Source organism: Streptomyces sp. NPDC047917 (assembly GCF_043204345.1).
Classification (GTDB): domain Bacteria; phylum Actinomycetota; class Actinomycetes; order Streptomycetales; family Streptomycetaceae; genus Streptomyces; species Streptomyces sanglieri.
The window spans coordinates 1-55,778 of sequence record NZ_JBIDCA010000026.1; the positions used below are offsets into that span (position 1 = coordinate 1).

Genomic DNA, 55,778 nt, shown 5'->3' on the forward strand with positions numbered 1-55,778 from the left:
GCTGTGGAAGCGCACCCAGACATCCCGGTGCGGGTCGCGAAGCTTGTACCCAACCGGCGGGCAGTCGGGCCAACGCCGCTGCCACAGGTCCGTCAAGACCGTCCGTACGCCTCCAGACACCTGCCTCACTCGTCCTCTCGGGCATGAGCTCCTGTCGACGACCAGGATGCCCGGCACTCACCCACCAAGAGAAACGACTTCTTAGGCCGGCCTCCACTCGCCCGACTCGATGGTGGGGCGGAGAGGAGGCGCCGCGGGGGAAGAGGGCCGGGGAGGGATTCCTGCTTGTCCTCCCCCGCGGCAGGTCAGTCACGGACGGCGCGGCTGTCCCCTCCGGCGCTTCGGCAGCACCCACAGGGCCAAGTACCCGGTCGGTGCTGCCTGGCGGGGTCAGGTGGCGCAGGTGTCGAGCATCTCGGCCAGGACAGCAGCCTCGGCGGGGTTGGCGGTGAGGTGGTAGGTGGCCTTCACGCTGATCCAGGCGCGGCTGTAGGTGCAGTGGTACGACTGCAGCGGCGGCTTCCAGTTGCCAGGGCCCTTGTTGCCCTTGGTCTGGGAGTTGCTCGTGGTCGACGCGGTCGAGCACGAACGGGCCGAGGGCGGGCTTCACAGCACCGCCACTGCGGACTTCCCGGCACCTGGCCAGCTGGGGCGGAAAGCGGTGATCGCGGGATGGGGGCAGGGGAGACGGGTGTCAGTCCTTGAGCTTGTACTTGCAGGGCTCGGCGGACTTGCCGCCCTGGTTGTCAGCGACGCTCTTGCCGTCGACCTTGATCGTGCACGGGGCGGGCTTGAGCATCCCGTCCTTGCCCTTGACCGAGCCGGGCACCACCGAGACCGTGACGCCGACCTTCAGCTCGGCGTCCTCCAGCTGCACGGACTCCGTCTTCGTCCAGGGCAGCGTCACCTGCTCGAAGTGGTTGGTGCTCCCGATCCACATCACCTGCGACGCGCCCGTGCCGCCGACCTCGAAGACGACCTGATGCGGAACGCCCTTCTTCGGGGCCGCGCCCTTCGCACCGCCGCTCACCTGGGCGCTCGCCGCGGCGTCGCCCGCCTTGGCCGAGCCGGCGTCCTTCTTCTCGCTGCCGCACCCGGCAAGCAGCGCGGCCGCCGCGAGCAGGCTAATAGTGAGGGTGGCTGTCTTGCGCATGTGCGTACTTCCCCGTTGTTCAACTGATCGGTACTGGTTCAGTAGAAGACCGTAAATCATGGCACCGCCCGGAAGGACACCGCCCGACGGGCCCCGGTCAATCCCCGCACCGCAATGTTCCGGTCAGCGCCCGGACCTTCGCTCGAAAATCCGTCGGGCTTCCGTCACCCCTCTGGTCCGGCCCCGTCCGCCACTCCACAAGCGGGCCACGCTGCTCCCCGGGAGTCACGACCGGCCGCTACCCGAGCGGTAACACCGGCCGCGCCCGCGTCGGGCTGACCACCCCCATGCCGATCCCCGCCGACCTGGCGGCACAACTGCGGGCGGCCGGTATCGCCCTGGCACCATAGAGATCTTCAAAAGAACTGTCGTTTCCCGGGCACGCGGGCCCGTCCGCCCCAGTGCAGTGCGCCTGCCCTGCGCGGCCACACGGTGGACGTGACCGCGGGCGACATGGGGCAGGGCATGATGGGCGGCGGACCCGGCGGATACGGCATGCGCATGATGCGCCTGGCAGCCCACCCGGCCGTGGTCCCCAGCGGTGTGACCTCGCTACGAGTACTCAACACCGGTGCTCTGACGCACGAGGTGATTGTGCTGCCACTGCCGCCGGGCCAAGGCATTGGGGAGCGTCCCACCGGTCCGCACGGGAAGATCGACGAAGCGGGCAGCCTGGGCGAGGCGTCCCGCAGCTGCGGGGCGGGTACCGGCGACGGCATCGCACCCGGCGCGACGGCATGGACCACGCTGACCCTGCCTCCCGGCCGCTACGAGCTGGTGTGCAACCTCCCCGGCCACTACATGGCCGGGATGTACACCGAACTCGACGTCACCGGCAAGTAACAGGTTCCTGCTGCACGGCGCGCCGTTCTGTCAGGGCCAGGATTGTCCACCCTGTGGATCAGCTACCCAAAGGCGCGGCAGGCGGAGGAGGCCTACTGGCTGCGTGGGATCAAGGCGGCCGGGCGGTGGCTGGCCGCGGCCCGGGCGGAGGGTCGCCTGGACCGGGCGCCGGCCGGGCGGTTCACGGTGACGGCTGAGGTCCGGCAGCTGCTGGCCTTGTGGGGCGGAAACGCCTCCCGGGTTAATGCTGAACTCGTCGAACGTGCCCGCGAGGATCCTGGGCGGCCCAAAGTTCCCTCGCCGGCGACACTGCACCGGGCCATCCGCCGGGACCTGACCGCCGGCGAGCGGGCCGGGCTCCTGGCAGAATCGGTCCGGACCGGATATCGCAAGTCACCGGCAGCAGACCGAACTTGCGGGCCGGCAGCCGGCAGGATACGCCCGTCGAACCAGACGGCAGGACAGGTAGGAAGCCTCCATGGATCGAGTTCCCGCAGACCGAGTCAACTACGAAGACGACGGTCTCCACTACCTGGACGACGTGCCCTTCACCGGGGTCGCGTTCACGGAGAAGGATGGCGCCCTCAAGTCCGAGGTGACCTACCGGGAGGGCCTGCGGTGGGGGCCGACGAAGGAGTGGTATCCGTCGGGGCAGCCCATGGTGGACTCGGCGTTCGCGCGGGGGTCGCTGCACGGACAGGCCCGGGAGTGGCACAGGAACGGGCAGCTCGCGGAGGACGGCGAGTACGAGTACGGCATTGCGTTGTGGGCGAAGCAGTGGAATGACAACGGTGCCCTTGAGGACGACTACACACTTGCGGAATCCGACTCGGACCATCAGACGCTGCTGCACTTCCGGGCGCTCTACAACGAAGCGTCGTGACCGTGGCGGGGCTGCCCCCGATGCACAATGTTCATTCGAGGCCGGTGTGCGCCTCAATGGTGTCGTTGGTCTCGGGCCAGAGTTCGCGAGAGCGGTCATGACCCATATCGGGGATCAACAAGGGCTTCGCTCCGGTCACGAGATCGGCCGCACGTTCCCCGCCACTGGGACCGACCAGCGTGTCGTCCAGGCCATGGATCACCAGGGTCGGGAATCAAACCTCCCGGAGTGCGTGTGCGCGTGAACCACTGAGGATCAGCGCTCCGGGTTGACGTCCGACTCCGGCCGGGTAGTACGTCGCGGCCGTAACTGCCGGCAGCCAGCTCACGAAGGGCCGCGGGGGCGCCATAGCGCTTGGAGACCCCATGGCAGGGGTCTGTCGCTGGAACGGGCGGAGACGGCGATCAGGGCGCGCTGGGACAGGCCGTAGTCGAGCGCGGCCGCGGTGGCCTGGTCGGTGTCTCGCGTGCGAGACATCTCGGTGCCGGTGGTGACCGCTTCGTGGATCGCGGCCAGGGCGCGGGCGACGTCCAGGAGCCGGTACGTCTGCGCGCGGCTGATACCGAACTCCGCGCCGCAGTACAGCCGGCGACCGGCTCACAGCACGGGTGCCCGTGCCTGGCGCACCCCAGCCCCTGGAAGGCCCCCGCCGTCGTCCTCCCTCACCCCGCCCGCACCTGCATGGCCGGGCTCTCCCAGGCCGGGCCCACCGAAATCCCGCTGATCGCGGGCCCGCGAACCCGCGCTGACAAGGGGAAATACCGGGTGTGCGGCTGCCGGGCACGGAAGTGGCTTCGGCAGTGGGAACGCAAGCGCCGGCGGCAGGAGCTCACCGGGGCTTGCCCGCCACGGCGCGCGGTGGTCGGGCTGCACGAACTGGGCGGCGGTGTCGTGCTGGGTGGTGGTGTCGTGGCCTGCAGATCTCCATCGTGCTGAACGGGCGCGGCGGCGGGAAGGGGCGGCGTGGGTCGGTGCAGGTGTGGGCACGGGGTTCTCGTTCCTCCCGGCCGGGGCTCGGGACGGGGCGACTGTTCGCCCCGTCCCGCGCGCATCTGTCGTGTACGGGACGGGCCCCACCCTGCTCGATCACCCCTTGTCCGCAGTCTGTTGACCTTGGTCTGTGGTGTCCGTCTCGCCCCTTGACCACCCCTTGACCGCACAGCTCGTCCGTGGCCGATGCCACAACGCCCGCCAGGCGAAGCAAGGGCGAAGGTGCCGAGCAACACCTTCACAGGCACTCACTCGTCGGCGCCGCCACCGAGGCAGCTCTTGTTCCCCTTGTTCGAGCGGGCGTTCCATCCAGGGCGGCGGCCGCTCACAACCGTCCCGGAAGCGTTCTGCGGTCGGATGCCAGACAACGCGGTGTTCGCTCCGCCCGCATAAGCGCCCTGTTCCCTATACGGGCGGTGTGTCCTGCGCGGTATCTGGCGGCGGACTGGGCTGTGTGGCGTTCGGTGGGACGGGTACGCCGGTGGTCGTGGTCGCGTAGGCGTCCGCTGCATCCTTCGATGTACGGCAGGTTCCGCTTCGCTCATGACGATTCGGGTCGGCGCCGCCATGACGATTGATCCATGACACACACGGACACGACCGTCCCGCGGACACCCGAGCCGGAGTCACCGCCCGCAGGCCGGCGACTCCGCCTCCTCGACGTCCTGCGCGGGGTCGCCATCCTGGGCACGCTCATGACGAACGTATGGATCTTCACCGGTCCGGGCGCGGAGTGGGGAGCCCTTCGGTCGAGCTCCGGCGAGCTCTCGTTCGGGTCGCTCGCGGACGCCGTCGAGGGCACGTTCAACATCCTCGCGAACGGCAAGTTCCTGTCGCTGCTCACGATCCTGTTCGGAGTGGGTTTGGCCATCCAGTTCCGCTCGGCGGAGCGGCGCGGGCAGCCGTGGCCCGGGCGCTACCGGTGGCGGGCGCTGTTCCTGTTCGGCGAGGGCGCGGTGCACTTCGTGCTGGTCTTCGCTTGGGACGTACTCATGGGCTACGCCGTCACCGCGCTGCTCGTTGCCTGGCTGCTGACCCGCTCGCAACGGGCCCAGCGACGGGTGATGTGGTGGGCGCTCGGGACACATCTGACGCTGCTCGGCCTGCTGACGGCGGCCCTGCTGGCCTTGCCGGACACCGAGGACGGCGGCACCGTCTCCCGGGAGGTCGTCGACCTCTACGCGCACGGCGGCTACCTGGACCAGGTCGCCTTCCGCCTGGAGAACGCGGTCGCGCTGCGCATGGAGCCGGTACTGACCTTCTTCCTGCTGGTCTTCCTCTTCCTGCTGGGCGTACGGCTGCTGCGGGCCGGGGCGTTCGGCGCGGACGCGGCGGGACGCCGGCTGCGCGCCCGCCTGCTGGCCTGGGGGCTGGGCCTCGGACTGCCGCTCAACGTGGCGGCGGCACTGGGCGGCCCCGACCTGTTCGCACTGGACCGGTACGGGACCGCCCCGGTGCTCGCCCTCGGCTACATCGGCCTGATCGGCGCGCTGGTGGACCGGGTACGGCGCCCGGGTCCGCTGATGACCGGGCTCACCTCCGTCGGCCGGACCGCCCTGTCCGGCTACGTCCTGCAGAACGTGCTGTGCGTGCTCGTGTCGTACGGCATTGGACTAGGCCTCGCGGAACGGCTTGATGACACCGGCCCGTGGTGGGTCGTCGGGCTGTGGGCCGCGGTCTGCGCGGTGCTGATGGTGGGCTCGACGCTGTGGCTGCGGCGATTCTCGGCAGGGCCCCTGGAGACGGTCCAGAAATGGGCCCTGCGCCACTGATGTCCGTCGGGTGTCAGGCGTCAGGTGTCAGGCACAGATTTCCGGAGCGCGACCACGTGATCTGCACGTCGCTCATCGACCACTGGGACTGCACGTCACCCGACAGTCCGAAGCGTTCGACCATGAGGGCCTGCCGACTGCGGGCGCGTCGAACCGGCCAGGAAACACCACCAGCCCACTGACAACAATGATGAAAACCCACCGAAAAACGGCACCGATCACCACTACAAGCCTCCCCTCTTCCGCCAACTACGGTGCGGCCGGGCGGAATTCGGTACGGAGCATGGGGTGATTGCCTTCATCGTGGCTGGTCAGACGTGGCTGATACGGGGCCAACCAGCCACTGACACGAGGGCGGGACAGCTGCGGTTCAGCTCAGGCGGTAGGTGAGGAGCGCGAGGCCGGCTGCCGCCGCGCGGTGTTGGTAGGCGCGCAGTCCGGGGGCGCCGGGGGTACGGGCTGGCGGGCGTTGCGGTGCCAGTGGCCGGTGAGCGCGGCGAGGAACGCGGTGGTGGTCTCGGGGCTGCTGGCGGTGGCGGCGTGGTCGCGGAGCAGCCGGGCGACGTCGGCGGGCGCGTGTCCGGCGAGGATGAGCTGCGGGGCGAGGGAGGCGGCGTCGATGCAGGCCGGACCTGTGGTGGCGTGTGCCCGGTCCACGAAGGTCACGCCAAGGTGGTGGTCGCGGACCATGTTGTCGCGCCCGCAGGTCGCCGTGGACGTGCGGTCGCCGTGGACGATGCGGTCGCCGTGGGCAAGGCCGGGCCAGGCCGCCTCGAGTTCGGCGAGCTGCTCCAGGCGGTCACGGGCGGCGGGGGCGAGGTCGGCTGGCGGATCGGCGAGCAGTTCGTCCCAGCCGTGCAGGGCCGCCGTGGTGGAGGGCGTACTGCTCACCGCTGCGGCGTAGGAGGCCGGGGCGGGGCTGGAGGTGAGCTTGTCCAGCAGAGCCCAGGTCTGTGCGGCGTCGGCGTCGGCGTCGCCGGAGGCCGGGGAGAAGTCGGGGTGCGGGCCGTCCGGGTGGGCGATGACGACGGCGGTCCAGTCGGCGGCGCGGTGGGTACCCAGCAGGTCCGGGGCCGGGGCGCCGGGTGGCAGCGAGCCGAGGACGGCAGCCTCATGGACGTTGGCGTCGGTCAGCGGGCCGGCGACCGGGAGGGGCTGCCCGCCCACGACGACCTGGCGCGGCCGGCCGACCGCGCCAGGTCCGATCGTTGGCCGTCCCGCGCGCGTGAGGCCGGCCGCGCGCGGGGTATCGGCGTTACACAAGCCACCAGGCGGCAGATTCGGCAGGCTGCTTGCCGTCGGTGAACTCTCCCACGGAGGACAGCAGCAGCACCGAGCCCTCGGGCGCGGGCACAGGGGCTGGCCCGCAGTTGACCGTGCACAGGAGGCGCCCCCTGCGGAAGGCCAGCGTGCCGGTCGGGCCCTCCGGTACCTCCGTCCAGACAAGACCGTCGTCGCGGAGGTCCGGCATGGCGGAGCGCAGGGCGAGTGCGGCCCGGTACAGATGCAGGGTGGAATCGCCCCGGTCTTCCTGCCGGTCGGCTCCGTACGGTGCGAACCACTGCGGCTGGGGCAGCCATGCGGCAGCCGCAGTACTGAACCCCAGGGTCGGCCCGCCGGCCTGCCAGGGCATCGGGACCCGGCAGCCGTCCCGGCCCCGGCGGGCACCGCCCGAGCGGTGGTACATCGGGTCCTGCAGGACCGACGCCGGCAGGTCGACCACCTCGGCAAGGCCCAGTTCCTCGCCCTGGTAGAGGTACGCCGAGCCGGGCAGTGCCAGCATCATCAGCGCGGCGGCGCGCGCCCGGCGTTCGCCCAGGGCCACGTCACCGGGACTGCCACCGGGCTCGCCTCCCGCGTACCGGGTCACGACGCGCGGCATGTCGTGGTTGTTGAGGACCCAGCTCACCGCGGAGCCGGAGGCCGTGATGGCTGCCATGCCGCGGCGGATGACGTCGTGGAACGCCATCGCGTCCCAATCGGTGCGCAGGAACTCGAAGAAGAAGGACTGGTGGAGTTCGTCCGGTCGCTGATACAGGGCTACTTGGGCGGGGTCCAGCACCCCGATCTCGCCGACCAGGACGCGGGCGCGGCCGTCGCGCTGTTCGTACGCGTCGGTGAGGGCGCGCCAGCGGCGCCACACCTCGTGGACCTCGGGGCGGTTCCAGGCGGCCGCATTGACCGGGTCGCCGGTGCTCTCGTCGAGTGCCGCGTGCGGATCGTCGGGCAGTCCGTGCTGTTTGTGCAGGCCGTGGGCGACGTCGATGCGGAAGCCGTCCACGCCGAGGTCGAGCCAGAAGCGCAGGACTGTGTCGAAGTAGTCGCCGACACACGGGTCCGCCCAGTTGAAGTCGGCTTGTTCGGGGGCGAAGGAGTGCAGGTACCACTGGCCGGGGGCGCCCTCCGCCGTGGTCGTGCGAGCCCATGAGGAGCCGCCGAATATGGAGCGCCAGTTGTTGGGGGGCTCTGCCCCGTCGGGGCCGCGGCCGTCGGCGAAGTGGAACAGGGCGCGTTCGGGGCTTCCGGGGCCGGCGGCAAGTGCTGCCCGGAACCATGGGTGGTCGGTCGAGCAGTGGTTGGGGACGATGTCGATGACGACGCGCAGGCCCAGTGCGTGCGCGCGGTCGACGACCCGGCGCAGCAGGTCCAGGTCACCGAAGCGGGGGTCCACGCCTTCGTAGTCGGCGACGTCGTAGCCGTGGTCGTGCTGGGGCGACGGGTAGAAAGGGCTGAGCCAGATCGCGTCCACCCCGAGACGTCGCAGGTAGGGAAGGCGTTCGAGGACGCCTCCGAGGTCACCGGTTCCAGTCCCGGTGGAGTCGCGGAAGCTGCGGATGTAGATCTGATAAACGACTGCCGTGCGCCACCAGGGCTCGTCGTGCGGGCCCGGGATCGGGAGTTCCGGGGTGGCGGGGGCAGATGCGGTGATGGTCATGCCGGGTTTCGCTGAGCTCTCTCGATGGGGCGGGACGGTCGGGGGATGCACGGGGCGGACGGTTCGGTGTCCGGTCCCCCGCGGTGCGCGCTCACTCCTTGAGCGCACCTGCGTTTCCGCCGCGTACGAAGTGGCGTTGGAAGACGAAGAAGACGAGCGCGACCGGGATCGTCGCGAGGAGTGCGGCGGTGAGTTTCAGCGGGTACTGGGTACCGACGCCGAGCCCGCCGGAGACGAACTGCGCGAGTCCGGTGGTCAGGGTGGCGTGGTCGGCAGACTGTGTGGTGACCACGAAGTGGGTGAACTCGTTCCACGAGCCCTGGAACGACAGGATCGTGAGCGTGATCAGCGCGGGCCTCGCCATGGGCAGGACCACCGACCAGTAGGTGCGCAGGATGCCGGCGCCGTCGACACGCGCGGCTTCCTCGACCTCGCGCGGCACGGACTCGAAGAACTGCTTCATGATGAAAACGCCGACGGCGTCCACCAGCAGCGGCACGATCATCGCGGTGTAGGTGTCGTAGATACCGAGGTACTGCACCACCAGGAACTTGGGGATCATCAGAACGACACCGGGCACGGCCATCACGGAGATGAGCAGCACGGTCAGCAGTCCTCGGCCCCGGAAGCGCAAGCGCGCGAGCGCGTAGCCGGCCAGCGAGTCGAAGAAGACCCGTCCGGCCGTCACGACCACCGCGATGAACACCGAGTTGCCCAGCCAGGTCGGGAACGCGACGCCCTCGCCGCCGCTGAACAATTTCCGGTAGGACGCCAGCGAGAACGGGTTCGGCACGAGGCTGAGCGGCGCGGCGGCGGCCTGGGGATCGGTCTTGAACGTCGTCACCACCTGGATGACGAACGGCATCAGATAGGCCAGCGCCACCACCGACATCACGAGCGTGCCGGCGAGGGCCACGGGGCGGCGCCGATCCCGCGGTCGGGTCCGTACGGGGGCCGACGGATGCCTTGTCAGGGTTGGAGGGGTCATCGGGAGGTCCTCCTCGTTCGACGCCGGCCACGGCCGTCGGAATCGCGCAGCACGAGACGCTGGATCCCTGTCATCACGAGGATGATCGCCAGTAGCACGAAGGAGATCGCGGCGCCGGTCCCGTACTGCGCGTCCTTGAAGCTCAGGCTGTACGAGAGGAAGGCGGGGGTCAGTGTGGTGTTCGCGGGTTGGCCCTGGCTCATCACGTACACCTGGTCGAACACTTGCCAGGTCCCGATCAGGCCGAGCGTGATCACCAGGAAGAGGATGGGGCGCAGTGCCGGAAGGATGACATGGCGCAGTGTCTGCCGGCGGTTCGCGCCGTCGAGGCGGGCGGACTCCAGTTGGGCTTCGGGGATGTCCTGCAGGGCGGCGAGGAACATCAGCATGAAGGTTCCGGACGTCGTCCAGACCACCAGCAGGATGATGGTGCACATCGCGATGGACGGTCCGGACAGCCAGTCCCACCAGGACAGGCCGAGCACTCCATGGTCGGCGAGTGCGGAGGGCGGGGTGGCCGGGTCGACGAGGCCGATCCCGGAGAGTGACACCCACACGAGGCCGCGCGGGTCGGTGAACCAGTTGGGCCCTTGGATGCCGACCCACTTCAGCAGGTTGTTGACGGCTCCGCTGCTCTGGAACAGGAAGAGGAACACCGTGGACACGGCGATGGAGCTGGTGACGGACGGGAAGTAGAACGCCGTGCGGAACGCGCCCTTGCCCTTGAGGCGTCGCTGGTTGACGGCGAGGGCCAGGCCCAGCGCGAGCGCGGTCTGCAGCGGGACGACCAGCAGGACGTAGTACAGGTTGTTGCGCATGGACGTCATGAAGAGCGTCCGGGTCAGGCCCTGGTCGGTGAACAGGCCCTTGTAGTTGTCGAGTCCGACGAAGTCGGCCGCTCCGGAGAACGGGTTCGACTGGCCGTCCCAGTTCAGCAGGCTCACCCACAGTGCCATGACGACGGGGAGCGCGAGAAACAGTCCGAGGACCGCGACCATGGGGCTGATGAAGATCCACCCCCAGATGCCCTGGCGGCCTTCACGGCGCGGACCGCGGGGCCGACGCGGGGTGCGGACCGCGGCCGCGGGAGCGTGCGGCCCCGGGTCGGCTCCCGAGGTGGTGGTGAGAGTGCTCATCGCCCGTTGCCGCCCAGGACGCTCTCGCCGTTCGTCTGCAGGTCGCTCAGCAGCTTCTTCGGGTCACTGTCGGCCAGTTGGGCCAGGGATGTGTTGAACTCGGCCATGACCTGCCGCATTCCGGAGGCCGTGACGGGCAGCTGGGCGTAGGCGGCCCCGTCGGCCCAGGCGGCTGCCTGGGGGTTCTGGCTCTTGTACTCGTCGAGCAGGGTCTTCTTCGAAGGCATCACACCGACCGTCTTGGCGAACTTCAACTGGCTGGCGTCGCCGGTGAGGTGCTCGACCAGGGCGACGGCTGCGGCGTGGTGCTTGCTCTTGGCGGCGATGCCCCAGCAGTTGGTGAAGGCCATGGTGCCCTTGCCCGCGGGCCCCTCGGGCAGTGGGAGAACCTTGTAGGCGGTGCCGGGGTAGTCCTTGGCCATCGCACCGGCGAGCCAGTTGCCCTCGACGGTCATCGCGGCCTCGCCCTTGCCGAACGCCTCGCCGCCCCATCCGGCGCCCAGGTCCTTGGGATACTTGAGAACCCCTTCGTTCAACAGCTTCTTCACGAAGGTCAGGGCCTTGACGTTGGCGTCGTCGGTGGCGGTCATCCTGGTCTGGTCCGCGTTCGTCAGCCAGGAGCCGGACTGCTTGAAGAACGCGCCGATCTCGTTGTAGTCGGGGTTGAAGCTGAGACCGGTGACGCCGCCCTTGGTGAGCTTCTTGGCGGTGGCCTCCAGTTCCTTCCATGTCTTGGGGTAGTCGGCCTCGGTGAGCCCTGCCTTCTTCCACAGGGCCGTGTTCACGGCGAGCCCGAGAGTCGACTGGTCCTTCGGCGCGCAGTACAGCTTGTCGTTGTAGGTGAAAGCCCGGGTGAGGGCGGGGCTGAAGTCCGCGCGGTCGTCGAGCTTCTCGCCGTAGGCGAAGAGCGCTCCGCGCTGGGCGTACGTGGAGAACTGGTCACCGGACGTGTAGAAGACGTCCGGCGGGTTACTGCCCGCGAATGCCTGGCCGAGTTGCTGGTCCATGTTCTGCGCGAGGTCCACCGTGACGGAGTTGCCGGTCTTCTTCGCCCATCCGGCGGCTGCCTGCTTCACCGCGGCGGTCTCGGCAGGGCCGGAGGTGGCTATCAGAACCCGGATCTCCTGCTTGCCCGAGTTCTCCTGCCCCGATTCCTTATCGAACCCCGATGAACAGGCGGTGGCCAGCAGAGAGACCGAAAGGATGCAGGCGGCGAAAGGAAGCTGGTTGCGGCTCATGAACGTTCCTTTGGTGTATGTGGGTACCGTTTTGCGAGAGTGAAGGGGCTACGAAGTCAGTCGCCCGCTGCAGCCGGTCTTGAGCTGTCCCTGACCACGAGCCCAGGCGTCAACAGCCGCTGCTCATACGGGCGGCGAGGGTCGGCGATCCGGTCGCGGAGCATCCGCACGCACTCCGTGGCGGCCTGTTCGAGCGGCTGCTCCACGGAGGTCAGCGGTGGGTCGAGGAGTTCCGCGAAGGGCGAGTCGTCGAAGCCGGTCACCGCGATGTCCTTGCCGGGCCGCTGCCCGCGCTCGCGCAGCGCTTCGTAGCAGCCCAGTGCCAGTGCGTCGCTCACGGCCACAATGGCTGTCACGCCCTCGTCCAGCAGCGTCCCGGCGGCCCGGCGGGCAGCGTCGGGCCGGTTCAGGGCGGCTGCGGACGAACCGCGCACGAGCGTCCCGTGCCGCTCCACGGCGCGCCGCCAACCCTCCTTGCGGTCGTCACCGGTGCCACTGCCGGCGGGCCAGCCGAGCAGGCCGATGTTCCGGTGCCCCGCCGCGATCAGGTGTTCGGTCGCGGCCTCGATGCCTGCCGCGCCGTCGACGTCCACCCAGTCGCCGTAGTCCTGTTCTCCCCAGGAGCGACCGAAGGCGACGAAGGGCACGAGCCTGTCGTGCAGCCATTCGTGACGCGGGTCGTCGTTGCCGGTGCGGTCCAGGACGAACGCGTCGACGGCCTGCTCCCGCAGCAGTTCGTCGTAGCGCTTGATCTCTGTCTCGCGGGAGTCGACCGAGAAGAGCATGAGCCGGTACCCGGCCGCGGCGGCCAGCGCGTGCAGGAACCGGTCGTTGACCGCGTTGGAGCGTCCGGCGATGCTGCGCTCGACGGCGAAGCCGATCGTCCGGGACTCGCGGCGGCGCAGAGAGCGGGCCGCGGTGTGGGGCCGGTACCCGAGTTCCTTGATGGCGGCCTGCACCCGGGCCAGCGTCTCCGGGCGCAGCAGTTCCGGTTTGTTGAGCGCGTTGGACACCGTCTGCTTGCCGACTTCGGCAAGGCGGGCCACATCGGCCATCGTCGGCGGCCGCGCCGTGGACCCGGCATCGTCGACGGGAACATTTCCATTCATTTCAATCCATACAGAACGTCGGGTACGGTGTGGACACAAGCCAAATTGGATCGATCCAAGACTGGCTTGGATCGATCCAAGCACGAATTTCCGCCACTGTACATGCCGAAACCGGCAACAACGAAGGCCAAAGGTGCCGCCTCGATGACGCAGCAGTCCTCCCAGCAGACGCAGTTCCCGGCGCAACCCCAGGACCTCCCCACCACCTCCCCCCAGGTCGGCGGCCAGCCGTTCGTCCACGATGCGGTGCTCGTGCTGTGGGCGCCTTCTTTCGTGGCGTCGCGCCCCGACGGCGACCTCACGGCACCGGTCGACGGCTTCTACCACGGCGACCGCCGCTTCCTGCGCTCCTTGCGCATCACCGTCGACGGCGCGGACCTCGCTCCCACGAACTCCGTGCCGCAGAGCGCCGACCGCGTCACGTTCGACGCGGTTCTGCGCGGCATAGCCCAGCAGACCCCCGACCCGACAGTCACCTTGCTGAGGGAACGCTCGGTCGCCCCTCAGCAGTTCACCGAGACCCTGTCCCTCACCAACCACGGCGCCCTGCACGCCAGGCTGACTGTGAACGTCACCGCCGAGAGCGATTTCGCCACCATGGACGCCGTCAAGAGCGGGAGCTCCACTCCCCTGCTCGAACCGCGAGGCGAACGGAACCGTCTGACCTGGTCCGCGCAGGCCTCACAGATGTCCCTCACCGCCCGCACCGATGACGCCTCCGATACCGGAGCCTCGATCCTCGGCACCCGTGGCACCTTCTCCTTCGAGGTCTCCCTCGCTCCGGGCGAGAGCTGGTCGTGCGTACTCGAAGGCCGCGCCGACAGCAGCGTCCCCACCCCCTTCGGCCCGGCGCCGCACCCGGACCGTCTCTGGAAGGACATCCGGCTCGAAAGCGCGGACGGCGACTTCACCCGGCTCGTCGGCCGGTCCGAACAGGACCTCGCCCGCCTGCTGCTGTCCGACCCCGAGGCACCCGGAGACCTGTTCGCAGGCGCGGGCGCGCCGTGGTATCTGACCTTGTTCGGCCGCGACTCCCTGTGGACGGCGCGCATGCTGCTGCCGCTGGGAACCGAACTCGCAGCAGGGACGCTGCGCACGCTCGCCCGCCGGCAGGGACGCGTCAGCGACCCCGCCACCGAGGAGCAGCCCGGCAAGATCCTGCACGAGGTGCGCGCCGAGACGCAGGAGCTGGACGACGGCACCCGCCTGCCGGCGCAGTACTACGGCACCATCGATGCCACCCCGCTGTGGATCTGCCTGTTGCACGACGCCTGGCGCTGGGGCATGCCGAGCACGGAGGTCGCCGCGCTGCTGCCGAACCTCGAAGCAGCCCTGGAGTGGCTGGTGGAGTACGGCGATCCGGACGGCGACGGCTTGCTGGAGTACATCGACTCCACCGGCACCGGCCTCGCCAACCAGGGCTGGAAGGACTCCGGCGACTCGGTGCGCTTCCGGGACGGCTCACTCGCGAACCCGCCCATTGCCCTGTGCGAGGTGCAGGCGTACGCGCACGAGGCGGCCGTCGCCGGTGCCGCGCTCCTCGACGCCTTCGACCGGCCCGGCTCGGACCGCTACCGGGCCTGGGCCACGCGCCTCCAGGTAGCCTTCCGCCGCAGCTTCTGGGTCTTCGACGAGCACGGCCGCTACCCCGCCATCGCGCTCGACGAGGACAGGCGACCGGTCGACGCCGTCACCTCCAACCTGGGCCACCTGCTCGGCACCGGTCTGCTGAACCCGGAGGAGGAGGCCGCCGTCGCGGACCGGCTTCTCACTCCCGGTCTGGCCGATGCCTTCGGACTGCGTACCTACGCCACGAGCAACGGTGGCTACAACCCGCTCGGCTACCACATCGGCAGTGTCTGGCCGCACGACACCGCCATCGCTGTCCAGGGACTCGCGCGCGCAGGATTCCCCGACCACGCGCGACGGCTCGCGGAGAACCTGATTGCAGCCGGCCCCGCCTTCGACTCCCGGCTGCCCGAACTCTTCGCGGGCACCGCGCGTTCCGCCTCCGCCCGTCCGGCGCCGTATCCGGCATCGTGCCGCCCCCAGGCATGGGCCGCCGCGTCGTCCGTCGCCCTGCTCCAGGCCCTCCTCGGCCTCCAGGCGGACGTCCCTGCCGGAGTCCTGACCGTCAGCCCGGCCATGAGCCGGCTGCTGCCGCTCACCGTCTCGGGCCTCAGTGTGGCCGGACACGAGTTGACCGTCTCGGTCGCGGCGGACGGCTCGGTGCGTACACAAACGTCCGCATCCGTCGAGGTGACGGGCGGCCGCACCGACTGAGTAAGCCGCCCCCCAAGCCGGGCACGAAGCACAGCGCACCTTTCCAAGTCCCCGCCGGCGCTGTGCTTCGTGTCTGCTCTGTCCCCCGTCGAGGAGTTCCTTTCCACCACCGCTACGAACGCCGCCCCCGCAGCTACCTGGCCTTCCTCGGAATCGCCGCCACCCTGTGCTGCTACGAACTCGCACGGGCAGCACATCACCGACCTCCCCGGCCGCCCGGTACCCGCGCAGTAGGCCTCAGCGGCCGGCATCGGCAGCAGGTTGGCCCTGGCCTGCGGTGGTCGGCCTATGTCGGCCCCGTGGTTGGGCCCGTGGTTGGGGCGGCCCAACCACTCGCATCGACCGGCAGCTCGAAGAAGCCCTTGTCCACGGCCCCGGCCCCTCCACCTCGCCGAGGCCTTTGGCTTGGATGAGAAGACCGCGATCCGCTACGCGAACTCCGCCCGACCTCTCCTGGAACGGCCCTGGAGACAGAACCCGCAACTTCGCCACGAACCCACAGGGCCCCCCTGACATCAATGTCCTGTGCGTAGAACCCCAGCAGCTGCCGGGAACTCAGTCCCGCGCCTCGCGGAACCGCTTCACCACTTCGCCCGCGCCTACCGCAAGGACCCCCACCACCGCCACGGTGTAAACGAACTGCGGGGTCTGCCAGCCACCGTTGGCGTCGGACAGGAAGGCCGGGTTGAAGAGCTCCTGCCGATGCAGGACCCACGCCAGCGGCAGCGTGAAGGCTGCCTGGGCGCCGGCGCTCCAGATCGCCAGTGAACGCGTCCATACCTGCACCGCCCGGATCGCGTCGAGCGTGACGAGGCTGACAAGCCCGGCCAGGATCGGCCAGATCCAGCCGGACCACAGGCCCGGGTTGAGCACGTCGAGGCGTGTGCCGGCGTCGGACTGGTATGGCTGCGCGGTGTGCTGCCATACGATCAGCGCGATCAGCAGCGCGTGCCAGGCCACCCCGGCGTAGGCCGCCGTGCCGCGTTCCTTCGGCACGCGGCGCTCAGGCAGGTCGTCGGGTGTCCAGGCTCCGCCGACCGTGTCGGCCCGCTTGCCGGACCGCTCGATCAGGGCGAACACCACGGTGAGCCAGGCAATCATCTGGGCACCGACGGAGAACACTGCCCCGACGGCCCCACCGATCACCTCTCCGACCCCTTGGCCGTCCAGGACATCAAGCACCGCGCTCGTGGTGGTGACCACCGGCAGCACGGTGGACAGCAGGACCGTGAGGAGCCGTACGTACGTCGGGTAGAGCCTCGGCCCGATCAGTGCGAGCGGCCGGTCCGCGTACCGGGCGGCGAGCCGGATCGGGTCGCCCATCTCGGTGAGCACCTCGCGCTCGACGGTCTCCGGGGCGGCCGGGCCGCGGGCCTCGATGGTGTCGGCGATCGTGGCGCGCAACTCGTCGGCCACGTCTCCGCGCTGGCCGGTGGGGATGCGCCGGACGACCTCCACCACGTAACGGTCGGTCAGCGTACCGGTGCCGGACGCATGCAACTTACTCAACGGTCCCCCTTGGTCAGTCGTGATATCGAGGCACCGAGGTCCTGCCACTCGCGCAGCAGTCCGGTGCGGACCCGGGCGCCCTCGGGGCTGACCCGGTAGAACTTGCGCGGTCTGGACTCGTCGGTGTTCCACTCACTGATGAGCAACCCCTGCTTCTCCAAGCGGCGCAGCAGCGGATAGAGGGTGTTGCCGTCGACGGCAATCCCGGCATCGCCGAGTGTTTCCAGAAGCGCGTAGCCGTACTGCGGCTCCTCCAGGAGCGCCAGGCAGGCCAGGACGACCGTGCCGCGGCGCAGCTCCTGGGCCTGGCTGAGGATCAGTTCATCGGTGCCCATGCACGACACGATACTGTGTGCCACACACTAATGTCACCCCAACGGTATTGGGGGCTACTGGAGATCGCCCCCGCGACTTCACCACGAACCCACGGGCCCGCCCCCCAACATCAGGGCGTCGGGCCCTCGGGTTCCCGCTGAAAACCCTTCAGTTTCCACGAATTCGCGGGGGTCTAGCCCCAGTACCGCTGCTTTAGGGGCTTTTCTGGCGTCTGCTGGCGGGTTTGGTGGGTGGAATGAGCGTGACCGTTCTGGCTGGTGGTTGTGGCGTGTTGTGGTGATGAGGGTGTTTGAGGTGCCAGTTGGATATCTTGCGTTTGATGACGCGGGAGTTGACGCGTGGTCTGCGGGTGGCAGCAGTCGTTCCAGCAGTTCACGGCTGGCGCGGGAGAGAGCTCGTTTCAGCCGTGAGGGGGAAAGTGCCGCCTGGTCGGTGACGTGGCGGCGGGCGGCGTTCAGGGTTCGGGTGAAGGAGATCCGGTCCGGATCGAGACCGGTTTGGTGAGCGGTGTCATGGATGACGTCTCTCAGAGGACGTTCTGAGCCGGTGTGCCTGCTTCGGGTGTTGGCTTGGGTTGGGCGGGGGGCTCGGGCGAGCACGCGGTCCGCCGGCAGCTTCCCGAAACGAAGGGGCAAGGGCCTGGCGATCAGAAGGGTTGACGCACGGACGTGGTGCAGATCGGGCGGTTGGCCGACCTCAATCCGGTTCACCAGCGTCGGGCTGCCGCTCTGGCCCCGTGGCGGTGGCGTACGCCGGTGCTCGTGTTCGAAATGGATTCGGATTGGGGCGTCGATCCGAATGTGCCGGTGTCGCTGTTCCGACTGGCAGCAGAACCTGCTGGTGAACAGTCAAATCACTCATACGGCCAGGCAGTCGCTGCGCTATTCACGGCCGGCCCCGCTCTTCGAGTCTGAGGTCGACCCGGACACGGTCCAGCTCGTCCAATTGGGGACCATCGGGGCTTGCCGGCCTTCGGCGAGCTGCTGGACACGCAGGTCCTGGACGCTGTTGAGCGAGCAGTCGAGTTGTCGTCCGGCCTGGGGGGCTATCTCGACAGCCTCGTCGAGGGCTCGTTCTGGCCTTCACGGAGGCGGAGAAGGCCATCTCGGCTCTGCTGTCCGACCCGGGGGTGCAGGCTGCGCGGGACCGGGTGGAGGGAGCGGAGACGGAGCTCGGGCTGGAGCGGTGCGCCCGCCTCCAGCCGTTCCAGGACCGCTGCGCCAGGCCGTGGCGGGTGGCGACGCGGCCCGGCTGACCGAGGCCTGTGCGGGTATGCACGGCCGCCGGGGCGGATCTGCGTCCTGCCCGACGGGCACGAGACCTCGATGGAGGAACCGCGCTGGGGCCGCAACAGCGAAGGCCGGCCGATCGCGTGGGTGGGCAGCGCACCCGACGACTGGTGAGCAGCAATGAGACCGGCGACAGGGCCCCGAGGCGCACGAGCGGCCCGAGGCCCTTCGCTGTCTGGGGCCAGCGGCACCGCCCCCCAGGCCCTACACGCACTGGGGTGCGATGCCCGGGGTTCTGAGCTGCGGCATCGCACTGCCGGCTGCGGCACCACCGCTGACGTCGCCTACCACGTGCTCAGGTCCGGGACCTGTACCGAGCGCCCCGAGCGTGACGTGGAGTGCGACGGTTCCCGGGCGCGGCCGGTTGTCATGGGGACCATGGCCGTGGCCGGCACCCGGGTGGACCTCGCGCTGCCGCTCACATCGTCAGGCTTGTCCATACCGTCTTCGTCTCAAGGTACGACTCCAGGTTCGCGTGGCCCATCTCCCGGCCGTAGCCCGAGGTCTTGAACCCGCCGAAGGGTGCTGCGGCATCGGTGGCGCCGTACATGTTGATGTAAACGGTGCCTGCCTTGAGGAGCTTCGCCAGGCGGTTCGCGCGGGCGATATCACGTGTCCAGATGCCGGCTGCGAGACCATAGGGCGAGTCGTTGCCGCGCGCGGCGATCTCTTCGAGGGAGTCGAAGGGCTGCGCCACGACGACGGGGCCGAAGATCTCCTCGCGTACCGCCGGCATTGTGTCGTCTACGTCGGTCAGCACGGTCGGGCGCAGGAAGTATCCGTCCGCGTCGACGCCGGCCGGGGCCGCTGCGCCGGCGGTGGCGGTCGCGCCACCGGAGAGCGCGCCGTCGATGTAGCCGCGGACGCGGTCGAGTTGGGTGCGGCTGATCAGCGGGCCGAGGTCGAGGCCGGGTCCCACGCGCATGCTGTCCGCCCGTTCGGACAGGGCGGCCACGACGTCGTGGAAGCGGGAGCGTTCGACATAGAGGCGGGAACCGGCGCTGCAGGACTGGCCGGAGTTCGAGAAGATCGCCGATGCCGCTCCGGCGACCGCCTCCTCGACGGGGGAGTCGGCGAAGACGATGTTCGGACTCTTACCGCCGAGTTCGAGCGTGACGCGCTTGACCTGTGCGGCCGCCTTCTGCGCCAGGTGGATCCCGACGCGGGTGGAGCCCGTGAAGGCGACCTTGTCCACGAGGGGGTGCTCGACGAGCGCCTCGCCCGCTTCCGGTCCGTAGCCGGGGAGGATGTTGAGAACGCCGTTGGGCAGTCCGGCTTCGAGGCCGAGCTGGCCCAGGCGCATCGCGACGAGCGGGGTGTTCTCGGCGGGCTTGAGGACGATCGCGCATCCGGCGGCCAGGGCGGGCGCGATCTTCCAGGCCGCCATGAGCAGGGGGAAGTTCCAGGGAATGATCTGCGCGACGACGCCGACGGGTTCCCGCTCGGTGCGCACCATGGTGTCGGGCACGGACACCGGAATGGTGTTGCCCTCGATCTTGCTGGGCCAGCCGGCGAAGTACGCGAAGTGCTTGATGGACAGTTCCACGTCGTTCTGGCGGGCGGAGCTGCGGACCTTGCCGCCGTCGAGTGCCTCGATGTCGGCGAGCTCGTCGGCGTGGGCCTCCAGCAGCGCGGCGAAGCGCTCGATGATCCTGCCGCGGTCGAGGGCGGACATCCGCCGCCACGGCGCGCCGGACTCCAGCGCCGCCGCTGCGGCCCGTACGGCACGGTCCACGTCGGTGACTCCGGCCGCGGCGGCGGTCGCGACCTGTTGGCCGGTGGCGGGGTCCAGGACGGGTATGGTGCCGCCCTTGTCGGCCGGGACCATTTCACCGTCGATGAGGAGCCGCGGTGGGGCTTGGAGCAGCGCCGAAAGGGCTGGGCTGAGGTCGGGTGTGGGGGCGGCGTCCTCGGTGACGCTCATGTCTGGCCCTCCTGGGAGCAGGTGCGTTGTTTTGCGGTGGGCGTACGGGTGCGGGTAGCTCAGCGCGCGGTGGCCGATTCGAGCACGGCGGGGTTGGCGATCGCGGCGGGCCGTTCACCGGCCGTCCACGCGCGCAGTCCGCGCTCGGCGATTTTGGAGTGTTCGGTGACGACGTCGTCGGAGGCGCCGCCGATGTGCGGGGTGACGGTGACGTTGTCGAGGCGGAGCAGCGGATGGTCGGCGGGGACCGGCTCGGTCCAGAACACGTCGAGTCCGGCTCCGGCGATCCGCCCTTCGGTGAGCGCGTTGACGAGGGCGTCCTCCTCGACCACGGCGGCGCGTCCCGCGTTCACCAGGTAGGCGTCCGGACGCATGAGCCGCAACTCGCGGTCACCGATCAGCCCGATGGTGGACTCAGCCAGCGGGACGTGGACGGTGACGATGTCGGCCGTGGACAGCGCCTCGTCGAGTTCGACCACGCGCGCCTGGTCGCCGAAGGCGTCGGACGGGAGGAAGGGGTCGTGGACGACGACGTCCATGCCGAAGGCCCGGGCCCGCTGCATCATGCGGCGTCCGATGGCGCCTCCGCCGAGGATGCCGAGGGTGCGTCCGGACAGCCCGATCCCGCGGAAGATCGAGTAGGGCTCGAACACGTCCTCGGACTTCCACGCACCGCTGCGCAGCCAGCGCTCGGCGCGGCCGGTGTGCCGCACGGTCATGAGGAGCAGGGTGAAGGCGAGGTCAGCGGTGACGTCGGCGTTGCGGGCAGGGGTGGTCAGGACGGCGATCCCGCGCGCGGTGCACGCTTGCACGTCCACGTTCACCGGGTTCGCCCGGCAGGACACGACTACCCGGAGCTCGGGTGACTTGTCCAGGGTGGCTTCGTCGACGACGTCGACCTCGCATACGAGTGCGGTCGCGCGGGCGAGCTGCTCGTCGATTCCCCGGGTCGCCAGCGATGTGCCGGCCAGGGAGGGCTCGACGAGTTCGACGTCGAAGACGTCCTGGAGCAGTTCGGCGCGGGCGGGGTCGAAGGGTGCGGTGACCAGCAGGAGCGGGCGGTCGCTGTGGGGGGTCTGGTTCGGCATGGATTCTCCTCGTTTACGTCTTCAGGGGTCAGGTCGCGGTCGCGGAGCGGGTGGGTGTGGAGGCGGACGCGGGGTCCGCGTCAGCGGCGTGTGCGGCCGTCTGCGTCGCCCGCAGGTCGGGCCAGTGGTGTCGTACGGCGTCGCGGACGTCGCGGAACACCTGGGCCTGGGCGTTGTGCAGGGCGCGCAGACGGGGGTCCGGCTCGAAGGTCTGCGCGTCGTCGCCGAACTGGGCCAGTGCGGCGGGAAGGTCGGGTGCCGCGCCGACGGCGACGAGGGCCAGCGCGCCGGCCCCGCGGGCGCCGAGTTCGGCGAAGGTGGAGCGGACGATACGGCGCCCCGTCACGTCGGCGACGATCTGGCAGACAACCGGCGACTGCGCCCCGCCGCCGCAGAGCCGGACCGTCGCGTCGGCCTTGATGCTCAGCACATCCATGCATTCGCCCAGGGACAGGGCGATGCCCTCGTACACGGCGCGCAGCAGTTCTCCCGGGCTGGTGCGCACGGTGATGTTTAGCCATGCCGCCGAGGCCGCGGTGTCCACGAAGGGCGCGCGCTCACCACTGACGCTCCCGTAGGGCAGGTAGAGCACTCCCCCGGCGCCGGCCGGAACGGCGTTGACGATTTCCTCGATCTGTGGCCATTCCAACCCGGCCAGGCCCGTGGCCTCGCGCGCCCAGTCGAGGTTGGGGGTGCCGTTCATCGGGGCGAGGCACTCGATGACCTGCGTGCCCTGCCCCAGGTTGAGGGTGATGACCGGGACGTCGGCGGGCGCGCTGACCTGCTCCTGTACGGCGCCGACGAACGCGGTGGTGCCGAGGATGGCGTACGCCTCGCCCGGTCCGACGACCCCGAGGCCGACGCCGCCGGCCGGTGTGTCTACCAGGCCGGTGGCGACGGGCAGACCCACGGGTAGTCCGGTCTCGCGGGCCGCCTGCTCCGTCACTCGGCCGCATACCACGTCGGGTGGGAACAGGGGCGGCAGCAGCCGGCGGAAACCGTCGTGGCCCAGGCCCTCGATGAGTTCCTCGGAGTAGCGCCCGGTGGCGACGTCGAGGTAGGTGCGCGAGGCCTCGGAGGCGTCCGTTCCCACGACTCCCGTGAGCTGCAGGCGGATCCAGTCCTTGCAGTTGAGCTGAGTGGCCGCGCGAGCGAGGAGTGCGGGGTCGCTGTCCTGGAGTTCTTCCAGAAGGACGGGCAGGGCCCCCGGGAACAGGGCCGAACCCGTGGCGCGGCGGACCAGTTCCCCGCGCCCGTCGGCCTCCCATCGAGCCACCCGCTCGGCGGCTCTGCCGTCTAGCCACAGTACGGCCGGCCCAGCAGGGCGTCCGCCCGCGTCCACGAGCCATGCACCGTCGCCCTGGCCCGTCACGCTGAGTGCGAGCAGTTCGACATTGCCGGCTTCGGCCAGGGCCGCACTGATCGTCTGTGCGACAGCGGACCAGACCTCGTCCATGTCCTGCTCGGCGCAGTGCGGTTGCGGCCGCCGGATACGGACCGCCGATCGGGCGGTCCCGAGCACGTCACCCGTCGTACTGATGACGACGGACTTGACCGACGTCGTGCCGGCGTCGATGCCCAGCACGGCCTGAACTCGGCTTCTCATCGTTACCTACCTACCTGCCCCGTTCGGATTCTCCAGCGGATCGGCCTGCGGCGGTTGCTCGGAGCCGACCCGGGTGGCCGCCGGGGGAACCGGATCGACCTGCGGGCTGTGTCCCGGGGCTTCGACGCCGGCCTCTCGCAGGAGGAAGGTCAGGAAGATCCCAACGACGTAGAGCGCCGCGAGGATCCAGACGACCGGAGCGACACCCAGCGGCCCGACCAGCGCCGCCACGGCCGGACCCCCGAAGTTGCTGAGGCCGGCACCGAGGTTGAGGACCGCGACCGCGGCCGCCTTGTGCTGCGGGGCCAGGAGCGGGACGACGGCCGACAGCGGGACGTACATACCGAGCGCGAGACCGTAGACGATGCCCAGAGCCATGATGACGACGTAGTTCGCGCCGACCGCCTGCGGCAGGTAGTAGAACCCGAGCACGGTGATCGCGGTGGCGGCCCCGCCGCCCCAGGCGATGACGTTGATGCGGCCGAACCGGTCGGAGGCGTAGCCGGAGATGAGGTTCGCGGCCACGTTCGCCGCGAGCATGGTGCCCCAGATCGAGGACCACTGCGACTGGCTGAAGCCGATCGTCTTGACCATGTACACGTTGAGGAACACGGCGAACGAGTAGTAAGAGATCGTGTTGATGAGGCGGACCGCGCCGCCGATACCGACCTTCGGGCGTTCCTTCATGATGACGATGCCGCGCTTGAGGCCCTCGACGGTCTCCGCACGGGTGACCTTGCGCGCACCGGCCCGGGACTTCACCAGCACCGCCACCATGAGGGCGGCGATCGTAACGAAGACCAGCGACGACCACAGGGTCACCAGCTCTCCCAGCGGGTCCACCGCGGCGGCCACGAAGTACCCGCTGATGACGCCCAGGCCCATGGCGTTGAAGAACCAGTACCAGCCGACGGCCTTGCCCATGACCGCGTCGGGCGTCTCCATGGTGACCCAGACCAGGAACCCGTAGGCAAAGAACGGATAGCCGATGGCGCGGATCGCGTAGGTCGCGATCATCACGGCGTAGTTCTCCTGCATGACGCCGAGGGTCAGGAACCCGACCTCCAGCACGATCCACAGACCGGCGCCGATGAGCATCACCCTGCGGGGGCCCCAGGCTTCGGCCAGGGCGCCGGCCAACCAGGCGGCGACCGCCACGACGATGCCGTAAGCGCTGAAGAGTCCGGCGACCTGACTGCCGCTGAACCCGCGTTCCTCCAGGTATGTCGAGAGGAAACTGAGTTCGATCCCGTCGCCGACCATGAAGAGCATGAGGGCGATGAAGCCCCAGAACAGGACCCGGGAGATCCCCTGGTTGGTGAGGGCTTGCGTCCACCGGCTCTGCGGCTGCGCGAGGCCGTCCTTCGTCGTCATAGACTCCTCCTCGACGAGCCTGAACATTTGTACACTCGGTGAACCGGTGCACAAACATCATGACTCCGCCGCCCGCGCTGTCAAGGTCCATGTTTCGCTCCCGCGGCCCACCGCGGCGCTCTCCGCACCGGGAGCGGCAGCCCTCCACTCCGCTCTGACCAGCAGTGATGCGAGCATGACGCCCATCTGCCGCACCTCACGAAATCGCGCGTGACGCTCCTTCACCACAGCCCGGGCGCGAACGCCGTGCGGGCAGACGGCCCGGGACCGACGGGCAGCTAGGAGCCGCCCGGCCAGCGCTTTCACCGCACACCACCGGCGCCCGCGGATTGAGGCTCTGTGGTGCACCGCCAAGGCGTCCGAGCCGGGCGGCCCCGGCTTCACGCAGCATCCGACGGCGTACGGCGGTCATACCCCGCACCCCGCCGGAGATCCATCGGACCTCCTTGCGCTCCGCAGCGCGGCCGGGCATCATGACGAACGGAGGTGCATTGGTGCGAACAAATGCTCACGACCCATTGCTCGGTAAGGTGGCCCGGCTCTACTACGACCACGGACTCACCCAAGCCGAAATCGGCGAACTTCTCGGCCTGTCCCGGGTGAAGGTGACCCGAGTGCTCGCCGAGGCCCGGCAGGCCGGCATCGTCGAGATCACCGTGCATAGTGACGAGCGCCCCTTCGCCGACGTCGAGGCAGCCCTCGTCGGCCGGTTCGGCCTGCACAGCGCATGGGTGTGCCCCAGCCTCGGACGCGGCGAGGAGCGCTCACCCTCGTCGCTGGGCGTCACCGGGGCGGAGGCCCTCGCCTCGGTCCTCCCGCACGTCCAGCGTGTCGCGGTCGGCATGAGCACGGCCGTCGCGGCCAGCGTCGCCCACCTGCGCTACCAGTCCGACACGGCCATCGAGGTCGTCCCCCTGGCTGGAAGCCGCGGCGGGCGCTCCAGCAACGCCAATCCGCACGAGGTGGCCACCAGCCTCGCCCGTGCCGTCGGCGGCACCGCGTACCACCTGCCCGCCCCGCTCCTGGCGACGACTCCCGAGGCGGCGGAAGCCATCCGCGGGCTCGACGAGGTCCAGGGCACGCTCAATGTCGCTGCCGCGGCCGACGCTCTCGTCCTCGGTATCGGCGGCACGGCCGGCGTCGCCCAGGCGCTGCGCCGCTCGGTCACCGATACCGAGTTCGCGGCCCTGCGTGAGCTCGGCGCCGTCGGAGACGCGTCCGCCCGCTTCTTCGACGCGAACGGTCAAGCCGTCGACGGCCCGATCGACCGGCGCGTCATCGGCCTGGCGCTGGAGCACATGCGGGCGATCCCCATCCGCGTGGGCATCGCGGGCGGCATCGAGAAACACATTCCCTTGTTCACCGCACTGGAGACCGGGCTCGTCAACGTCGTCGTCACAGACATCGACAGCGCACGCGCCGTCCTCAGTCGCCCCGTCGCCACCCCCGCGACGGACTGAAACACGCAGAGGAAACACAATGAAGCACCCCACCACCGTCGAGGGCCTGTTCACCCAGCTCGCCGAGATAGGCCGACTGGCCGTGGAACGCGGCCTCGTCCTGGCCAGCGGGGGCAATCTCTCCGCGCGCCTGCCCGGCAGCGACACCTTCGTCGTCACCGGCGCCGGCACCTGGCTGGACCGGCTCGGCAAGGACGACTTCACGGTCATGACCCTGGCCGGGGACGTCACGGGCGGGGCCGAACGCCCCTCCAGCGAATGGAAGCTGCATCAGCGCACCTACCAGGAGCGTCCCGACGTCAACGCCGTCATTCACCTGCACCCCCAGCACACCGTTCTCCTCGACGCTCTCGGCCACAAGATCCGGCTCGTGTCCCTCGACCACGCGTACTACGTGCGCTCCATCGGGACCGTCCCTTACAACCCCAACGGTTCCGACGAACTCGCCGACACCACGGCCGAACGCGCGAAGACGCACAACTGCGTCATCCAGTCCCACCACGGCTGCTCCGCGCACGCCGAGGACATCGGCATGGCCTTCCGCCGCATCATGAACCTTGAGGAAGCCGCGATCGCGACCTACAGGGCCCTCACGCTGGGCGACCAGGACACGACGTTCCCCGCAGAGAGCTTCGCGGCTCTGCACCACGCGTGAACGGCGGTTGACGATCTTCACACAGCGACGACCCGCGGCGCGCGGAGTTCAGCGGCCACGTCGGGCATGAACCGGCCGCCTCGACGCTCTCGTCCGGCCGTCAGAACGGCATAACGTCACGGGACAGCCAGTCGTGCTCCCAGCGAAATACCGGACCCGAATCTCAGTGCCAGGTGTTGTCGTTTCCGGAGGTCCGGGTCGGGAGTCGGTAGCCGAATTCCTCCCGGAGCTTCGGTGCGGCCGCGTCCGAGCGAATCGACAGCGCGACGAGCACGGTGAAGCCGAGCACCCAGCTGCCCGCGACGATCAGCACAGGCGCGATATCAGTGGTCCGGGGGATCAGGGTGCCGAGCGCTCCTGCACCCAGCAGCGCCCAGACCGTCGTCGCCGCGTGCACCTGTAACGACGCACACCACCAGCAGTGGAGGCTGATCCTGAGGGCTCCGTGACCGACACCCTGCGTGTGTACGAGATCGCGAACCGGAACAGCGGTCTGCTCCCGCGAGTCGACGCCAACGCCCGTGCGGCGATCAAGCAGCACGCGGCGGAGGGCAACCACCGGGACCGGCAGTGGCAGCTGCTCCCCGTGTGACATACGTGGGAGGCCTCGGCCCGCTCCCCGGCCCCCTCGAAGCCAGGGAGTACTGGGAACACCGGCACTACTGGAGCCGGACGAGTTCTCGGCAGTCGCTGGGGGCCATGCGGGCCTTGGGTGCCACCTTTGATGGACGGATCCGCACCACCTAATGTTCGACGCGCTGAAAGCCGCGATCAGAAAGTCTGCATCGCTTCCGTCCCGCACCGCTCCGCGTGTGGGTGTATAGATCTGGCTCGCATGGGTACGCCCCAAATAGGCGCCGAATCGGAAGCCACTCGACCCGAAGGAAGCCCTGCCAAGGCACTCGGCGAGCAAGCCACGAGGAATTCTCTCCTCACAGCGCAACGCGGCTCTTCGCGTACGTACCCGGCGCTTCCTGGAGGCTAGTACGTTCCTTTCGCATAGGTATTTCTCTCCGCCAGAAGTTTGGCCCTGCAGGACTCTGGAGAACGCGCCCGTCTCGAAGTTCGCCTCAGGTGAGGCAAGGCGAGCAGAGGCCTGACCGGCGGAGGAGGAGGACATGATGGCCGGAATCCATGAAATGCTGCCGGACGAAGGTCTCTCCGTTCCGGAGGACACCCAGATGGCTGCCGGTGCGACACCGCCCGCCGAGTCGGGCGTTTCCGAACTCGGCCCCCCGCAGGAAGCCCCACGGCGGAACTGGCGCCCGACACCCCTGACGCCGGTCCTGGCGGTGTTTGTCCTGATCCTGCTTCTGGTGGCGGCGCTGGCGATCTACAAAGTTGCGGGGTGAGAACACGCCCCTGAGGAGACCGCGCTGCCCGAAGAGCGGCTGTGGCCGGGGCCGTCGTGGGCGCTCCGCTCGACGCGGCGCCGACGGGGCCGACGGGGCCGACGGGGCCGACGGGGCCGACGGGCTGAGGGTTTCGGGTTTCGGTCGCCGAACAGACCGTGTGGTTTCCGGTGCCGCTGGGCCACAGGAGTACGTCCCCGTCCCCGGCCAGCCGGAGGAGACCGTCGGCCGGGAGGTCGCGGGCGAAGGTCCCCGTCACCGGCGATTCGGTACCAGTGTGGAAGGCGAAGGCCACGGCATACGGATCGTCCGATCCGTAGCGCAGGCGGGCGGGTATCGTGACGCCCTCGTGAACCGGCGGTGACCAGGCGCTCGACCACGTCGCGAAGCCGACCCGTCCTGACGGCCGGTTGATCCCTGGGGAGCAGTGCGCCGACACCCACTGGCGTGTCCGACCCTGGCGGCTTCGAGACGTGGGAAAGCGACGGCGGCACGGTTCAGGGCGTCGCCGCTGCGCGGGTGGCAGCACGTGTCCCTGACGCACCCGCAGTGCCGACACCCGCGTAGGACGACGCAGCAGGACGAACTGCCGGTCGGGGGTACGTATCAGTGCGCCCAACCGGCTCACGGGAAGGGCGCGTACCAGGGCGACGAGAGAACCCCGACCTTGGTGTTATGGCGCCCGAAGACGCTGCGCCACCGGGGCGATCAGCCGGGCCGTCCAGGGGGCGGCGTCTTCGGGAGCGAGGCCGCTCGCTTTCATCCCAGCCGATCCCGCGGGACCAACGGCAGGAGAGCCCCCATCGCCTTCTCAGGATCGGCGACAGAGATCGCCAGCCGGCTGAACGGCGCGCCCCGGCAGAGTCCCACACACAGCACCGGTGTGCCGGCACGTACCAACGTGAAGTCCTGCCCCTCCCGTAGGTTCCGGACACCCGCGCACACCTGTCCCGGGATGCACGTGCCCCGATCACGCTCACCACGAAGCGCACGCCACCAGTCGGGTTCGATATAAAGCTGGCGCAGCGCCGACACCGGAACCCGCACATTGCGGTGGTGTGCCAGCGCCTTCTCCCGCCAGGACAGGTGAAGGACGATATCGGTCCCCTCGACTGCCACCCTCGCCATGGTCTCTCCTTCATGGTCAAAGTGCCCGGCGCATCACGATGCCTCGGGGCGTCGTCGGCTAGATGTAGATCGGGCTGAACGCCCGTACCGCAGCCCGCAGGGCTCGGGAGAACGAGGCACTGCGCGAGGCCGTCCGCCCTGTCCCCTCGGCCGCCGGGCGATGACCGAGGCGCGGCGGGGCGCACTTCCCTCCGAGGTTCGAGCAGCTCATGGTCGTCAGCTTCACCATGACGATCGACCAGCCCGAGACCGGTAGGCGCCCGGCCCGCTCTGCCCAGCCCGGCCGGTCCTCCAGGCGGGTGCGGGCTGATGGGCGTCGAGGACTCAGGGGGGTTGGGGGCCTGGTTCGGGCCGGGGGCTCTTCCCCTGGTTTCGCCGGTCTTTGTTCCGTCGCCGCGTTCGGCGGTGATCGCATCTGACCGTGGCGGGCCCGGTGCCCTTGATCTCGGTCCAGTTCGGGGAATGCGGTCCGGAGGACAGCTGGGCGCAGGTGACCTCGGCGGGTCAGCGGATCCCGGAGTCGAGTACCAGGGTGACGGCGCCCCGCAGCAGGAGCGCTGCGCCGCCGGGGCGGTCAGCCGGGCCGTCCAGGACAGGCCGGCGTCTTTCGCGTCGTGCTCCTGGGCGACGGCGACCTCGGCCCACACGCGGACCAGGATCCCGTCCGTGCGTTCGACGGTGGCCAGCCCCTCGTAGGGGTTCACACCTCCAGTTTGCGCCGGCGCCGGGGCTGCCGCGGGCCGTGACCGGTTGGGCCTGCCCCGGCTCAGCGGTGCCCGCAGTCGCACCACTCACCGCTACTCGGCGGGTGTCCTGCGTGTCCGCGTGCTGTCCCGGGTGGCGGGCGGGGCGTCGGGGACGTATGGCTGGAGTGATGCGGCGGCCCGGCAAGGGTGGCACGCGGGGCGCGGGAATCGCCTCCCGGCCTGCCGCGCGGGCAGGGCGGATGGATGGGATCTGGACCGTGACCTCAAGGGGCCGCGGAAAGACCGGGCTGAAGCCGGAACCGCTTCCAGTCCGAGAAGGAGTGCGTGATGACCGGCGTGCTGCATCATGCGGCGATGGTTCGGCGGAGGTGCTCCGCCCTCTTCCCCGAGAAGGGGGCGGAGTGCCGCCCGACCGTGGCCAGGCACGGGTGCGCCAATCAGGCGGCGGCGCCAGCCAACCAGATCGCACTGTCGCGCCCAATCTCCCCTCGGCCAGTTGGGTGTACTGGTCTCAGGCGTACGAGTCCGCCCCCTCCAGCCAGGAGGAGAGGGCAGACCGCCGCCCGGCCTCAACCGCTGGCGGCTGACGGGTGGGATGAAAGACCGAGCGACGGCAGCAGCTAACCAGCTTGCGCGGCTCTGCCCAAACGCTCCGAGAGGCATACGGGCATCTGCCGGAGCTCGGGGTGCTGTGTGCAGCAGCCTGTTGCACGCTGAAGGCATGAGCGCTGCCCCCATCGTCGTCCACCGCCCTTCCTCGGCAGGCGGCCGGGCGGTCACTATCAATGGGGAGATCGCTGGCCTCGCCCGCGACGACGGCGACCTCGTCGAATTTCTCCGGCGGGCCGGGATCTACGACGCCGAGAATGCCCTCGATAACCCGAACTGGGTCGAGTGGCGCGGCGGCCACGCCCACCGCTACGAAGCGGCGTGACGTGTCAGCTGCGTGTTTGAGGGTCTTCCGGTACGGGCCCGGCGCGGTGTTACGGAGCCGGACGAATGCCGTCACCTGCCGGTGGGCCTCGCGGCGGTGGCCGTCCTGCAGGAGACGGACCAGCAGGAGCTGGAGGCGTCGAGGACGATGTCCCCGCCGTGTCCGGTCAGGTGGAGCGGCAGTCCCTGCACGGGGTGCAGGTAGGCGGCGTCCATGGCATACATGGCCGCCTCCAGCACCGGCTCCCCTTCGGAGGGCTGTCCGCCGGGGAACCTGAAAGTCCTCGCCACCAGTCGGTGCTCGCCGGAGTCGTCGGCCCTCTCATCGAAGTCCCCGTACTCATCGGCCTGGTCTACGCCGCCTTTGCTGCCCGCCGCTTCTCCCCCAGTCCGCCCTGGCTACCGAACCGGCCGTTGTCCCGGAAGGTCCCGCCGGTGCCTGAGTCCAAGCTGCACAGGATGGGGCGAGGCAGCGAAGACCTCGACCAGGTCGTGCGGCACATTGCTGCCGAAGTGCCTGACCCCCTGCTTCACGCACTCCCGTCTGTGTCGGCCCGATGGGACGCGTCAGGCAGCGGGAGTTCGATGCGGAACGTGCAGCCCTGGCCGGGTGCAGTGTCCAGAGTCAGCCGGCCGTCGTGGGCGGCGACGAGGGCGTGGGCGATGGCGAGGCCGAGGCCGGAGCCGCCGGTGGTGCGAGCGCGGGAGTCGTCGGTGCGGTAGAAGCGGTCGAAGACGCGGTCGCGTTCGGCGGGGGTGAGGCCCGGGCCCTCGTCGGCGACCTCAAGAACGGCCCGGCCGCGCACGGTACCGACGCCGATACGGATCGGGGTGCCGGGCGGGGTGTGGATGACGGCGTTGCCGATGAGGTTGGTGACGACCTGGCGCAGCCGGGCCTCGTCGGCGACGGCGGGAGCGGTGGCCGGTTTTCCGCCGCCTGGACCCGTGAGGGTGATGCGACGGGCCGCGTCCAGGGCTCGTACGTCGTGGAGGGCGTCCGCAGCCAGGGTGCGCAGGTCCATGGGGGCGAGGTCGAGCGCGAGGGTCGGCTCTTGGCCCGTGGCTGCTTCCTCGTCGAGGCGAGCCAGTAGGAACATCTCCTCGACCAGCCGGGTGAGGCGTTCGGACTCGGCGGCGATCCGGGTCATGGTCTGGTCGATGTCCTCGCGGGTGGGCAGGGCGCCCATGCGGTAGAGGTCGGTGTAGCCCTTGATGCCGACGAGGGGCGTGCGGAGTTCGTGGCCTGCGTCGACGAAGAAGCGCCGGGTGCGTGCCTCGGCCTCCGCGCGGGCCTGGAAGGCCGTGTCGATCCGGTCGAGCATCTGGTTGAGGCAGGCGGTCAGGTGCCCCACCTCGGTGTGCGGGGCGACCAGTTCGGGGACGCGGTGGGAGTAGTCACCAGCGGTGATGGCGGTGGCGGTCTCCTCGATACGGGTCAGGGGTCGCAGCCCGGAACGCACCGCGAACCAGCCGGCAGCGGTGAGGACCGCGAGCAGGGCGGCCCCCACGGTCAGGGAGAGGTTGCGGGTCTTGGTGACGGTGCGGTCGACCTCGTCGAGGGAGGTCGCCACGACCACGCTGCCCCGGTCCTCTGCCCTTTCGGGCGGGAAGACCTGGGCGGGCTGGGTGAGGGCGATGACCCGCCACTCGTGGTCGCCGCCCTTCGCGGGCACGGTGAACGGGTGGCCCTCGTGAGCGAGGACGGCCGCGTGGTCGAGAGCCGGGAGCTCGGGACCGCCGCCGGGGGGTGCGGTGCTCGTGTCGAACGCCCTGCTGGTGGCACCGTCATCATCCAGATAGGTCACGGTGGTGTCGCCGAGGACGCTGAGGGCCTGCACGCTCGGCGGGGTGTCGGCGGGCGGGGCGACGCGGGCGGCGATCTGCCCGGTGAGGACGAGCCGGTCGTCGACGCGGTCCTGGAGGTAGCCGCGCAGGGCCGTGGTGACGATCACGCCGGTGCCGAGGAGACCGACCGCGACCAGTGCGATGGACAGGCACAGCAGGCGGGTACGGAGAGACAGCCTGCTCGGCCGCCTCTTGGCCGGCCACCAGGCCGGGCGCTTCACGGCCGGGGCTCGCGGACCGCGTAGCCCACGCCTCGGATGGTGTGGATCAGTTTGGGCTCGCCCTTGTCGACCTTGCGGCGCAGATAGCTGATGTAGGTGTCGACGATGCTGGGGTCGCCGCCGAAGTCGTACTCCCACACAGCGTCCAGGATCTGGTTCTTCGTCATGGTCCGTTCGGCGTTGGCAACGAGGAAGTGCAGAAGGCGGAACTCGGTCGGGGACAGTCGCACGTTCCGTCCCGCCCGGGTGACGTGGTGGCTGTCGGGTTCCACTTCAAGGTCGCCGACGGTGATCCGCGCGGGCTGCTCGCCCCGGGTGCGGCGCAGTACGGCGTGGATGCGGGCGATCAGTTCTTCGAGGTCAAAGGGTTTGGTGACGTAGTCGTCGCCGCCGAGGCGCAGGCCGTTCAGCCGGTCCTGCCGGTCGTCGCGGGCGGTGACGAAGAGGACGGGCACGTCGCCGCCCCGGCCTGCCAGGAGTGAGCGGGGCTGGGCCCGCAGGCGGCGGATCACCTCGAAGCCGTCCATGTCCGGGAGCATCACGTCGAGCAGGACGAGATCCGGCGTGCGGGCCGCGGCAAGGTCGAGGGCTTCCTGACCTGTGGCAGCGGCGTCGACGTCGAAGCCGGCATAGCTCAGTGCGGTGCGCAGCAGTTCCCGGACGGTGACTCGGGAAGGGTACGGACCACGGGGGCGACGACGGACACCGCCTGAGGGCCGCCCTCCGTGCCACCCCAAACGAAACGCACAGCCGTAACAACACGGCGGCGGGATGAGCGGGGTCAGCGCACCGGGCCGTGGCAGCTGGTCATGTTCGAGGCGAATGCGGCCGACCTTGTGCACGGGCAGAGCGGCGCGTCCGCCCCGTGCCACCGGCATCCCCGCGCCGAATAGCGCCCTGTACCCGGCCGGCTCTTCGTGCGTGCGTCGCGCACACGAGTTCCGAGGTGTGTCGGTGCGGGGTCGGGCAGGAAAGAACCGCGCTCGCCCCGGCGCCACCCCCTGATCTGACGATCTCTTCGAAAGGCAACCTGGTGAGCGTGCAGAACTGGAACCCTGCCCGGATGACCTCGCACCCCGATCACCCCTGTGTGCTGCCCGGCGTTCCGTCGTGGCTTCACGATGTGCACGTGCTCGACACCCTGGTGCTGCCCCGGCTCGCCGACGCCGTCGAGGACGAAACCGAGACCGGCTGCTCGGCCGGACTGCCCGATGCCCCGTACCGAGCCGCGGCCGACGCCATCAGCAACCTCGCCACGGCCCTCCCCCAGCCCCCGTCAGCCCTTCTGCCGCCGGCCTCGGGGTCACTTCCGACGCGGTGTTCCTTCGGGCGGTACCCGCGTGGGAGACCGAGGCCCTGTGGCAGGCCCACATCGCCCTGAAACAGGCACAGTGCGGGGAACCGGATGCCGCCGGGCTCGGCGGTCTGCTCAGGAAGTGGGCGAGGACTGCCACCCGCCCCAGTCCGTCAGCGACATTGCGGGCCGGCTCAACCGCGTGCTCGCCGTGCTGCTGCTCGACATTCCTGCCGTCCGCACACTCGCCACCGCCCTCGTTCTCAACACACCGCAGGACACTCACATCCAGACCGCCTACGAACAGATCCACACAGCCTGGGCCACGGCCGGCATCCACTGACCGGCACCATGCGCCCTGCCCGGCCGCCGGCAGGGTGATCCGCGTGCGTGGCAGGGGCTGGAGTTCGGTCGGCGCCGGACGGACCTCGACCAGTTGCGGTTTCCGCCGGTCAGTGTGGACGCCTTCGTCTCGACTGCCCACGGCCGGCACCCACGAGAAGGGGAAGTTCGGCGCGGCCATCCTGTACATCACGCACGGGCCGGAGATGACGGACGTCTACGCTGGGCTGGGCTGCACCCTCTCCCCCGACGGCATCGGCATCCCCACGCCGTTGGGCTTCATCTGCCACGGCCCGATCAAGGGCTTCTGCTTCTCGGTGAAGCCGCTGCGCACCGGCGTCCAGATGCAGGCCATGCCCACCCCCTACGGGCGGCAGCTGGTCATCCGTGGCATCCTGCCCGGCCCGGCGCATTGAGCCAGTGACCCGCGCACACCGATCCCCCGAGCGGATACGCGCAAGCGAGCCCCGAACAGCATCGGTCCGGTGTGACGAGCGCTTCAGCCGGCGGGTTCCGCCAGCTGAAGCGCGAACCGTCAACGGCCCGTGAGCCCGCGTGTCACGCGTAGCTGAGGATCACGATCAGCGCCACGCACTCCGCCAGGAGTTGCGCGATCAACGCAACCCGACGAACCCGTACCGCGGGCGCGACCAGTGCGACGACACATGCCACACCGCTCACGCCGACGTTCCACACGAACAGCGTGCCGGGCAGCGACGAGCCGCACTGCTCCCCGTACGTCAGACAGCGCCCCGCGCGCTCGGAGGAGAGGGCCAGCAAGCCGACAGCCAACGCCGCGGGCACAAAGAGAACGGCGGCCAGGAAAGACCAGAAGCGGCTACTGCGGCCACCGAAGCCTGTGCGGTCCGTGGCTCGCCTCTCCTTGGTTGCGGGCGTCGACCGGGACTCTGCTGTGTTCATGCCCCGATCAAACATCGGGCGCCCGGTCAGCCGCTGCCGTCCGGATACTCACATCGCGGATGCGAGGTACTCAACTTGTCGTTAGCCTCGTCTCCGTTGGGGGGGGGGTGGGGATGGAGAAGGCGGTTCTCGAATCCGTCAGGTACTCCGCTGTGTGCCAGGACTGCGGTGCTGAGCTGGAGTGCTGGGGAGTTCAGGCCCTGGTGGACGGCCGGTTGCGATGGGACGTTGAGTCAACGTGTTCCGCCTGTGGATTCGCAGTAGCTATATGTGGTGGCGACGTGCCAGCCGAACGGCGGGAGCAGATGCTCTCCGAGCATGGACCCGCGAGGCTGCAGATAAGCAGCCCGCCCGCGACGAACGTCGCCATCATGCGCGTGCTGCGGGCTGAGCTCGGCATCGACCTGATGAACGCCAGGGCTGTGCTGCGCCGTGTGCTGGACGGTAATTACTCAGGGACGCTTCCCGAGATGGAACACCTGGCCCGCGCGCTTCGGGAGTCCGGCATGGCCGCTGCCGCTACTCGGTAGAGAGCAATCGTCAAGATCTGTGGATGGGACCGCGGCCTTGTCAGCGGGGCGGGTTAGGGTGGGCGGCGCCCGCTCGGGTTCCGGCCCGCAGTGTCTGCCATGGGCGGCCTGGGGCAAAGGGGGGTGGCTGGACGGTCCCTCTGGTACGCCTCGGGGATCGGAGTAGACGCACGATCCCACCCCCCTTCACCCTCCTCGGCACGCCGTACCCGGGGCACCGCACTCGGACGCGTGCTCATGCCGCCAGTTCGTCGCTCGACCAGGACGCCGTTCTCGAACCGGGCGCCGGCGCGGACCAGGGCCACGAGGTGGGCGCCGCTGATCGCGCGGCAGCGGGCCTGGGCGGACTCGACGAGCTTGAACATCATGGCGAGCGCAGCGGCCGGGCTGCCCGCGCCGCGGGTGACATTGGTGCGGAGCTTGACCGTGGAGAAGGTTGACTCGACAGAACTGCTGGCGTTCTACGAGTTGCGGGCGACAGCCCTGCCGCGCCGCCCAGGAACTGCTCCAGCGCAAGTACGAAGACCCCGGACGACAGGCCGTGCAGGTGGAGCAGCGGCAGCACCTCGGAGAGAGCCAGCGCCACACCGTACGGACATGGACTCCCGTCGTGTCGGCAGCGATACGGACATGCACCGTCTGTAGCGTCCCGGTCGCGTCCAGCGAGAGCAGACGCCGTACCACCACAGACCGCATCAGTGCCCGGTCCCGCGACCGGGAAGCCACCACCGCTCTCTCGGCTCCCACCGAGGCCAAAGACAGCGGGGGCGCGACTCGGCTCATGCCCATGCCGAACGGGACAGCAAGTCTGGACTCGTACGGTCGGACATGAGTGCCCTGCCAGGACGGTGCTCCTGGTTCGCCCTGCAGTCACTTCGCACGTTCCGCAGGGCCGACCCCTTCGGTCAGCCGAGAGACTGCGGGTGATGGAGATGTTCTGAGGTCGGGACGGCTGTGGTGGTGCCTGTGCGTGAGGCTTGGAGGGCTGCGTTGGCCACGAGTACGGCGTGCAGTCCGTCGTGGAGGGTCGCGGAGCGCTGGCTGTGGCCGCGGACCAGGTCGCGGAAGGCTTCGTGTTCGGCGATCAGGGGTTCTTGTTTGGGGACTGCGTAGCGGGTGACGTCTCCTTCGGTGACGCCGCGGAATGCGGTGAGTGCTTCCCATTGGGTGCGGGTGGAGCCGTTGGCCCAGTAGGAGAGGTCGGCGGTGAGGGTGTCGGCGACATGGATGCCGTGGTCACCGGTGACGACAGTGGTGCGTTCTTTGAGTGGTGAGATCCAGTTGACCTGGTGGTGGGTGATGGTGCCGTCGGTCAGTTGTCCGAGGGCTGCCAGGAGGTCTTCGTGGGGGCGGCCGCTGCGATGGGCGGCACGGGCGGCGATTGAGGTGTAGCGGGTGCCGGTGATCCATGCGGTGAGGTCGAGGTCGTGGGTGGCGAGGTCATGGATCACGCCGACGTCGGTGATCCGTACGGGGTAGGGGCCGGTTCGTCGGGTGGCGATGGAGAACACGTCTCCGAGCTGTCCGGCTTCCAGCCGTTGGCGCAGTGCGATCAGGGCGGGGTTGAAGCGTTCGATGTATCCGACGGCGGCCGGGACGTTGGCGGCATGGAAGGCTTCTGCGAGGCGTCTGGCGGAGGCGGGGCCGCCCGCCAGCGGCTTTTCGATGAGGGTGGGGATGCCGGCTGCGGCGAGGGCGGTGCCCAGTAGTTCGTGCAGGAGTGTGTGGGGCAGGCCAGCACCGCATAGTCGAGGCCGAGTTGCAGCAGCGCGTCCAGGTCTGCGACTACGGGGATCCCGTCGGCGGCTCGGTAGCGGTCGCCGTGCGGATCGAGCGCGCCGACCCGTTCGGCGCCGTTCAGGGACCGCAGGACCCGGGCATGGTGGCGGCCCATACGTCCCAGCCCGATCAGGCCGGCGCGCAGCGTCGGGGTGTTCACGCGGCACGCTCCCGGGCCGGGGCGAGGGCCAGTGCGGTCATGGCCTGGGCGACGTTTTCCATCTGGGCTGTGGTCAGCCCGGGGTGGACGGGGAGGGACAGTACCTGCTCGGCGGCGGTGTCCGTGTGCGGGAGGTCGGCTGCGGTGGCGTAGGCGGGTGAGCGGTGGAGCGGACACGGGGGCGCGGAGACGGGGGCGCAGCCGGGCGAGAACCGAGCACGCCTCGGGCTCGTAGGTCGTCGAGGTCGTGGTATCCCCTCTTCCCCAGCCCCGTCGTCGCCGAATCACTCCTGGACCGGCTCATCAACACCAGCCACCAGGTCATCATGAACGGCCCCAGCTACCGCCCCAACAAGTGTCCGAGGAACCCCATCCACAAGACCAGGTAGGGAAACCGGTGGACGTCGTCGGGATACTGCCGTCATGGCCGTCACTCAGCAGCTTGCCCGCATCCCGGCGGAGCATCTCGCCTCCTGCCGCCAGTCAGCGGACGTATCGCCGGATGGAGATCCTCTCTGGGATCCACCGTCGGTGGACGTCCTCGACCTGGACTGGGCGCCATTCCTTCTCGAACGGGTCTGTGAGCTGGGAGGTCTCGATGACGTCCATCGGGATGCTCTCCGACAGGCTCTCGACGGCGACACCGCCATCGACCTCGCTTTCCTCAACACGCATCCGCATGCCATTGGCCCCTTCGGGCCAGACCTCACGGTCCTCTCCCCGACTCAAGTGGCTCGCGCTGCGAAACTGCTCGGGCAGATCGACTTTCCGGCCCTCCTGGCCGCTCTGCCGACAGATGAAACAGAGGCCGCCTCCTTGATCGGCAACGGCGCGGACAAGATCGTCAGTGGCCCCAAGAAGTACCTGCTGGGGCACTTCAACGCCATACGCGAGTTCTACCGTGGTGCATCCGAACGGCAGCTTCTCGTCGTGCTCTGGTGGGACTGACGCGGACGGCCTCATCGTCAGCCCTCGTCAGCAGCTGGGGAATTACGTGAACTTCCGCCTGGGGAATTACGCGAGCGTCCACACGCACTGGGCTCAACGCACTCGCGAGGTGTTTCCCCGTCCGCGTACGGTCTGCCCATGACAAGGACCACGCCGACCAGACCTGTGCCCGTGGTGGTTGTGTTCCCAGAGCTCGCCACCTATCGGGGCCGGACCACCCGACTGCACCCCAGGCCGGGGCGACCTGGCATACGCGAGAGCCATGTCGGCGGGCCGATGCTGTGGCCGGCGAACGAGCCGTGGCCAGTCTGCCAGGAGCCCCACCAGCCCGAGACCGAGGGGTACGAGCCGGACGAGATCCGCAGTGCCCGGGCCGCGGGCGTCTGGCCGCGGAGCCGGCCGTGGCCGGGCTCCGGAACGCCCGGAGAAGACGGCCCGGTGCCGTTCGTAGGTCTCGCCCAGTTCTTCCGCCGGGACATCCCAGCTCTGACGCCCGGGCCCGACGGTGCGGATCTGGTACAGATCTTCCGCTGCCCGTTCAATCACGGTCCGTACCTGGAGCGCCGTTACCACCTGCGGTGGCGGCGGGCCGCAGAGGCCGGGCGCGCGGAGCGCTGCCTCGCCACCCCGCCCGAAGTGCCCATGCTGCGATGGGAGCACGAACTCCCCGAGCCGTGTGTCCTGCATCCGGAAGAGGTGGACACCTATCCCTGGGCGGAGGACGACACGCTGCCTGCCTCTCTGATCGCCGGCATCGACGCGTGGGACGACGCCCAGGCGGCGGAACACGGCCCTGAGGCCCCCAGCTACCAGTACGACTTGTCGATCCCGCCGGGCTGGCGGGTGGGCGGCTTTCCCAGCTGGGCGTCGACGGGCCCGATGGCCATCAATTGCGAATCCTGCTCGACCCCGATGCGACTGCTGCTGACCGCCGGCAGCGACGAGATGGATGCCGGCTCGCACAGCTGGTTGCCTTTGGAGGACCGCGACCCGTCCCTGCTGGGGAAGGCCACGATCCAGGGCGGCCCGTCCGTTGCCCAACCGACCCGGCTCCGCTTCGGCCGGGACCGGGACCTGCACCTCTTCACCTGCCCGTCCGACCCAGGCCACCCACCCCAATGGGTTCTCTCCTAGGGGCGGTGAGGTAGTGGGACCAGCTCTCGCTGACCGGCTGTGCCCAGCGGTTGGCGGTGTGGGACTGAATACCGAACAGGCAGTGGGCCAGCCCCGGTCCGAGGGTCGGGGCCGGTGCGCCGTACGGCGGCTACGTGCACTTCTCGTCGATGTTGTACTGGAGTGCCCGCGGGTAGTCGTGCCGGCTGAGCCGGACCCGGGCCAGGATCGGGCCGCTGTTGATGTCATTGCCCGGATCGGCGATGTCGAGCAGCAGTGACTCCAGCTCGGTGTGGGTGGTGAGCTCCCGCCCGCGCATCTGGTGCTTCTCCGAGCCGAAGACCTCCGCCAGCTTCTCGTACTGCCAGGGGTGCAGCACGTTGTAGAAGTCGGCTCCGTCGGACGGCTTCTCCTTGTAGTAGCAGGGGTTGACCAGCATCTGCTCGATTCCGTAGAAGCCCTCGTTGTCCAGGACGAAGACCACCGGCCGCAGTTGGTGGCGCACGTGTGTGGACAGTTCCTGGCAGATCTCCTGGAACGAGCCGTCCCCGACGAACACCAGCGGCCGCTTGAGCGGCTGCTGGCGGGCCAGCGCCACCCCGGTGGCCGCGCCGACCGAGTAGCCGATGGACAGCCAGCTGTTCTGCGCCACGAAGCTCGCCCGCTCCACCATCTGTAGATTCATCGAGCCCAGCAGCGCGAATGCTGCGTCCGAGACCACCGTGAACGGTGAGGTGGCCTCCGGGCCTTCGCCATGCGCCTGGCTCAGCAGGAAGGCGTTCATGCGCTGGAAGAACCCGTCGTACGTGAGCTCCTCGGGGTGGTCCGTGCTGCTCAGGCCGGCCAGGAAGGCGGTCGTGGTCGCCGGGACCTGCCGCTCCTTGGCGTGTGCCAGCGCGAAGAGGTCGGCCTTGAACGCCCGCTTGCCGAAAGCGGCAACCAGCGCGTCCCGCAGCGCAGGGATGAACCGTGCCAGTTGGATGTCCGGGAAGTACTGGGCGCCGACACTGACGCCCTCACGGGCGGCCACGATCCAGTCGTCGCCGATCGACTTCTCGCCCCCGAGGTTCTTCGATGTCGACCAGGTGCCCAGGCCGATCCGGCATCCGGCGGCCTTGAACGCCTCGCGCACCTCCGGCAGGCTCGCCTTGCCGTTGTAGACGCCCGTGAAGCCCGGGGTGTTCTCGGAGACCACGGACTTCGCTCCGACGGTGGTGCAGAACGGGATGCCGGTCGCCTCCACCATCGAGACCAGCTCCCGCTCCAGCCGGTTCCGCTCGATCTCCTCGCCCGCCCACAGCACCGGCGTGCCGAGCCGTTCGACCAGCTCCACCGAGGACTCCACCGCCTTGGCGAGCATTTCCTCGTTCCTCTTGGTGAACGGCCTTTTCTGGCCGCGGAGTTCACCCTGCGGTGCGGCGCACGGGGCATTCCAGAGATCGTCCATCACCTCCAGGTAGACCGGCCTGCGCTCGGTCAGGCCGGCGATGATCGCGCTGTCGATCTGCGAGGGCGCGAGCCCGGGGTTGGAGATCACCTGCGCGTCCACCGTGACCTGCCGGTAGACGTCCAGATTGCTCTCCCGGCGCTGGCTCATGTGCGAGGTGAGCAGACCGACCGCCTGGTAGTTGAGCCACTGTTCGTACGGCGGTGCCGCGTTGATCGCGATCACCGGCACGTACTCGACGTACGCGCCGCCGATCGGGTTGAGCAGGCTGAACGCTCCCACGCCGTAGGTGACCGCGACGGCTGCGACGCCCTGCTCGCCCTCGGCGAGATCCGCGTCGGCGGCCCGCACCCGGGCGTAGGCGTCGGCGGCGTAGCCGCTACCGGCCTCGGTCGGGGTACCGACCCAACGCACCCCGGTGGTGGCATGCATGATCGTCAGGAACGGGCCGAGGTGGTCGCCCGGCACCCCGAACAGGTGCCGGATGCCCAATTGCTCCAGTCTGGTGGCCAGGTAACGGCCCACCGTCCATTCGCTGTTGCCACTCATTTGCTCAATACCTCCGCTTTGTGTGCGTGACCGGTCCGTACCTCGGGCCGGATCTCCGGTTTGGCACGGGACGGTGGCGCGGGTGCCTCGTGCACGGCGATCGCGGCGCGAACGGCGGTCTCCACCGCGCCCTCGATCCAGGCGTGCTTGAGCGAGACGTGCTCGCCTGCAAAGTGCACCGGGCCCTCCGGCTTGACCACGTCGAGGTGGAAGCTGGTCATCTGGTGCGGGGTGTACACCGCTGCCTCGCCGAAGGCGTACGGGTCGCGCAGCCAGCTCTGGGTCTGGCCGTAGCCGGTGTAGAACACCTCGATCCGCCGGCCGTGCACCGACTGGAGGTTGCGCAGCGCGTACACGTACCGCTCGGCGTCGGCCATCGAGTCCCAGCGCGCCGCGTCGTCCGACCAGCTGTAGCTGGCCAATACCACGCCGCCGCCGTCGCTGTCGGGCACCGGGTGCGAGGGGTAGTACATGAAGCGGTTCGGGTTGTCGGTGGTCGAACCGCCGCCGAAGCAGTTGGTGGGGGGACGCACACCCGTCCCGCTCAGCGGGGTCTGCCGGAAGGCATCCAACTGTTCCTGGCTGATCCGGCTCGAGTCCACGCTCCGGTGGGCGCCGAGCAGCACTCTCGGTGGTTTGCGTGATGGCCGGTGCCCGTTGCGGGCGGCGAGCGCGGCGGCCTCGGCGTCCTCCTCGGCGGCCCGCTGGTAGTACTCGTACAGGCCGGGCTCGATGGAGTCGAGTTCGTCCTTCCAGTCCGCCTCGGTGAACTCCCACCACCGGCGGGAGAACTCCAGCAGTACCTTGGTGGCCTGGTCGTAGTGCGTCTCGATGATCGCCCGGCGCTTCTTGTACGAGTACGGGGGCGAGACCTGGACGAACCGCAGCGCGGAGAACGGGACGGTGACGATCGCGAAGTCGCCCTTCCAGATCGTGGGTTCAGCCTCCAGGTCGCCCTCGGGCACGGTGTGGACGGCGACCTGCGGCCCGTTCGGTCCGACGTCCTGGCCGGCCCCGCCGTCACGGCGCGGGTCCCAGTACTCCATCCGGATCATTCGCTGGCCCATTTCGAGTTCGTCCTGGAGCTCCTCGGCCAGGGCGTAGGGCAGCTGCCAGCTGCCGCCGTCGATCTCCCAGTAGGTGGCGTCCGGGTTGATGTCGCTGCGGCCCAGGAAGGTGTGGAAGAAGGACAGGTGCAGCCGCGAGGTCATGTTCTCGATCGTGCCGACCGCCTCGATGGCCTCGTCGCTGAAGCCCGCGTACTCGCGCAGGAAACGGCCCATCGAATAGCCGTCGAAGTCGCGGATCACCCGAGCCCAGCCCTCCAGCCACTCGGCGAACGGCTTGCGCACCCGCTTGCCGTTCTCGATGTACGAGTAGTAGTCGCGGACCGGCTCCAGTGCCTGGTTGACCATCTCGCCGGCGGTGATTCGTACTTCGTCGCCGGTGAGGTGGAAGCCCTCGTTGACGCTGCTCGGGTCGGCGGCGTACTCGCTGCGGCGGGCCTGGATCCGGTTGGTGCGGATCCAGCTGTTGAAGCGCTTGACCGGCTCGCGGAAGTCCGGGCTGTCCTCACCGTACTTCCAGACCTTGCCGTCCTCGAAGGACTCGTAGACCACCGGCGGGACGGGCGTGTTCTGGTTGCCGGTGTCGGGGTCGACGTCGACGTTGTAGAACAGCTGCCGTTTCAGGCCGAGGCTGTCTACCAGGGCCAGGGTGAGCGGGTGGAAGCTGGGCAGCCGCATCGCCCCGGCCTCCCCGTACTGCACCGGGTCGTGGAACGGGCTGTCCTGCTCGTTGCCGGTGGAGCGGAAGGTCTTGATCCGCCCGCCGATCCGGTTGGCGTTGGCCTCCAGGATGGTGACGTTGTGCCCGGCGTCCTTGAGCAGTTTCCCGGCAACCAGACCGGCGATCCCGGCGCCGACGATCAGCACGTCCTTGGGCTCGTCGGCCTCCGGGATGCCCTCCTTGATCAGGACGTCGAGGTAGCGCAGTTTCAGGTCTTTGTCGTCCGGACCGACGAGCAGCAGCTCGCGGGCCAGCTGCCAGCAGGTCTGCTGGCGGGCGCGGTCGTTGGCCGTGCCCTCGACGATGGGGTTCTCGTTCATGGCTTCTCCTCGCCGCTCAGGAGCCGACCGGCTTGTTGGGGAGGTCCTCGCCCTCGGCGAGCAGCCGCAGCGTGCTGATCGAGGGGGTGAAGGCGTAGAGCGCGCCCGTGGTGCGGACGAAGCGCTTCATGTCGACCGTGCCGGAGGTGCCGTCCGCGAGCTCGATCGAGGCCTTGCCGGCGAGGCCGGTGACCTTGTCGAAGCCGTTGGCGACCTCCTGGCCGGACTGGCTTTCCCCGGGGGTGAACGCGTCGTCGTTGGACCAGTGCCGCTGGACCAGTTCGAACTGCCCTTCCAGCGAGGTGCCATAGCAGACGAACATCAGCCCGCGGTCCTTGCCGTCGTCCGAGCTGCCTTTGAACTCGGGGCCGTAGGGAATGCCGCGGCGCATCAGGCGGTGGCTCTTCGGTTTGTTGTCGCCGATTCCGGCGAAGGCACGCGGATGGGTGCGGCGGATGTGCGCGGCCCAGGGGGTGTGCCGGCCGATGGGGTCGTTCGCGTAGTCGAAGCCGTTCCGGTCCGGGCCGAGGCCGGTCACGGCGCTGCACGGCGGGGTGAGCGGTGCGCCGTCCTTCGCCCGGCCGACCAGACAGGCACCGAGCCGGTCGCTGTCCATGTTTCCCGTGAAGTTCTTGACGCCGTCCACCACGGCCTTGTTCCAGCCGGCGACATCCTGGTGAAGGCGGCGCACCACCTGGAGGGAGCCGTTCTTCATCCACGCCGGCGCCTTCCGGTCGCCCTGTTCGCTTTTGTAGCCGAAGACGAACTCGCCGGGCTGGATCAGCTCGGTCCCGGCGTGGTTGTCGCGGAAGCCCTTGCGGCTGGCGTCCTCGCGGTGGAAGTCCTTGACGCCGGGCTGGGAGATGCCGTCCTTGTAGCCGAAGTGCTCGTGACCCTTCAGATCGCCCTTCAGGGTGCGGCCCTCGTCCACGTGGACTCGCGTGATCTGGTGGGTCTGCTCGACCGAATCGAGGTTCTTCAGCTTCTCCTTCAGCAGCTCCTCGGTGTCCGCGGCGACGATGAGGACCGCGTGCACAACCTTGTCGCCCGTCCTGGCCCCGAACAACCAGGTCCTGGGGTCGCTCTCGCCGGTGTCCCCGAGGTCCTCGGCCCGTGCGGCCGCGCCCGCGCAGAACGACGTGAAGGTGCTGAGGTCCTTCTTGATCTGATCGGGCTTCTTGGCGATCGTCACGAGGCCCTCGAAGGTGAGGGAGACCCCACAGCGGACGGTGGTGATCGACGGATCGCGGCCGAAGGCCCGGCGGGCCAGCGAGAACTGCTCGTTGAAGTCCTCCGTCTCGTTGGTTGTCGCGACGGTGTTGAGGATCGCGGAGAGCCAGCCGCGGCCCTTGGCGGCGTCCGGGAAGCGCAGGTAGCGGAAGTCCATGAAGTCTTTGTTGAACGCGGCCAGGACGTTGCCCTGGATGTCGGTGGACCCGCGCAGTTCCGGCTGGGGCAGCTGCTCGATGAACGGGACGGTGGTGGGACGGGTGGGGGTCGTGGTCACGGTGGGGCTCCTCGCATGGAGTGGAGGGCGGCGACAGATTCGCAGAACCAATGATCACCCAGAGTGATTCTATGACTACTTACAGTATCTACGTGTTGCCTTGAGCTCTGTCAAACGGAGGCCGGCTGCGGTCACCGGTCGGCCTCCGGCCCGTAGAACTCGACGTCGATCGACGACTTCGGTAGCCGGGCCGCGGCCGCCCGGTCGTCGGCCGAGGCATCGCCGCCGTACCGCTTCACGGCGGTTCCCGGCAGCTTCTCCGGACGCCCCCCGCCGACGGGCGCCAGACCGCCACCCGCGCCATCGGCGACCAATGGGCGAACCCCGCCGCAACCGGCCCGAGCCGGCCGCTCCTCGTCGCGTACCTGCGCCAGGACCCGCGCCTGGCCCGCGACCACCACCTCACCGACCTGGGGCGGCTCACCGACGCCGCGCACACCTGCACCGACAACTCCGTGTGGGAGCCCTCTCGCCCTGCCCACCAGCACCAGCGCCGAAAACCCGTCCCGGGCACCCCCGCCAACGCGCTGGCCGAACTTCTCACCGCGATCACCCGCCGCCAGCACGAACACCGCCAGCACACCACGGACCGCCTCACCGCCGCCCTCGACACCGGCCTGCTGCCCGCCGAGCCCGCCGAGGGGCTGTCCGCACGTGATCTGGCCCGGACCCGGATCCGGCTGGAGCACCCGGTGGAGATCGAGACCGGGTTCCCCGGCGGCAGCCGCTACAGGGCCCGCCGGCATGAACCCCGGCCTGCTTTTGATCCGGTGACGACCCGTCTGGGCGAGCGTCGTCGTACCAAGGTGGTTCTCGTACTCGCGGCACGCTTTGTGCTGTGCCGGGGACCGCTGGGACGCCCTGGCCGCCGTCGAGGGGCCGGCAGCCGGCGAGGAGCTGACGGTGGACGGCTGGGGTGGCGCTGATGCACAGGGTGTAGCCCTGGCCGCGCAGTACGGCCACCCCTTGGCCGAGCACGGCTCGTCACCACGGTCGTCGCCTCACTGCGGCAGGCCCTCGACTCCGGCGTGTTCCCCGGGCCGCGCATCTACCCGAGCGAGGCAGCCATCTCCCAGACCTCCGGGCACGGCGATTTCTCCGCCGTCTACGAGGACGCGACCACCTTCTCCTGCGGGCTGCACCCACGATCCGAGCAGATCGGCTTCCTGCGCGTGGCCGACGGCCGTGACCAGGTGCTGGCGGCCGTGCGCGAGCAGCTGCGGACTGGGGCACCTACGTGTCCGCGCACGTCTACAACGGCGAGGGCATCCGCCGCGCGATCGATGCCGGAATCAAGTCGATCGAACACGGCCACCTCGCCGCCGGCCGTGACACCGTCAAGCTGATGGCGAGCAAGGGTGTCTGGCTGAGCACCCAGCCCTTCCTCGAACGCGACCACGAGTACGCCAACCCGGAGAACACCGCGAAGAACAAGCAGGTCTGCGACGGCGTCACGAACACCTTCGCGTGGGCACGGAAAGTGGGCGCGAACGTCGCCTTCGGCACCGACCTGCTGCTCGAACCCGAGAAGGCCGGCCTGCAGAGCGAGATGGTCACCCGGCTGTCCACCGACTTCGGGTTCACCCCTGCCCAGGCGCTGCGGATCGCCACGTCCGGCAGCGCAGCCCTCTTCCGGCTCTCCGGTGAGCGCGACCCCTACAAGGAGGCCCGTCTCGGTGTGATCGAGGCCGGGGCCTGAGCCGATGTTCTCCTCGTTGAGGACGACCCCACTCAGGACCTCACCGTACTGGGCGACCCGGACAAGAACCTGGCCGTCATCATCAAGGACGGCCGCACCTACGAAAACCTTCTCGGCTGACAGAAACCCGCGACCCGGACGCGCCTGACCTCGCCCCTGCACAGCACCAGCGCCCGGTGTGGGGCACCGGGTGGCGGCGCTGTTTGCGCCTGGTCCAAAACCATGTCCGGGCCGGCGGAACGCTTCCCGGCGGCTACGGGCGAGGTGATGGTGCAGGGCGAGGACCTCGGACGCTGGGTCACCGCGCAGCGGCACGGGTGGGAGCAGCTCCTGCGCGTTCAGCAGTGGATCCTGGAGAACACCCTCGGACTCCAGCCGGCCGAGGAGGATGAGCGGCCGGTGAAGCAGACGCAGGATTCGAAGTGGGCAGTGGACCTCGCGGCGGCACGGCCGTTCCACACCCGCGAAGGACACCTACAGGTGCCCCGGAAGCACGCCAAGCACCAGGAGACGGCAGAGGCGGTGCCGGGCCGTCGGTAAGGCGCTGACGGGGTCGTGGTGGTCAAGCTCGGCACCTGGCTCGACAACGTCCGCAAACGCGCCGCGAAACTCCCCGAACAACGCCGCACCGGCCTCGATGCTCTTGGCATGCGCTGGTGGAGCGGGGCGGCTGGCGCGACGTGTGAGGAGGGGCGGGCCTGCGGGGTCCGCCCCTCCTTCCGTGATGCCCCGGGTGGGCGAATTTCCCTCTTCATATATGTGTTCACCGATTTAGATGCAGACGTGCAACTGACGTGTCAGTGCTGGCAGTTGACATGGTTGTGGCTTCTGCCACGGTCCGTGGGTTGGGTCGGGCCGGCCAGACGCCCGCCGAACCGGGAGGGGGCCGCTGCAGAGAACCGATCACCACTCACCTCGGCGCAGCAGTACCTCATGGACCGCCTGTTGGCGTGCGCCGACTGTCGGGAGCTTGGCGTCGAGCACGGGCCGACCCTGATCCGCTCGCGCCGCGGTGCACATCCGCGCGAATGGGAGCGGGCCCTCACGGTGTCCCGACTCCACCTGGACCGGACCGGGGTGATCGTCGAATCGGTCACGCCGGTGAAGCCTCGGCCGCATGACTCCGTACCCGGCGGTGGCGCCGGGTACGGAGTCGCAGGGCGGTTGTCAGCTGGTGCGGTTGTAGATCGCCGTGCCGGGGCAGGCGGTGACGCCGGAGCGGGTGGCGCAGCCGGTGTACTGGCCGGAGCCGTTCCACCAGGCCCAGCCGCCGATGGTGCGGCCGTTCAGCCAGGTGTACTGGCCTACGTAGTTGGCGTCGTACGTGCGAAGGCTCCAGTGCACGTGGGCTCCGGTCGCGGAACCGCCTGCGCAGGTGTCGGTGCCGATGTTGCCGAGCAGGGCGCTGCGGGTGATCGAGGTCCCGTTGTAGTAGGTGGCGTTCCACATGTGGTAGTAGTCCGTCGAGAAACCGCCCGGGTGGATCACCCTGGTCCAGCCGCCGCCGGCACCGCACATCGAGGTCGCCGTCCCCTCGCGGGAGGAGCGGACCCGGCCGCTGGCGTTGCCGCCGGAGAAGTCGAGGCTGCTCCAGTAGCCGGTCGAGCCGTCGCTGGAGTGCGCGCCGCCGGTCAGGGTCATGTAGTAGTCGGGCATCCAGGGCAGCAGCAGCCCGTTGGTGTTGGCCAGGGTCCCCGCTGACGACGCCTGCTTCTGCGGCGTCGCCCTGTGCTGTGCGTATGCCGTCATGGTCTGCCGCTCCGCCTTGCCGACCAGCGGGGACTTCGCCACGTGGTCGGCGAATTCGGCGTCGCCTTCGAGGCCCGCGACCCAGCGCCCGTCCTTGCGGTGGGCGATGTAGAGCCAGCCTTCCGGCTCGCCGTGGTGCGTGCGCGGCGCCTCGACGTACGCGACACCGCGTGCCCAGTCGCGCGAGACGGTGCGGATGTCGACGACCACCTTGCGGCCCTCGGCGGCGAGCTTGCTGACGGCGGCCTTCGGGGCGAGGCCCTTGGCATCGTGGGACCGGGAGAGGACGTCGGTGGAGACGGCGTCTATCAGTGCTTCGCGGCCGGTGCCGAGGCGTTCGGCGACCGTGGTCGGCGCCTTCACGGCGATACCGGAGGATGACGACGTGGCGGCGGCCGCCGGGGGCGCGGCCGAGTGCCGGTTGCTCGCCGTCGCCGAGGGCGCGGCAGCGAGCAGCCCGGTGACGGCGAGGGCGGCGACGGTGGTTCTCACGGACAGTTTGGAAAGCATGGGGGCGTCCCTTCTGCACAGGTGGGCCTGCCGGGCAGACAGGTGGCAAGAGCGTGGTGGAACGCGGCACGCCGTGCGACACGTTGAAGCTGGAGTGCTGGCGGGTGCTTCTCTCTCCGCTACGTGGCCGGCAGGTCGTGTGAGCCTGCCGGTGGGGTGCCGCGTTCCGGCCGTCACGTCGAAGGTCTCGGGCCGAGGTGGGTGAAGGCGGACGGCCGGGTTCGGCGCGCGGTGGGGTCAGAGGCCGCAGTTGGGGGCCGACCAGTATCGGCCGGTGCCGCCTGCGACGTGGACGTGGTCGTCGTGGCCTGGGTAGCCCGGTCCCAGGATCTGGGTGAAGCCGTGTTCGCGGGCCTCGAAGGCCAGGGCGCAGAAGCCCTGGGAGCCGGCGCTCATGTCGGCTGCGAGGCCGTACATGTGGAGGCTGTCGGGGGCACCGCCGACGGCGTCGTTGCAGGCGTGGTCGCGGAAGCCGTCGTTGATGCCGATGGGCCGGTCGCCCATCGCGTGCCGCAGGGCCTGCAGTTTCCACATGGTGACCAGGACGTTGGTCTGGACCGTGACGGCGTCGACCTGGCCGCCGGACCAGTCGGTGCCGCACTGGTTGAGTTCCGACCAGTCGAAGTTGGCCGGGGAGCAGTCGCCCTTCTGGAGGTCCTGGATCCTGCCGAAGGTGAGCGGGCCGGCGATGCCGTCGGCCTCCAGGCCGTAAGCCGCCTGGAAGCGCTGCACCGCGGACCTGGTGGCCGGGCCGAACTCGCCGTCGATGGCGAGTTCGCCTCCGAACCCGGGGTAGCCGGCGACCCTGATCTGGAGCTGCCTTACGTCCTCGCCGGACGTTCCCTCGCTCAGGGATCGGTTCCAGGTGAAGCAGGCTCCGGCGGGTGCGAGGCCGGTGGATGCCGAGGCGGGTGCGAGGGACGGCGCGGGGCTCGCGGACGCGGGTGCGGCGAGAAGCAGGCTGACGCCGGTCAGGGCGGACGCGAGCAACAGGAATGAACGCGATGTCATGTGGGGCCTCTGTTCGGACGACGGCGTTGTCGGATGACACGGTCAGGGGCACAGCCTCGCGAGTCCGCGTTGCCTATTGAGGGTGAGGACGGCGGCGGTGATCAAGCTGAGGCGGTCGGGGCTGCAACGGGTGTGCCGGAGGATTCAGCAGGACTCAGATGTGCGATGCGCGTTCGATCAGCTCGCGGGCGGTGCCTTCCACTGCGTCGTAGCGGTCCGGGTAGGCCGATACCTGCACGGTCTGCGCCACCTGACCCGCGGACAGACCCGGGTTGTCCGCAGCCACCTGGATGGCGGGGGTGAAGAACGCGTTCGACGCGTACGACACGTCCATGATCTGTTCCGGTGTGCCCCAGCCCTGCGACGGACGCTGCTGGAACACTCCGAGCGAGTCCCGGTCGCCGCAGTCCAGGTTGTTCATGTTCGACTCGACCACGCCCGCCTCGAAACCGGCGAGCAACACCTTTTCGCTGACGCCGAGTTCGACGCCGGTCCAGTAGACGGCCTTGAGCACCTCGGGGTCGGGTTCGTCCGGCACCGCGCAGCCCCCGCCGCCGCCCTGGCCGACGAGGTTCTGCCAGGTCTCGGGGCCGATGACACCGTCCACGGACAGACCCTTGTCGCTCTGGAACGAGGTGACTGCGGACGCGGTGGCCGGGCCGAACTGTCCGTCCACGGCCAGTCCGTAACCGTGCTTGTTCAAAGCGGTCTGCGCCGCCGCGACCGCGTCGCCGCTCTCGCCCTCCCGGACCGTGACGATCAGCCCTGGCCAGGTCTCCGCGCCGATGACACCGTCCGCGGCGTATCCCCCGGACTTCTGGAAGGCAGACACCGTGTTCTCGGTCGCCGGGCCGAAAGCGCTGTCGACCGAAATGTCGTAACCGTGACCACGCAGCAGGTACTGAGCGGTGGCGACGTTCGCTCCGGTCGTGCCGTTGCTGAGGGTGGGCCAGGCCGGAGCGGCGGTGGCCGGCTGCACAAGACCGAGTGAGACCGCCAGGGCCGCGCATACCGCGGCAAACGCGACCCACGCACGTCCGACTCTTGTTCCTGATATCAACCCGGCTCCCATGTCGAGGAACATTGCGTGCCGAAAAGTAGCAACGGACGGCCCGTCCGGCATCGGGTGTTCGACCGACGTACGCAACGGGACATGTCCGCCGTGTCGCTTCTTCTCGGCTACGGCCGGATTCACCGACCGCCGAAGCCTGTGCCCCGGCCCTGTGCGGACGTTCCAGGGCTGCTCGTCCGGATCCGATGGCTCGACGAGCACGCACGTCTGACGTGAGGAGCGGTCGCACGGCTTCGATATAGTCCCGCGTCGTCGGGATTCGTCTTCGACGGATGAGGTGGTCGGCTCAACCCAGGAGGACAGTGAACCGATGCCCTGGTTGCCATCCTGCGGTGTCGCACCGGTGGTTCGAGGTCTCTGCCCGCTCGCTCGCGAAGAAGGCGGCACCAGCGCCCCCGCCCTCGGACCGGTTCGGTGAGCGGCCTGCCGCCGATCTCGCCCCAAGGCAGTGTCGAGGCGCGATTCCTGGCCTCCGCCCACCGGTTGGTTCCTCCCGTGCGCGGGGTCGCAGTGGTCGTCATCAGCGTCTTCGGCCTACTCGCGGTACCCGACGAGGCGCTGCCGCTGGGGTTCGCCTTGTTCGGGTTGGTACTCGTGGGGGCCGGGGTGGACTTCTGGGCGGGGTTCACGGGGCGCGGCACGGTGCTGTCTCTGGTGTTCGCCGTGCTGAGGGTGGCGGCGGTCTGCGGCAGCCAGGAATGGACCGGCGGGCCACTGAACCTGTGGGCGCTGAACATGCTGACCACAACGGCGATCACACTCCAGTGGGAGTGGCCCCCGGCAATCGCCGTGCCCGTCACGTCCGGGCTGCTCGCGGTCGACCTGACCGCGGTGGGAACCGATGTCGTCGGCACTCTGCTGCCGCGCCTGGTGTTCGAGTGCCTGCTGGCGCGACTGGGATTCGTGTTGCTTCGCCAATCGGCCAGGCGGGTGGATGAGTTGAGGGAACGCCGATCGGCGCTGGCGCGCGCGGAGGCGGCCTCGCTGGCGCGGCACCGGCAGGAACGCGAGTACCTCGCGCTGCTGCACGACACTGCCGCGTCGACCTTCCTTCTGGTGACGGTACAGGCGAGGGAGGCGGACCCGGAGCAGGTCGCCGAGTTCGCCCGACACGACCTCGCGGTGCTCACCGGTGCCGCGGGGGGTGCGACCGCCCAGGACAGCACCGTGGATCTGACGGCCGCGCTGCACACCGTCGTCGGCCGCGGCCAACTGGTCGTCGACGTCCGCGCGGAGGACACTCCGCTGGTTTTGGCCTCGGTGGCGCTCGCCTTCGTGCGTGCGGTGCGCGAGGCACTGGTGAACGTCGAGCGGCATGCCGAGGTCGGCACCGCCGTGCTGAGCGTGCGTGGCGAAGGCGACCGGGTCGTCGTCGTGGTGGCCGACCGGGGGGTGGGGTTCCACCCGGACGAGGTGACGCACTCCCGTCTCGGTATCCGGAGCTCGGTGGTCGAGCGCATGGTCACCGTCGGCGGCAGCGCCACGATCACCTCGCGTCCCGGTGAGGGTGCCACCGTGAGGCTGGTGTGGCCCGGTGAGTGAGAAACGCGCGGCAGGTGACCACGTCTACGCGACGATGCGGATCATCCTGGTCTGCGCCACCGGCGTTCTGCAGTTCGGCCTGAGCCTGCACCCCCTGCTCGCACAGGAGTACCGGCATCGATGGCTCGCCGTGGCCGCCTTCATCGCCCTGGCCTGCGTCACCGTCGTCTGCTGCGGGTGGGTGCTGCGGCGAAAGCCGTTGCCCGTCGGCCTCGTGGTGGCCGGCACGGCAGTGGTACTCGCGGTGTCGTTCTGCGCCCCGGCCGCGCTCGCCCCGGACCGGCGTTTCCAGGCGTCCGACTGGTCGTTCGGCCTGGTGGGGTGGCACCTGCTGTTGCTGTTGCTGGACCGGGTCCGGGTGCTGATCACGGTACTGGCCGCGCATCTGGTGACAAGCATGGGACTGTTCCTGTCAGCAGGCGTGCCGGACCGCGCCACGTTGGGTGCGGCCGGAGCCACCGCGTTCGGCGCGGTCAACGTCCAGCTGGCGGTCGTAGTGATCACGCGGGTGCTGCACCGGCAGACCCACGAGGCGATGGCAGTGGCCGAGGAAAAGGACCGGCTGGTGACCCGGGCACTGACGGCTCACCAGTGGGAACGGGGCCAACGGAGCCTCTTCGCCGATCAGCTGGGTTCGACGCTGTCGCTGCTTGCGGGCCTGGCCGACGGCGAACTGGACCCACGCGACAGTGATACCCAGCGGCAATGTGCGCTTGCCGCGACGCAGTTGCGGCGGCTGTTCGCCGAGAACGACAACGTGCCCGACCCGTTGGTGCACGAGGTCACGGCATGCATCGACGCGGCGGAGCGACGAGGCGTGGACGTGTCGTTCGCGATCAGTGGCGCCGCCGTGCCGGTGCCCTCGCAGGTGCGCCACGAGCTGACCGGGCCGGTGGTCACGGCATTGTCGGCGGCGCGGAGTCGTGCCAGGGTGAGCATGCTGCGCACCGATGAGGAGGTACGCATCGCGGTGGTGGCCGACGCCTGCTCCGGCCTGGTCATCGAATCCACCGGCCGGGTCGGGGTCGAGTACGGTGTCTACGGTGAGTACCTGCGGCTGGAGGCCAGATGGCGCAAGCAACAGGGCTGAGTGCCGTCATCGTCGACGACCATCCCGCAGTGCGTGCCGGCGTCGCCCAATGGCTGGTCACCGGCACCCCACCGATCCAGGTCGCCGCATCGGGCGACGACGTCCGGGTCGCGTGGGCCGGTGAGGGCGCCACCGCCGACGTGGTGATCCTCGACCTGCACCTGGGCGGGCCGACGCCGGCCATGGGCGAGCTGCGCAGGCTGGCTCAGGCAGGGCGACGGGTCGTCGTCTACTCGATGCGCGCGGATGACGAGATCGCTTTGCAGTGCCTGGAGTTGGGGGCCCTGAGCTACCTGACCAAGGCCGAGGGCGCCGAACATCTCCTCGAAGCCTCCGTCGCTGCGGCATCAGGCCGCACCTACACGCCGCCGTCGCTGGCAGGAGCGCTGGCAGGTGACCGCTCCACCGGCCGGCCGGCGCTCTCGGCGCGCGAGACCGAGGTGCTGGTCGAGTGGTTCCAGTCCGAGTCCAAGGACTTCGTGGGCCAACGCCTGGGTATCTCGCCGCGCACGGTCAACACCCACCTCGAACACATCCGGATCAAGTACGCGATGATCGGCAGGGAAGCGCCCACCAAAGCCGCGCTCCTGGCACGAGCAATCCAGGACGGACTGGTCCAGGTCGACGACCTGTGACGCGATTCTTTCCCTCCTCTCACTCCGAAGCCGCCGGGCACGGGCGTCCACAGCCTGACAGGACGACCGGGATTCTGGGACGGTCCGCCGAGTTCCGTACCCTGGGCGAGCTCGCGGAGGGCACTGTCACGTTGGCTGACCGGGTGGGATGATCTTCGGGTTGATCACGGTGGAGGGGGTTGTCCGTGGGCAGTACACCGCCGTTGTACAAGGGGCACCGGTACCCGGTGGAGATCATCCCCACCGCCTGCGGCTGCACTTCCGCTTCCCGCTGTCGTTCCGCGAGGTCGAGGAGCCGATGCTTGAGCGCGGCGTGCTCGTCTCCCACGAGACCGTCCGACGCTGGTGCGCGAAGTTCGGGCACGCCTATGCCGACGGCCTGCGCCGCCGGCAGCCCAGGCCCGGGGACAAGTGGCACCTGGACGAGGTCTTCATCAAGATCAACGGAGAGCAGAAGTACCTGTGGCCGACCGTCGACGCCGACGGCACCGTCCTGGACATCCTCGTGCAGAACCGGCGGGACACCGCTGCGGCCCGGCGCTTCTTCCGCACACTGCTCAAGAAGACCTGCTCGGTGCCGCGGGTGGTCGTCACCGACAAGCTCCCTTCCTACGGCGCGGCCCACCGCGAGGTCACACCCTCGGTCGAGCACCGCTCCCACAAGGGCCTGAACAACCGGGCCGAGAACTCCCACCAGCCCACCCGGCAACGCGAACGCGCCATGAAGGGCTTCCGCTCCGTCGGCGGAGCCCAGCGGTTCCTGTCCGCGTTCAGCGGCATCTCACCCCACTTCCGACCCCACCGCCACCTGATGACAGCCCCCGACCACCGCGCCGAGATAACCGTCCGCTTCGCCAGATGACAGGCAGTCACCACCATGGTCAGCCGCACCGGCAACAGGCTCCAGCTGAATTCGCGAGCTCACCGGTTCCAAGGCCGGGACAGAGGCGCTATTTGAGCGTGCAACAGCGATCAATTCTTGTCGCTCTCCTGGGGCGCCACGCCGGTGCCCATG

The 55,778-nt window shown here is 69.4% G+C and carries 50 protein-coding genes and 5 pseudogenes (1 of these 55 running past the window's edge); 22 read left to right on the top strand and 33 right to left on the bottom strand.

Annotation, left to right across the window (positions count from 1 at the left end; all coding sequences use genetic code 11):
- Nucleotides 1–694: 694 nt before the first annotated feature.
- Nucleotides 695–1,153 (bottom strand): hypothetical protein, encoded by a 459-nt coding sequence (locus ACGF8B_RS40585; protein ID WP_392747763.1) that lies wholly within the window; start codon nucleotides 1,151–1,153, stop codon nucleotides 695–697.
- 26 nt (nucleotides 1,154–1,179) lie between these two features.
- Between ACGF8B_RS40585 and ACGF8B_RS40590 the strand changes: the two genes are divergently transcribed.
- The 3 genes from ACGF8B_RS40590 (at nucleotide 1,180) to ACGF8B_RS40600 (ending at nucleotide 2,879) form a co-directional block, all read left to right on the top strand.
- On the top strand, nucleotides 1,180–1,503 hold the full coding sequence (locus ACGF8B_RS40590) for a DUF3703 domain-containing protein (RefSeq protein ID WP_392747849.1): 324 nt from the start codon (nucleotides 1,180–1,182) through the stop codon (nucleotides 1,501–1,503).
- 88 nt (nucleotides 1,504–1,591) lie between these two features.
- Complete coding sequence (locus tag ACGF8B_RS40595; protein ID WP_392747764.1) at nucleotides 1,592–1,996, top strand: sulfocyanin-like copper-binding protein; 405 nt, start codon at nucleotides 1,592–1,594, stop codon at nucleotides 1,994–1,996.
- 478 nt (nucleotides 1,997–2,474) lie between these two features.
- Nucleotides 2,475–2,879, top strand: a complete 405-nt coding sequence (locus ACGF8B_RS40600; RefSeq protein WP_392747766.1) for a toxin-antitoxin system YwqK family antitoxin — start codon at nucleotides 2,475–2,477, stop codon at nucleotides 2,877–2,879.
- A 31-nt stretch (nucleotides 2,880–2,910) separates the two neighbouring features.
- Here the strand turns inward: ACGF8B_RS40600 and ACGF8B_RS40605 are convergent, their stop codons facing one another.
- Nucleotides 2,911–3,081: a hypothetical protein gene (locus ACGF8B_RS40605; protein WP_392747768.1), complete on the bottom strand. Its 171-nt coding sequence runs from the start codon at nucleotides 3,079–3,081 to the stop codon at nucleotides 2,911–2,913.
- 122 nt (nucleotides 3,082–3,203) lie between these two features.
- Nucleotides 3,204–3,356: a hypothetical protein gene (locus ACGF8B_RS40610; protein WP_392747770.1), complete on the bottom strand. Its 153-nt coding sequence runs from the start codon at nucleotides 3,354–3,356 to the stop codon at nucleotides 3,204–3,206.
- 1,094 nt (nucleotides 3,357–4,450) lie between these two features.
- On the opposite strand from ACGF8B_RS40610, the gene ACGF8B_RS40615 reads away from it, so the two are divergent.
- Nucleotides 4,451–5,641 (top strand): DUF418 domain-containing protein, encoded by a 1,191-nt coding sequence (locus ACGF8B_RS40615; RefSeq protein WP_392747771.1) that lies wholly within the window; start codon nucleotides 4,451–4,453, stop codon nucleotides 5,639–5,641.
- A gap of 375 nt (nucleotides 5,642–6,016) precedes the next feature.
- Here the strand turns inward: ACGF8B_RS40615 and ACGF8B_RS40620 are convergent, their stop codons facing one another.
- From ACGF8B_RS40620 to ACGF8B_RS40645, 6 genes are all read right to left on the bottom strand, one after another.
- Entirely contained in the window at nucleotides 6,017–6,808 is a 792-nt protein-coding gene (locus tag ACGF8B_RS40620; RefSeq protein WP_392747773.1) for an aminoglycoside phosphotransferase, read from the bottom strand.
- A gap of 88 nt (nucleotides 6,809–6,896) precedes the next feature.
- Nucleotides 6,897–8,576, bottom strand: a complete 1,680-nt coding sequence (locus ACGF8B_RS40625; protein ID WP_392747775.1) for an alpha-amylase family glycosyl hydrolase — start codon at nucleotides 8,574–8,576, stop codon at nucleotides 6,897–6,899.
- Nucleotides 8,577–8,667: 91 nt separating this feature from the next.
- Complete coding sequence (locus tag ACGF8B_RS40630; protein WP_392747777.1) at nucleotides 8,668–9,564, bottom strand: carbohydrate ABC transporter permease; 897 nt, start codon at nucleotides 9,562–9,564, stop codon at nucleotides 8,668–8,670.
- Complete coding sequence (locus ACGF8B_RS40635) at nucleotides 9,561–10,700, bottom strand: carbohydrate ABC transporter permease (protein WP_392747779.1); 1,140 nt, start codon at nucleotides 10,698–10,700, stop codon at nucleotides 9,561–9,563. The genes ACGF8B_RS40630 and ACGF8B_RS40635 overlap by 4 nt, the downstream gene beginning before the upstream one ends.
- A complete protein-coding gene (locus ACGF8B_RS40640) occupies nucleotides 10,697–11,938 on the bottom strand; it encodes an extracellular solute-binding protein (protein WP_392747782.1) in 1,242 nt (413 codons plus the stop codon). The genes ACGF8B_RS40635 and ACGF8B_RS40640 overlap by 4 nt, the downstream gene beginning before the upstream one ends.
- 56 nt (nucleotides 11,939–11,994) lie before the next feature.
- On the bottom strand, nucleotides 11,995–13,047 hold the full coding sequence (locus tag ACGF8B_RS40645; protein WP_392747784.1) for a LacI family DNA-binding transcriptional regulator: 1,053 nt from the start codon (nucleotides 13,045–13,047) through the stop codon (nucleotides 11,995–11,997).
- A gap of 144 nt (nucleotides 13,048–13,191) precedes the next feature.
- On the opposite strand from ACGF8B_RS40645, the gene ACGF8B_RS40650 reads away from it, so the two are divergent.
- Complete coding sequence (locus ACGF8B_RS40650; protein ID WP_392747786.1) at nucleotides 13,192–15,330, top strand: glycogen debranching N-terminal domain-containing protein; 2,139 nt, start codon at nucleotides 13,192–13,194, stop codon at nucleotides 15,328–15,330.
- 555 nt (nucleotides 15,331–15,885) lie between these two features.
- Here the strand turns inward: ACGF8B_RS40650 and ACGF8B_RS40655 are convergent.
- The 6 genes from ACGF8B_RS40655 to ACGF8B_RS40680 form a co-directional block, all read right to left on the bottom strand.
- The gene (locus ACGF8B_RS40655) at nucleotides 15,886–16,839 is read right to left on the bottom strand and encodes an HAAS signaling domain-containing protein (RefSeq protein WP_392747788.1); all 954 of its coding nucleotides are present in this window, start codon (nucleotides 16,837–16,839) and stop codon (nucleotides 15,886–15,888) included.
- The gene (locus ACGF8B_RS40660) at nucleotides 16,836–17,174 is read right to left on the bottom strand and encodes a PadR family transcriptional regulator (protein WP_392747790.1); all 339 of its coding nucleotides are present in this window, start codon (nucleotides 17,172–17,174) and stop codon (nucleotides 16,836–16,838) included. The genes ACGF8B_RS40655 and ACGF8B_RS40660 overlap by 4 nt, the downstream gene beginning before the upstream one ends.
- Nucleotides 17,175–18,882: 1,708 nt before the next feature.
- A complete protein-coding gene (locus ACGF8B_RS40665) occupies nucleotides 18,883–20,388 on the bottom strand; it encodes an aldehyde dehydrogenase family protein (RefSeq protein WP_392747792.1) in 1,506 nt (501 codons plus the stop codon).
- Between the two features lie 59 nt (nucleotides 20,389–20,447).
- The gene (locus ACGF8B_RS40670) at nucleotides 20,448–21,476 is read right to left on the bottom strand and encodes an NAD(P)-dependent oxidoreductase (RefSeq protein WP_392747794.1); all 1,029 of its coding nucleotides are present in this window, start codon (nucleotides 21,474–21,476) and stop codon (nucleotides 20,448–20,450) included.
- Between the two features lie 28 nt (nucleotides 21,477–21,504).
- Nucleotides 21,505–23,082 carry an FGGY family carbohydrate kinase gene (locus ACGF8B_RS40675; protein WP_392747797.1) on the bottom strand — a complete coding sequence of 526 codons (1,578 nt, stop codon included), beginning with the start codon at nucleotides 23,080–23,082 and terminating at the stop codon, nucleotides 21,505–21,507.
- A gap of 6 nt (nucleotides 23,083–23,088) precedes the next feature.
- Entirely contained in the window at nucleotides 23,089–24,456 is a 1,368-nt protein-coding gene (locus ACGF8B_RS40680) for an MFS transporter (protein ID WP_392747798.1), read from the bottom strand.
- 494 nt (nucleotides 24,457–24,950) lie between these two features.
- On the opposite strand from ACGF8B_RS40680, the gene ACGF8B_RS40685 reads away from it, so the two are divergent.
- Nucleotides 24,951–25,916, top strand: coding sequence for a sugar-binding transcriptional regulator (locus ACGF8B_RS40685; RefSeq protein ID WP_392747799.1), 966 nt, complete (start codon nucleotides 24,951–24,953; stop codon nucleotides 25,914–25,916).
- Nucleotides 25,917–25,935: 19 nt separating this feature from the next.
- A complete protein-coding gene (locus tag ACGF8B_RS40690) occupies nucleotides 25,936–26,571 on the top strand; it encodes a class II aldolase/adducin family protein (protein ID WP_392747800.1) in 636 nt (211 codons plus the stop codon).
- Between the two features lie 163 nt (nucleotides 26,572–26,734).
- Here the strand turns inward: ACGF8B_RS40690 and ACGF8B_RS40695 are convergent, their stop codons facing one another.
- Complete coding sequence (locus ACGF8B_RS40695; RefSeq protein WP_392747802.1) at nucleotides 26,735–26,968, bottom strand: hypothetical protein; 234 nt, start codon at nucleotides 26,966–26,968, stop codon at nucleotides 26,735–26,737.
- A 48-nt stretch (nucleotides 26,969–27,016) separates the two neighbouring features.
- Between ACGF8B_RS40695 and ACGF8B_RS40700 the strand changes: the two genes are divergently transcribed.
- Together ACGF8B_RS40700 and ACGF8B_RS40705 are read left to right on the top strand one after the other, a co-directional pair.
- Nucleotides 27,017–27,163, top strand: coding sequence for a hypothetical protein (locus tag ACGF8B_RS40700; protein ID WP_392747804.1), 147 nt, complete (start codon nucleotides 27,017–27,019; stop codon nucleotides 27,161–27,163).
- A gap of 526 nt (nucleotides 27,164–27,689) precedes the next feature.
- Nucleotides 27,690–27,923, top strand: coding sequence for a DUF6480 family protein (locus ACGF8B_RS40705; protein ID WP_392747805.1), 234 nt, complete (start codon nucleotides 27,690–27,692; stop codon nucleotides 27,921–27,923).
- 163 nt (nucleotides 27,924–28,086) lie between these two features.
- Here ACGF8B_RS40705 and ACGF8B_RS40710 read toward each other — a convergent pair.
- A pseudogene (locus ACGF8B_RS40710) lies at nucleotides 28,087–28,551 on the bottom strand (SsgA family sporulation/cell division regulator); the annotation flags it as partial.
- A 131-nt stretch (nucleotides 28,552–28,682) separates the two neighbouring features.
- Nucleotides 28,683–29,051 carry a hypothetical protein gene (locus ACGF8B_RS40715; RefSeq protein WP_392747807.1) on the bottom strand — a complete coding sequence of 123 codons (369 nt, stop codon included), beginning with the start codon at nucleotides 29,049–29,051 and terminating at the stop codon, nucleotides 28,683–28,685.
- 1,428 nt (nucleotides 29,052–30,479) lie between these two features.
- On the opposite strand from ACGF8B_RS40715, the gene ACGF8B_RS40720 reads away from it, so the two are divergent.
- Complete coding sequence (locus ACGF8B_RS40720; RefSeq protein ID WP_392747809.1) at nucleotides 30,480–30,692, top strand: hypothetical protein; 213 nt, start codon at nucleotides 30,480–30,482, stop codon at nucleotides 30,690–30,692.
- Between the two features lie 71 nt (nucleotides 30,693–30,763).
- On the opposite strand, the gene ACGF8B_RS40725 is transcribed toward ACGF8B_RS40720, so the two are convergent.
- From ACGF8B_RS40725 to ACGF8B_RS40735, 3 genes are all read right to left on the bottom strand, one after another.
- Nucleotides 30,764–30,982, bottom strand: a complete 219-nt coding sequence (locus ACGF8B_RS40725; RefSeq protein ID WP_392747810.1) for a hypothetical protein — start codon at nucleotides 30,980–30,982, stop codon at nucleotides 30,764–30,766.
- 239 nt (nucleotides 30,983–31,221) lie between these two features.
- Complete coding sequence (locus tag ACGF8B_RS40730; RefSeq protein ID WP_392747812.1) at nucleotides 31,222–32,757, bottom strand: ATP-binding protein; 1,536 nt, start codon at nucleotides 32,755–32,757, stop codon at nucleotides 31,222–31,224.
- A complete protein-coding gene (locus ACGF8B_RS40735) occupies nucleotides 32,754–33,410 on the bottom strand; it encodes a response regulator transcription factor (protein ID WP_392747851.1) in 657 nt (218 codons plus the stop codon). Before ACGF8B_RS40735 ends, ACGF8B_RS40730 begins: the two co-directional genes overlap by 4 nt.
- 783 nt (nucleotides 33,411–34,193) lie before the next feature.
- On the opposite strand from ACGF8B_RS40735, the gene ACGF8B_RS40740 reads away from it, so the two are divergent.
- Nucleotides 34,194–34,394 (top strand): hypothetical protein, encoded by a 201-nt coding sequence (locus ACGF8B_RS40740; RefSeq protein WP_392747813.1) that lies wholly within the window; start codon nucleotides 34,194–34,196, stop codon nucleotides 34,392–34,394.
- A 43-nt stretch (nucleotides 34,395–34,437) separates the two neighbouring features.
- Complete coding sequence (locus ACGF8B_RS40745; RefSeq protein ID WP_392747815.1) at nucleotides 34,438–34,809, top strand: hypothetical protein; 372 nt, start codon at nucleotides 34,438–34,440, stop codon at nucleotides 34,807–34,809.
- 142 nt (nucleotides 34,810–34,951) lie between these two features.
- On the opposite strand, the gene ACGF8B_RS40750 is transcribed toward ACGF8B_RS40745, so the two are convergent.
- Nucleotides 34,952–35,314 carry a hypothetical protein gene (locus ACGF8B_RS40750; protein WP_392747816.1) on the bottom strand — a complete coding sequence of 121 codons (363 nt, stop codon included), beginning with the start codon at nucleotides 35,312–35,314 and terminating at the stop codon, nucleotides 34,952–34,954.
- Nucleotides 35,315–35,619: 305 nt separating this feature from the next.
- Here ACGF8B_RS40750 and ACGF8B_RS40755 point away from each other — a divergent pair, with 305 nt between their 5' ends.
- A complete protein-coding gene (locus tag ACGF8B_RS40755) occupies nucleotides 35,620–35,844 on the top strand; it encodes a hypothetical protein (RefSeq protein ID WP_392747818.1) in 225 nt (74 codons plus the stop codon).
- Nucleotides 35,845–36,095: 251 nt separating this feature from the next.
- Here ACGF8B_RS40755 and ACGF8B_RS40760 read toward each other — a convergent pair.
- The 3 genes and pseudogenes from ACGF8B_RS40760 to ACGF8B_RS40770 all read right to left on the bottom strand — a co-directional run.
- Nucleotides 36,096–36,299, bottom strand: a pseudogene (locus ACGF8B_RS40760) (IS256 family transposase); the annotation flags it as partial.
- A 450-nt stretch (nucleotides 36,300–36,749) separates the two neighbouring features.
- Nucleotides 36,750–37,738: pseudogene (locus ACGF8B_RS40765) on the bottom strand (Gfo/Idh/MocA family protein).
- A gap of 41 nt (nucleotides 37,739–37,779) precedes the next feature.
- On the bottom strand, nucleotides 37,780–38,037 hold the full coding sequence (locus ACGF8B_RS40770) for a DegT/DnrJ/EryC1/StrS family aminotransferase (protein WP_392747853.1): 258 nt from the start codon (nucleotides 38,035–38,037) through the stop codon (nucleotides 37,780–37,782).
- A 169-nt stretch (nucleotides 38,038–38,206) separates the two neighbouring features.
- Between ACGF8B_RS40770 and ACGF8B_RS40775 the strand changes: the two genes are divergently transcribed.
- Together ACGF8B_RS40775 and ACGF8B_RS40780 are read left to right on the top strand one after the other, a co-directional pair.
- Nucleotides 38,207–38,731, top strand: a complete 525-nt coding sequence (locus ACGF8B_RS40775; RefSeq protein WP_392747820.1) for a DUF1877 family protein — start codon at nucleotides 38,207–38,209, stop codon at nucleotides 38,729–38,731.
- Between the two features lie 438 nt (nucleotides 38,732–39,169).
- Nucleotides 39,170–39,865 (top strand): hypothetical protein, encoded by a 696-nt coding sequence (locus tag ACGF8B_RS40780; RefSeq protein WP_392747822.1) that lies wholly within the window; start codon nucleotides 39,170–39,172, stop codon nucleotides 39,863–39,865.
- A 130-nt stretch (nucleotides 39,866–39,995) separates the two neighbouring features.
- Here ACGF8B_RS40780 and ACGF8B_RS40785 read toward each other — a convergent pair whose 3' ends face one another.
- From ACGF8B_RS40785 to ACGF8B_RS40800, 4 genes are all read right to left on the bottom strand, one after another.
- The gene (locus tag ACGF8B_RS40785) at nucleotides 39,996–41,840 is read right to left on the bottom strand and encodes an alpha-keto acid decarboxylase family protein (protein ID WP_392747824.1); all 1,845 of its coding nucleotides are present in this window, start codon (nucleotides 41,838–41,840) and stop codon (nucleotides 39,996–39,998) included.
- Nucleotides 41,837–43,948 (bottom strand): flavin monoamine oxidase family protein, encoded by a 2,112-nt coding sequence (locus ACGF8B_RS40790; protein ID WP_392747826.1) that lies wholly within the window; start codon nucleotides 43,946–43,948, stop codon nucleotides 41,837–41,839. Before ACGF8B_RS40790 ends, ACGF8B_RS40785 begins: the two co-directional genes overlap by 4 nt.
- A gap of 16 nt (nucleotides 43,949–43,964) precedes the next feature.
- Nucleotides 43,965–45,455 (bottom strand): Dyp-type peroxidase, encoded by a 1,491-nt coding sequence (locus ACGF8B_RS40795; protein WP_392747828.1) that lies wholly within the window; start codon nucleotides 45,453–45,455, stop codon nucleotides 43,965–43,967.
- A 131-nt stretch (nucleotides 45,456–45,586) separates the two neighbouring features.
- Complete coding sequence (locus ACGF8B_RS40800) at nucleotides 45,587–45,892, bottom strand: hypothetical protein (protein WP_392747830.1); 306 nt, start codon at nucleotides 45,890–45,892, stop codon at nucleotides 45,587–45,589.
- An 18-nt stretch (nucleotides 45,893–45,910) separates the two neighbouring features.
- Here ACGF8B_RS40800 and ACGF8B_RS40805 point away from each other — a divergent pair, with 18 nt between their 5' ends.
- The 3 genes and pseudogenes from ACGF8B_RS40805 to ACGF8B_RS40815 all read left to right on the top strand — a co-directional run bounded on the left by ACGF8B_RS40805 (nucleotide 45,911) and on the right by ACGF8B_RS40815 (nucleotide 47,694).
- Nucleotides 45,911–46,381 (top strand): hypothetical protein, encoded by a 471-nt coding sequence (locus ACGF8B_RS40805; RefSeq protein WP_392747832.1) that lies wholly within the window; start codon nucleotides 45,911–45,913, stop codon nucleotides 46,379–46,381.
- A 296-nt stretch (nucleotides 46,382–46,677) separates the two neighbouring features.
- Nucleotides 46,678–47,154, top strand: a pseudogene (locus tag ACGF8B_RS40810) (amidohydrolase family protein); the annotation flags it as partial.
- A gap of 222 nt (nucleotides 47,155–47,376) precedes the next feature.
- Nucleotides 47,377–47,694 (top strand): hypothetical protein, encoded by a 318-nt coding sequence (locus ACGF8B_RS40815; protein ID WP_392747834.1) that lies wholly within the window; start codon nucleotides 47,377–47,379, stop codon nucleotides 47,692–47,694.
- 627 nt (nucleotides 47,695–48,321) lie between these two features.
- Here the strand turns inward: ACGF8B_RS40815 and ACGF8B_RS40820 are convergent.
- From ACGF8B_RS40820 to ACGF8B_RS40830, 3 genes are all read right to left on the bottom strand, one after another.
- Nucleotides 48,322–49,413 carry a M23 family peptidase gene (locus ACGF8B_RS40820; RefSeq protein WP_392747836.1) on the bottom strand — a complete coding sequence of 364 codons (1,092 nt, stop codon included), beginning with the start codon at nucleotides 49,411–49,413 and terminating at the stop codon, nucleotides 48,322–48,324.
- Between the two features lie 237 nt (nucleotides 49,414–49,650).
- The gene (locus ACGF8B_RS40825) at nucleotides 49,651–50,424 is read right to left on the bottom strand and encodes a D-Ala-D-Ala carboxypeptidase family metallohydrolase (RefSeq protein WP_392747838.1); all 774 of its coding nucleotides are present in this window, start codon (nucleotides 50,422–50,424) and stop codon (nucleotides 49,651–49,653) included.
- A gap of 154 nt (nucleotides 50,425–50,578) precedes the next feature.
- Nucleotides 50,579–51,496: a peptidoglycan-binding protein gene (locus ACGF8B_RS40830; protein ID WP_392747840.1), complete on the bottom strand. Its 918-nt coding sequence runs from the start codon at nucleotides 51,494–51,496 to the stop codon at nucleotides 50,579–50,581.
- Nucleotides 51,497–51,991: 495 nt separating this feature from the next.
- Here ACGF8B_RS40830 and ACGF8B_RS40835 point away from each other — a divergent pair, with 495 nt between their 5' ends.
- The 4 genes and pseudogenes from ACGF8B_RS40835 to ACGF8B_RS40850 all read left to right on the top strand — a co-directional run bounded on the left by ACGF8B_RS40835 (nucleotide 51,992) and on the right by ACGF8B_RS40850 (nucleotide 55,625).
- Nucleotides 51,992–53,038 (top strand): sensor histidine kinase, encoded by a 1,047-nt coding sequence (locus ACGF8B_RS40835; protein ID WP_392747841.1) that lies wholly within the window; start codon nucleotides 51,992–51,994, stop codon nucleotides 53,036–53,038.
- Nucleotides 53,031–54,128 carry a hypothetical protein gene (locus tag ACGF8B_RS40840; protein WP_392747842.1) on the top strand — a complete coding sequence of 366 codons (1,098 nt, stop codon included), beginning with the start codon at nucleotides 53,031–53,033 and terminating at the stop codon, nucleotides 54,126–54,128. The genes ACGF8B_RS40835 and ACGF8B_RS40840 overlap by 8 nt, the downstream gene beginning before the upstream one ends.
- Nucleotides 54,107–54,763 carry a response regulator gene (locus ACGF8B_RS40845; RefSeq protein ID WP_392747844.1) on the top strand — a complete coding sequence of 219 codons (657 nt, stop codon included), beginning with the start codon at nucleotides 54,107–54,109 and terminating at the stop codon, nucleotides 54,761–54,763. The genes ACGF8B_RS40840 and ACGF8B_RS40845 overlap by 22 nt, the downstream gene beginning before the upstream one ends.
- A 203-nt stretch (nucleotides 54,764–54,966) precedes the next feature.
- A pseudogene (locus tag ACGF8B_RS40850) lies at nucleotides 54,967–55,625 on the top strand (IS6 family transposase).
- Between the two features lie 110 nt (nucleotides 55,626–55,735).
- On the opposite strand, the gene ACGF8B_RS40855 reads toward ACGF8B_RS40850, so the two are convergent.
- A protein-coding gene (locus ACGF8B_RS40855; RefSeq protein ID WP_392747846.1) for a hypothetical protein crosses the window boundary here: on the bottom strand, nucleotides 55,736–55,778 show its final stretch. It continues 281 nt past the right edge of the window; the window shows 43 of its 324 coding nt (coding positions 282–324); the start codon falls outside the window, past its right edge — the gene reads right to left on this strand; it ends in the stop codon at nucleotides 55,736–55,738.

Excerpts from the sequence above, each read along its gene's own strand:
- ACGF8B_RS40585 (WP_392747763.1), bottom strand. The coding sequence starts at position 1,153 with ATGCGCAAGACAGCCACCCTCACTATTAGCCTGCTCGCGGCGGCCGCG.
- ACGF8B_RS40600 (WP_392747766.1), top strand. The coding sequence starts at position 2,475 with ATGGATCGAGTTCCCGCAGACCGAGTCAACTACGAAGACGACGGTCTC.
- ACGF8B_RS40610 (WP_392747770.1), bottom strand. The coding sequence starts at position 3,356 with ATGTCTCGCACGCGAGACACCGACCAGGCCACCGCGGCCGCGCTCGAC.
- ACGF8B_RS40615 (WP_392747771.1), top strand. The coding sequence starts at position 4,451 with ATGACACACACGGACACGACCGTCCCGCGGACACCCGAGCCGGAGTCA.
- ACGF8B_RS40625 (WP_392747775.1), bottom strand. The coding sequence starts at position 8,576 with ATGACCATCACCGCATCTGCCCCCGCCACCCCGGAACTCCCGATCCCG.
- ACGF8B_RS40630 (WP_392747777.1), bottom strand. The coding sequence starts at position 9,564 with ATGACCCCTCCAACCCTGACAAGGCATCCGTCGGCCCCCGTACGGACC.
- ACGF8B_RS40635 (WP_392747779.1), bottom strand. The coding sequence starts at position 10,700 with ATGAGCACTCTCACCACCACCTCGGGAGCCGACCCGGGGCCGCACGCT.
- ACGF8B_RS40640 (WP_392747782.1), bottom strand. The coding sequence starts at position 11,938 with ATGAGCCGCAACCAGCTTCCTTTCGCCGCCTGCATCCTTTCGGTCTCT.
- ACGF8B_RS40645 (WP_392747784.1), bottom strand. The coding sequence starts at position 13,047 with ATGAATGGAAATGTTCCCGTCGACGATGCCGGGTCCACGGCGCGGCCG.
- ACGF8B_RS40650 (WP_392747786.1), top strand. The coding sequence starts at position 13,192 with ATGACGCAGCAGTCCTCCCAGCAGACGCAGTTCCCGGCGCAACCCCAG.
- ACGF8B_RS40660 (WP_392747790.1), bottom strand. The coding sequence starts at position 17,174 with ATGGGCACCGATGAACTGATCCTCAGCCAGGCCCAGGAGCTGCGCCGC.
- ACGF8B_RS40665 (WP_392747792.1), bottom strand. The coding sequence starts at position 20,388 with ATGAGCGTCACCGAGGACGCCGCCCCCACACCCGACCTCAGCCCAGCC.
- ACGF8B_RS40670 (WP_392747794.1), bottom strand. The coding sequence starts at position 21,476 with ATGCCGAACCAGACCCCCCACAGCGACCGCCCGCTCCTGCTGGTCACC.
- ACGF8B_RS40675 (WP_392747797.1), bottom strand. The coding sequence starts at position 23,082 with ATGAGAAGCCGAGTTCAGGCCGTGCTGGGCATCGACGCCGGCACGACG.
- ACGF8B_RS40680 (WP_392747798.1), bottom strand. The coding sequence starts at position 24,456 with ATGACGACGAAGGACGGCCTCGCGCAGCCGCAGAGCCGGTGGACGCAA.
- ACGF8B_RS40690 (WP_392747800.1), top strand. The coding sequence starts at position 25,936 with ATGAAGCACCCCACCACCGTCGAGGGCCTGTTCACCCAGCTCGCCGAG.
- ACGF8B_RS40705 (WP_392747805.1), top strand. The coding sequence starts at position 27,690 with ATGATGGCCGGAATCCATGAAATGCTGCCGGACGAAGGTCTCTCCGTT.
- ACGF8B_RS40715 (WP_392747807.1), bottom strand. The coding sequence starts at position 29,051 with ATGGCGAGGGTGGCAGTCGAGGGGACCGATATCGTCCTTCACCTGTCC.
- ACGF8B_RS40720 (WP_392747809.1), top strand. The coding sequence starts at position 30,480 with ATGAGCGCTGCCCCCATCGTCGTCCACCGCCCTTCCTCGGCAGGCGGC.
- ACGF8B_RS40750 (WP_392747816.1), bottom strand. The coding sequence starts at position 35,314 with ATGAACACAGCAGAGTCCCGGTCGACGCCCGCAACCAAGGAGAGGCGA.
- ACGF8B_RS40755 (WP_392747818.1), top strand. The coding sequence starts at position 35,620 with ATGCTCTCCGAGCATGGACCCGCGAGGCTGCAGATAAGCAGCCCGCCC.
- ACGF8B_RS40775 (WP_392747820.1), top strand. The coding sequence starts at position 38,207 with ATGGCCGTCACTCAGCAGCTTGCCCGCATCCCGGCGGAGCATCTCGCC.
- ACGF8B_RS40785 (WP_392747824.1), bottom strand. The coding sequence starts at position 41,840 with ATGAGTGGCAACAGCGAATGGACGGTGGGCCGTTACCTGGCCACCAGA.
- ACGF8B_RS40790 (WP_392747826.1), bottom strand. The coding sequence starts at position 43,948 with ATGAACGAGAACCCCATCGTCGAGGGCACGGCCAACGACCGCGCCCGC.
- ACGF8B_RS40815 (WP_392747834.1), top strand. The coding sequence starts at position 47,377 with ATGTCCGGGCCGGCGGAACGCTTCCCGGCGGCTACGGGCGAGGTGATG.
- ACGF8B_RS40820 (WP_392747836.1), bottom strand. The coding sequence starts at position 49,413 with ATGCTTTCCAAACTGTCCGTGAGAACCACCGTCGCCGCCCTCGCCGTC.
- ACGF8B_RS40825 (WP_392747838.1), bottom strand. The coding sequence starts at position 50,424 with ATGACATCGCGTTCATTCCTGTTGCTCGCGTCCGCCCTGACCGGCGTC.
- ACGF8B_RS40830 (WP_392747840.1), bottom strand. The coding sequence starts at position 51,496 with ATGGGAGCCGGGTTGATATCAGGAACAAGAGTCGGACGTGCGTGGGTC.
- ACGF8B_RS40845 (WP_392747844.1), top strand. The coding sequence starts at position 54,107 with ATGGCGCAAGCAACAGGGCTGAGTGCCGTCATCGTCGACGACCATCCC.